51 protein-coding genes and 1 pseudogene (2 of these 52 cut by a window edge) are annotated in these 56,918 nt (G+C 71.7%); 26 read left to right on the forward strand and 26 right to left on the reverse strand.

Translation table 11 applies throughout. The annotated features are described in order from the left end of the window. The 3 genes in view from AB0H93_RS07960 to AB0H93_RS07970 are tightly spaced (at most 29 nt apart) and all read right to left on the reverse strand, a layout consistent with a single transcriptional unit that may run on beyond the window. Positions 1 to 818 carry the 5' portion of an acyl-CoA synthetase gene (locus AB0H93_RS07960; RefSeq protein WP_358569203.1) on the reverse strand. Its footprint begins 718 nt before the window's first position, so 818 of the gene's 1,536 nt are visible here — the first part of the coding sequence; the start codon lies at positions 816 to 818; its stop codon lies off the left edge, out of view. 29 nt (positions 819 to 847) lie between these two features. Then, entirely contained in the window at positions 848 to 1,507 is a 660-nt protein-coding gene (locus AB0H93_RS07965) for a PaaI family thioesterase (RefSeq protein ID WP_358569206.1), read from the reverse strand. Then, positions 1,504 to 2,268, reverse strand: coding sequence for a crotonase/enoyl-CoA hydratase family protein (locus tag AB0H93_RS07970; RefSeq protein WP_358569209.1), 765 nt, complete (start codon positions 2,266 to 2,268; stop codon positions 1,504 to 1,506). The genes AB0H93_RS07965 and AB0H93_RS07970 overlap by 4 nt, the downstream gene beginning before the upstream one ends. 144 nt (positions 2,269 to 2,412) lie before the next feature. Here AB0H93_RS07970 and AB0H93_RS07975 point away from each other — a divergent pair, with 144 nt between their 5' ends. Beyond that, complete coding sequence (locus tag AB0H93_RS07975; protein WP_132494276.1) at positions 2,413 to 3,291, forward strand: LysR family transcriptional regulator; 879 nt, start codon at positions 2,413 to 2,415, stop codon at positions 3,289 to 3,291. A gap of 81 nt (positions 3,292 to 3,372) precedes the next feature. Here AB0H93_RS07975 and AB0H93_RS07980 read toward each other — a convergent pair whose 3' ends face one another. The 7 genes from AB0H93_RS07980 to AB0H93_RS08010 all read right to left on the reverse strand — a co-directional run bounded on the left by AB0H93_RS07980 (position 3,373) and on the right by AB0H93_RS08010 (position 11,912). Continuing rightward, positions 3,373 to 4,245, reverse strand: a complete 873-nt coding sequence (locus tag AB0H93_RS07980; protein ID WP_132494275.1) for a LysR family transcriptional regulator — start codon at positions 4,243 to 4,245, stop codon at positions 3,373 to 3,375. A gap of 75 nt (positions 4,246 to 4,320) precedes the next feature. Beyond that, positions 4,321 to 4,893 (reverse strand): GNAT family N-acetyltransferase, encoded by a 573-nt coding sequence (locus tag AB0H93_RS07985; protein WP_358569213.1) that lies wholly within the window; start codon positions 4,891 to 4,893, stop codon positions 4,321 to 4,323. A gap of 58 nt (positions 4,894 to 4,951) precedes the next feature. Beyond that, positions 4,952 to 6,097 (reverse strand): acyl-CoA dehydrogenase family protein, encoded by a 1,146-nt coding sequence (locus AB0H93_RS07990; protein WP_358569216.1) that lies wholly within the window; start codon positions 6,095 to 6,097, stop codon positions 4,952 to 4,954. Positions 6,098 to 6,218: 121 nt separating this feature from the next. Further along, positions 6,219 to 7,355: an acetyl-CoA C-acyltransferase gene (locus AB0H93_RS07995; protein WP_358569219.1), complete on the reverse strand. Its 1,137-nt coding sequence runs from the start codon at positions 7,353 to 7,355 to the stop codon at positions 6,219 to 6,221. A gap of 114 nt (positions 7,356 to 7,469) precedes the next feature. Further along, the gene (locus AB0H93_RS08000; RefSeq protein WP_358569222.1) at positions 7,470 to 9,005 is read right to left on the reverse strand and encodes an AMP-binding protein; all 1,536 of its coding nucleotides are present in this window, start codon (positions 9,003 to 9,005) and stop codon (positions 7,470 to 7,472) included. Between the two features lie 114 nt (positions 9,006 to 9,119). After that, the gene (locus AB0H93_RS08005) at positions 9,120 to 10,439 is read right to left on the reverse strand and encodes an MFS transporter (RefSeq protein WP_358569225.1); all 1,320 of its coding nucleotides are present in this window, start codon (positions 10,437 to 10,439) and stop codon (positions 9,120 to 9,122) included. A 180-nt stretch (positions 10,440 to 10,619) separates the two neighbouring features. Further along, positions 10,620 to 11,912 (reverse strand): MFS transporter, encoded by a 1,293-nt coding sequence (locus tag AB0H93_RS08010; protein WP_358569228.1) that lies wholly within the window; start codon positions 11,910 to 11,912, stop codon positions 10,620 to 10,622. 474 nt (positions 11,913 to 12,386) lie between these two features. On the opposite strand from AB0H93_RS08010, the gene AB0H93_RS08015 reads away from it, so the two are divergent. Genes AB0H93_RS08015 through AB0H93_RS08025 form a run of 3 tightly spaced genes read left to right on the forward strand, consistent with a single transcriptional unit; the run spans position 12,387 to position 14,897 of the window. After that, complete coding sequence (locus tag AB0H93_RS08015) at positions 12,387 to 13,592, forward strand: lytic murein transglycosylase (protein WP_358569231.1); 1,206 nt, start codon at positions 12,387 to 12,389, stop codon at positions 13,590 to 13,592. 17 nt (positions 13,593 to 13,609) lie between these two features. Further along, positions 13,610 to 14,479 carry a helix-turn-helix domain-containing protein gene (locus AB0H93_RS08020; protein WP_358569234.1) on the forward strand — a complete coding sequence of 290 codons (870 nt, stop codon included), beginning with the start codon at positions 13,610 to 13,612 and terminating at the stop codon, positions 14,477 to 14,479. Then, entirely contained in the window at positions 14,454 to 14,897 is a 444-nt protein-coding gene (locus tag AB0H93_RS08025; protein WP_358569237.1) for an acyl-CoA thioesterase, read from the forward strand. The genes AB0H93_RS08020 and AB0H93_RS08025 overlap by 26 nt, the downstream gene beginning before the upstream one ends. A gap of 57 nt (positions 14,898 to 14,954) precedes the next feature. Here AB0H93_RS08025 and AB0H93_RS08030 read toward each other — a convergent pair whose 3' ends face one another. Beyond that, the gene (locus AB0H93_RS08030) at positions 14,955 to 15,650 is read right to left on the reverse strand and encodes a DUF2306 domain-containing protein (RefSeq protein WP_358569240.1); all 696 of its coding nucleotides are present in this window, start codon (positions 15,648 to 15,650) and stop codon (positions 14,955 to 14,957) included. A gap of 57 nt (positions 15,651 to 15,707) precedes the next feature. Then, entirely contained in the window at positions 15,708 to 15,965 is a 258-nt protein-coding gene (locus AB0H93_RS08035; protein ID WP_358569243.1) for an SHOCT domain-containing protein, read from the reverse strand. Positions 15,966 to 16,204: 239 nt separating this feature from the next. Here AB0H93_RS08035 and AB0H93_RS08040 point away from each other — a divergent pair, with 239 nt between their 5' ends. The 3 genes from AB0H93_RS08040 (at position 16,205) to AB0H93_RS08050 (ending at position 19,153) form a co-directional block, all read left to right on the forward strand. Then, positions 16,205 to 17,197, forward strand: coding sequence for an NAD(P)-dependent oxidoreductase (locus tag AB0H93_RS08040; RefSeq protein WP_358569246.1), 993 nt, complete (start codon positions 16,205 to 16,207; stop codon positions 17,195 to 17,197). Next, positions 17,194 to 18,180, forward strand: a complete 987-nt coding sequence (locus AB0H93_RS08045; protein WP_358569249.1) for a DUF1015 family protein — start codon at positions 17,194 to 17,196, stop codon at positions 18,178 to 18,180. The genes AB0H93_RS08040 and AB0H93_RS08045 overlap by 4 nt, the downstream gene beginning before the upstream one ends. Before the next feature lie 211 nt (positions 18,181 to 18,391). Next, positions 18,392 to 19,153: an NPP1 family protein gene (locus AB0H93_RS08050; protein WP_358569252.1), complete on the forward strand. Its 762-nt coding sequence runs from the start codon at positions 18,392 to 18,394 to the stop codon at positions 19,151 to 19,153. On the opposite strand, the gene AB0H93_RS08055 is transcribed toward AB0H93_RS08050, so the two are convergent. Next, complete coding sequence (locus AB0H93_RS08055) at positions 19,154 to 19,996, reverse strand: alpha/beta hydrolase (protein ID WP_358569255.1); 843 nt, start codon at positions 19,994 to 19,996, stop codon at positions 19,154 to 19,156. 119 nt (positions 19,997 to 20,115) lie between these two features. After that, entirely contained in the window at positions 20,116 to 20,307 is a 192-nt protein-coding gene (locus AB0H93_RS08060) for a hypothetical protein (protein WP_358569258.1), read from the reverse strand. Between the two features lie 118 nt (positions 20,308 to 20,425). On the opposite strand from AB0H93_RS08060, the gene AB0H93_RS08065 reads away from it, so the two are divergent. Further along, positions 20,426 to 21,388: a helix-turn-helix domain-containing protein gene (locus tag AB0H93_RS08065; protein WP_358569260.1), complete on the forward strand. Its 963-nt coding sequence runs from the start codon at positions 20,426 to 20,428 to the stop codon at positions 21,386 to 21,388. A gap of 4 nt (positions 21,389 to 21,392) precedes the next feature. On the opposite strand, the gene AB0H93_RS08070 is transcribed toward AB0H93_RS08065, so the two are convergent. Further along, positions 21,393 to 21,776 (reverse strand): TraR/DksA C4-type zinc finger protein, encoded by a 384-nt coding sequence (locus AB0H93_RS08070; RefSeq protein WP_358569262.1) that lies wholly within the window; start codon positions 21,774 to 21,776, stop codon positions 21,393 to 21,395. Positions 21,777 to 21,817: 41 nt separating this feature from the next. Further along, a complete protein-coding gene (locus AB0H93_RS08075; RefSeq protein ID WP_358569264.1) occupies positions 21,818 to 22,903 on the reverse strand; it encodes a TerC family protein in 1,086 nt (361 codons plus the stop codon). A gap of 480 nt (positions 22,904 to 23,383) precedes the next feature. On the opposite strand from AB0H93_RS08075, the gene AB0H93_RS08080 reads away from it, so the two are divergent. Next, positions 23,384 to 24,904: a molybdopterin-dependent oxidoreductase gene (locus AB0H93_RS08080; protein ID WP_358569267.1), complete on the forward strand. Its 1,521-nt coding sequence runs from the start codon at positions 23,384 to 23,386 to the stop codon at positions 24,902 to 24,904. 3 nt (positions 24,905 to 24,907) lie between these two features. Here the strand turns inward: AB0H93_RS08080 and AB0H93_RS08085 are convergent, their stop codons facing one another. The 4 genes and pseudogenes from AB0H93_RS08085 to AB0H93_RS08100 all read right to left on the reverse strand — a co-directional run bounded on the left by AB0H93_RS08085 (position 24,908) and on the right by AB0H93_RS08100 (position 26,818). Continuing rightward, entirely contained in the window at positions 24,908 to 25,141 is a 234-nt protein-coding gene (locus AB0H93_RS08085; protein ID WP_358569270.1) for a hypothetical protein, read from the reverse strand. Beyond that, positions 25,126 to 25,587 (reverse strand): hypothetical protein, encoded by a 462-nt coding sequence (locus AB0H93_RS08090; RefSeq protein ID WP_358569272.1) that lies wholly within the window; start codon positions 25,585 to 25,587, stop codon positions 25,126 to 25,128. Before AB0H93_RS08090 ends, AB0H93_RS08085 begins: the two co-directional genes overlap by 16 nt. A gap of 29 nt (positions 25,588 to 25,616) precedes the next feature. Next, a pseudogene (locus AB0H93_RS08095) lies at positions 25,617 to 25,919 on the reverse strand (helix-turn-helix transcriptional regulator); the annotation flags it as partial. A gap of 23 nt (positions 25,920 to 25,942) precedes the next feature. Then, positions 25,943 to 26,818, reverse strand: a complete 876-nt coding sequence (locus AB0H93_RS08100) for a CPBP family intramembrane glutamic endopeptidase (RefSeq protein WP_358569275.1) — start codon at positions 26,816 to 26,818, stop codon at positions 25,943 to 25,945. Positions 26,819 to 26,863: 45 nt separating this feature from the next. On the opposite strand from AB0H93_RS08100, the gene AB0H93_RS08105 reads away from it, so the two are divergent. Then, positions 26,864 to 27,502, forward strand: coding sequence for a TetR/AcrR family transcriptional regulator (locus AB0H93_RS08105; RefSeq protein WP_358569278.1), 639 nt, complete (start codon positions 26,864 to 26,866; stop codon positions 27,500 to 27,502). Between the two features lie 17 nt (positions 27,503 to 27,519). Here the strand turns inward: AB0H93_RS08105 and AB0H93_RS08110 are convergent, their stop codons facing one another. Beyond that, a complete protein-coding gene (locus AB0H93_RS08110) occupies positions 27,520 to 30,909 on the reverse strand; it encodes an NAD-glutamate dehydrogenase domain-containing protein (RefSeq protein ID WP_358569281.1) in 3,390 nt (1,129 codons plus the stop codon). 683 nt (positions 30,910 to 31,592) lie between these two features. Here AB0H93_RS08110 and AB0H93_RS08115 point away from each other — a divergent pair. From AB0H93_RS08115 to AB0H93_RS08145, 7 genes are all read left to right on the forward strand, one after another. Then, a complete protein-coding gene (locus tag AB0H93_RS08115; protein WP_358569284.1) occupies positions 31,593 to 35,312 on the forward strand; it encodes a nitrate reductase subunit alpha in 3,720 nt (1,239 codons plus the stop codon). 25 nt (positions 35,313 to 35,337) lie between these two features. After that, positions 35,338 to 36,906: a nitrate reductase subunit beta gene (gene narH, locus AB0H93_RS08120; protein ID WP_358569287.1), complete on the forward strand. Its 1,569-nt coding sequence runs from the start codon at positions 35,338 to 35,340 to the stop codon at positions 36,904 to 36,906. After that, positions 36,903 to 37,520: a nitrate reductase molybdenum cofactor assembly chaperone gene (gene narJ / locus AB0H93_RS08125; RefSeq protein WP_358569290.1), complete on the forward strand. Its 618-nt coding sequence runs from the start codon at positions 36,903 to 36,905 to the stop codon at positions 37,518 to 37,520. Before narH ends, narJ begins: the two co-directional genes overlap by 4 nt. Beyond that, positions 37,517 to 38,248, forward strand: coding sequence for a respiratory nitrate reductase subunit gamma (gene narI / locus AB0H93_RS08130; protein WP_358569293.1), 732 nt, complete (start codon positions 37,517 to 37,519; stop codon positions 38,246 to 38,248). Before narJ ends, narI begins: the two co-directional genes overlap by 4 nt. A gap of 5 nt (positions 38,249 to 38,253) precedes the next feature. After that, a complete protein-coding gene (locus tag AB0H93_RS08135; protein ID WP_358569296.1) occupies positions 38,254 to 39,174 on the forward strand; it encodes a tellurite resistance/C4-dicarboxylate transporter family protein in 921 nt (306 codons plus the stop codon). Between the two features lie 160 nt (positions 39,175 to 39,334). Beyond that, positions 39,335 to 40,174 carry an endonuclease/exonuclease/phosphatase family protein gene (locus AB0H93_RS08140; protein WP_358569299.1) on the forward strand — a complete coding sequence of 280 codons (840 nt, stop codon included), beginning with the start codon at positions 39,335 to 39,337 and terminating at the stop codon, positions 40,172 to 40,174. An 84-nt stretch (positions 40,175 to 40,258) separates the two neighbouring features. Beyond that, entirely contained in the window at positions 40,259 to 40,519 is a 261-nt protein-coding gene (locus tag AB0H93_RS08145) for a hypothetical protein (RefSeq protein ID WP_358569302.1), read from the forward strand. Here the strand turns inward: AB0H93_RS08145 and AB0H93_RS08150 are convergent. Continuing rightward, entirely contained in the window at positions 40,473 to 41,381 is a 909-nt protein-coding gene (locus AB0H93_RS08150; RefSeq protein WP_358569305.1) for a LysR family transcriptional regulator, read from the reverse strand. The genes AB0H93_RS08145 and AB0H93_RS08150 overlap by 47 nt on opposite strands. Positions 41,382 to 41,463: 82 nt before the next feature. On the opposite strand from AB0H93_RS08150, the gene AB0H93_RS08155 reads away from it, so the two are divergent. From AB0H93_RS08155 to AB0H93_RS08165, 3 genes are all read left to right on the forward strand, one after another. Then, positions 41,464 to 42,375: a DMT family transporter gene (locus AB0H93_RS08155; protein WP_358569308.1), complete on the forward strand. Its 912-nt coding sequence runs from the start codon at positions 41,464 to 41,466 to the stop codon at positions 42,373 to 42,375. Between the two features lie 193 nt (positions 42,376 to 42,568). Beyond that, the gene (locus AB0H93_RS08160; RefSeq protein WP_358569311.1) at positions 42,569 to 43,456 is read left to right on the forward strand and encodes a MoxR family ATPase; all 888 of its coding nucleotides are present in this window, start codon (positions 42,569 to 42,571) and stop codon (positions 43,454 to 43,456) included. Continuing rightward, positions 43,453 to 44,808: a VWA domain-containing protein gene (locus AB0H93_RS08165; RefSeq protein WP_358569314.1), complete on the forward strand. Its 1,356-nt coding sequence runs from the start codon at positions 43,453 to 43,455 to the stop codon at positions 44,806 to 44,808. The genes AB0H93_RS08160 and AB0H93_RS08165 overlap by 4 nt, the downstream gene beginning before the upstream one ends. 65 nt (positions 44,809 to 44,873) lie before the next feature. On the opposite strand, the gene AB0H93_RS08170 is transcribed toward AB0H93_RS08165, so the two are convergent. Next, positions 44,874 to 45,674 (reverse strand): APH(3'') family aminoglycoside O-phosphotransferase, encoded by an 801-nt coding sequence (locus AB0H93_RS08170; RefSeq protein ID WP_358569317.1) that lies wholly within the window; start codon positions 45,672 to 45,674, stop codon positions 44,874 to 44,876. A 110-nt stretch (positions 45,675 to 45,784) separates the two neighbouring features. Here AB0H93_RS08170 and AB0H93_RS08175 point away from each other — a divergent pair, with 110 nt between their 5' ends. After that, positions 45,785 to 50,533: a CHAT domain-containing protein gene (locus AB0H93_RS08175; RefSeq protein WP_358569320.1), complete on the forward strand. Its 4,749-nt coding sequence runs from the start codon at positions 45,785 to 45,787 to the stop codon at positions 50,531 to 50,533. A 42-nt stretch (positions 50,534 to 50,575) separates the two neighbouring features. Continuing rightward, positions 50,576 to 51,406, forward strand: a complete 831-nt coding sequence (locus AB0H93_RS08180) for an aminoglycoside adenylyltransferase domain-containing protein (RefSeq protein ID WP_358569323.1) — start codon at positions 50,576 to 50,578, stop codon at positions 51,404 to 51,406. Between the two features lie 36 nt (positions 51,407 to 51,442). On the opposite strand, the gene AB0H93_RS08185 is transcribed toward AB0H93_RS08180, so the two are convergent. From AB0H93_RS08185 to AB0H93_RS08195, 3 genes are all read right to left on the reverse strand, one after another. Then, entirely contained in the window at positions 51,443 to 51,889 is a 447-nt protein-coding gene (locus AB0H93_RS08185; protein WP_358569325.1) for a DUF3574 domain-containing protein, read from the reverse strand. Positions 51,890 to 51,962: 73 nt separating this feature from the next. Continuing rightward, positions 51,963 to 52,724 carry an alpha/beta hydrolase gene (locus AB0H93_RS08190; protein ID WP_358569328.1) on the reverse strand — a complete coding sequence of 254 codons (762 nt, stop codon included), beginning with the start codon at positions 52,722 to 52,724 and terminating at the stop codon, positions 51,963 to 51,965. A gap of 81 nt (positions 52,725 to 52,805) precedes the next feature. Then, entirely contained in the window at positions 52,806 to 54,224 is a 1,419-nt protein-coding gene (locus AB0H93_RS08195) for an amino acid permease (protein WP_358569331.1), read from the reverse strand. 167 nt (positions 54,225 to 54,391) lie between these two features. Here AB0H93_RS08195 and AB0H93_RS08200 point away from each other — a divergent pair, with 167 nt between their 5' ends. The 4 genes from AB0H93_RS08200 to AB0H93_RS08215 form a co-directional block, all read left to right on the forward strand. Continuing rightward, a complete protein-coding gene (locus tag AB0H93_RS08200; protein WP_132490060.1) occupies positions 54,392 to 55,093 on the forward strand; it encodes a TetR/AcrR family transcriptional regulator in 702 nt (233 codons plus the stop codon). A gap of 137 nt (positions 55,094 to 55,230) precedes the next feature. Next, a complete protein-coding gene (locus AB0H93_RS08205; protein WP_358569334.1) occupies positions 55,231 to 55,674 on the forward strand; it encodes a hotdog domain-containing protein in 444 nt (147 codons plus the stop codon). Positions 55,675 to 55,712: 38 nt separating this feature from the next. Continuing rightward, positions 55,713 to 56,438, forward strand: a complete 726-nt coding sequence (locus AB0H93_RS08210) for an enoyl-CoA hydratase/isomerase family protein (protein WP_358569515.1) — start codon at positions 55,713 to 55,715, stop codon at positions 56,436 to 56,438. Then, positions 56,435 to 56,918, forward strand: the start of a protein-coding gene (locus AB0H93_RS08215; protein WP_358569337.1) for an AMP-binding protein. Its footprint extends 1,040 nt past the window's final position; the window shows 484 of its 1,524 coding nt (coding positions 1-484); it begins with the start codon at positions 56,435 to 56,437; its stop codon lies beyond the right edge, outside the window. The genes AB0H93_RS08210 and AB0H93_RS08215 overlap by 4 nt, the downstream gene beginning before the upstream one ends.

Genomic DNA, 56,918 nt, shown 5'->3' on the forward strand with positions numbered 1-56,918 from the left:
AGGTCGTAGCGCCGCCGGACCTCCGGATCGAGCTTGAGCATCCGGACGAACATGGTCGGCACCCACTGGCTGTGCGTGATGCCGTAGCGCTCGATGGCCTGAAGGGCGCCTTCGGCGTCGAAGCGCTCCATCATCACCACCGTCCCGCCGAGCGCGTGCACCGAAGCGCAGTACCGCAGCGGCGCCGCGTGGTACACCGGCGCGGGCGAGAGGTAGACGGAGTTCTCGTCGAATCCGTAGACGCCGCGCAGGAGTTCGACGAGCGTGTCGCCGGGCTCGTCCACCTGCCGGTCCGGCAGGTTCGGCTTGATCCCCTTGGGGCGCCCGGTTGTTCCGGAGGAGTACAGCAGGTCCGCGCCGCGCGGCTGCACCGCGGGCACCTCGTCGGACGCGGCGGCCAGGGCCTTCTCGTAGTCCTCGTAGCCGGGCACCGAGCCGCCGTAGGCCATCCGCACGCGCACCTCGGGAACCCGGTCCGCCACGTTCGCCGCGAGCTCGCCCAACGCGGCCGAGACCACCAGTGCGCTGGCACCGGAATCGTTGACTATGTAAGCGATCTCGTCGGATTGCAGGTGGTTGTTGACCGCGCACACGTACAGCCCGGAACGCACCGCCGCCCAGTAGACCTCGTAGGCGTGGACCGAGTTGTCGGTGAGCAGCGCGACCACGTCGCCCTTGGCCAGCCCGGCGGCGCGCAGCAGGTTCGCCAGCCGCAGGGATCGGTCGTCGAGCTCGCGGTAGGTCAGCCGCTCCCCCGAGCCGGCCATGATCAGCGCCGGCTTGTCGGGGTTCGCGGCGGCGTGGATTCCTGGGTACATGCGGCTCCTCCTCGAACCTCATGCGACGGTCACACGATGCGCTCCAGCTCTCCGAACAGCCGCTTGTTCTGCTCGGCGTTGGGCACCACGAAGGTGCCTTCGGCTTCCACCAGCACGGTGTCGGGATCTTCGGCGGTGCTGATCGTGGCGACCGAGTTCGTCCACCGCCCGTCGAGCTGGACCACGCGGCCGACGATCCGCAGCGGCGCCTTCAGCGGCACCGGCCGCCGGTAGCGGAGCGCCAGCTTCACGGTCATGCCGGGCTTTCCGTTCGCGGCGTGCGCGTGCCCGAGGATCTGGTCCAGCAGCATCGCGCTGATGCCGCCGTGCACGTAGCTGGGCGGCCCCTCGTAGGCCAGGCCGAGTTCGCAGGTGCCGATCGCGACGCCGTCGACGATCTCCACCCGCATCGGCGGCGCGATCGGATTGCCCGGCCCGGCGGCCGGGCTGTACATCCGGCGGGGCCGCCGCCCATCGTCCACAGTGGCCAGTTGGCCGCGTTCGCGGCGCGCGGCGGCCAGCGCCGGCACCAGCGCGCGGACCTGTTCCGCGGTCTCGACCAGCGTCTCGGTGTCGACCTCCGTGGAAACCGCGGCGTCGATCAGCTCGCGTACCGCGGCGCCGAGCTCACGAACCGCTTGCCGGCGCTCCCGGAGGTCGGTTTCGGCGTCGTGCGACAAGGCGCTCACTCACCTCGCCAAACCGGCGCGCGCTTCTCGGCGAACGCCAGCGCGCCTTCCTGGGCGTCTGCGGACTTGAACACCGGCGCGCTGATCTCGGCCTGGTTCGCGAAGGCCTCCGCGTCGGTCCAGCGGACCGCCCCGGCCACGATCTGCTTGGTGGCGCGGACGGCCAGCGGACCGTTGACGGCCACTCGGGCGGCCAGCGCCTTCGCCCCGGCCAGCGCGCCGCCGGGCTCGGTGAGCTCGTTGACCAGGCCGTGCGCGTGGGCGACCTCGGCGGTCAGCGGGTCGCCGGTCAGCGCGACCTGCATGGCCAGCTGGTACGGCAGCGTCTTCGGCAGCCGCAGCAGGCCGCCCGCGGCCGCGACCAGGCCGCGCTTGACCTCGGGCAGGCCGAACTTCGCCTCGCGGGAGGCGACGATCAGGTCGCAGGCCAGCGCCAGCTCGCAGCCGCCGGCCAGGGCCCAGCCCTCGACGGCGGCGATCAGCGGCTTCGACGGCGGGCGTTCGGTGACCCCGCCGAAGCCGCGGCCGGGGATCGACGGCCGCTCGCCGCGGGTGAAGGCCTTGAGGTCCATGCCCGCGCAGAAGGTGCCGCCCGCGCCGGTGAGGATGCCGATCACCGCGTCCGACCGCTCCTCGAGCTCGTCGATCGCCGCGGCCAGCCCCTCGGCCACGGTGCGGTTCACCGCGTTGCGGGCTTCGGGCCGGTCGATCGTGATCACGGCGACGCCATCGGCGATCTCGGTCAGGACGCTGTCACCCACGCTGTCTCCTCCGGTTAGGCAAAGAGCGGCCTCCAGTTTTACCCGCCCGCCACCGGCAGTCCAGACCGACCGTCCGGTCTGACGCAGATCGAGCGCCGCACAGACCCATAGCCACGACCAATAGCACCCGCTTATCCTGCGGAGATGGATCTGCGGTTGGTCGAGTACTTCGTGGCGGTCATCGACCACGGCAGCGTCACCAAGGCCGCGCAGGCCCTCTACATCGCGCAGCCGTCGTTGTCGCAGGCGATCCGGAGCCTGGAGCGGCAGCTCGGGGTGCAGCTGTTCCACCGCACCGGCCGCCAACTGGTGCTCAGCCCCGATGGCGAGGCGTTCGTCGAACCGGCCCGCCGCATCCTCCGGGACGTCGACCGGGCTCGTAGCGCGGTGCACGACGTGCGCGCGATGGGCAGCGGGCAGCTGGACATCGCGGCCCTGGCCACGCTGGCCGCGCACCCGCTGCCGGAGCTGGCCGGCGAGTTCCAGCGGCGCTATCCCGGCGTGCTGCTCAACGTCATCGACCCCGGCGGATCGGCCCGCGTCGTGGACGAGGTGCGGCGCGGCAACGCCGAGCTCGGCCTCACCAAGCTGCCGCCGCAGAACTCGTCGCTGCGGTCCCGCGAGCTGTGCACGCAGGAGATCGTGCTGGTGCTGCCGCCCGAGCTGGCCGACCGGCTGCCCGACCCGGTGCCGCTGGAGGCGGTCGCCGGGATCCCGCTGGTCCTGGAGTTCACCGACAGCACCACCCGCACCATCGTCGACGACGTCCTGGATCCGGCGGTGCAGACGGTCGCGGTGGAATGCGCGAACCGGCAAGCGGTCTGGGACCTGGTGTCGCACGGCGCCGGCGCCACGTTCCTCCCCCGCCACCTCGCCGAAACGGAGCTCGAAGGCGTGGTGCTGCGCTCCACCGCGCCGGAGACCTGGCGCAGCGTCGGGTTCGTGCACCGCCCGGGGCCGCTGTCCCCGGCGGCCGAGGCGTTCCTGGAAATCGCCGGGATAGACGTTTCCGCTGGTCAGTGACCGTGCGCATTTTGTGTCGCCATAGCAGCACAAACCGCACACGGGCCCGGGCCTGCGGAAACGCCGTTCCGGGCCGTGCGATCAGCGCGGGGTGCGGGCCATCCGGAGGAACGCCCGACCCGCCGGCGACAGGACCGCCGGGTCGTAGAGCACGCCGTACGGGAGGCTGATCGGCGGGTCGATCGCGCGCACCAGCGCGCCGCGCGCCGCGGCCTGCTCCGCCATCGGCCGCGCCAGGATCGTGCCGCCGACGCCTGCCAGCACGAACGGCAGCATGGACTCCCGGTGCTGCACGATCGCCGAGGGCCGGGTGCGCTTCCGGGCCGCGCTGAGGGCCTTCTCGATGGCGGTGCGGCCGGTGCTCTTGGGCACGATCACCAGCGGCAGGTCCGGCAGTTCGGTCAGCGGCAGCGGATCGCGCTCGGGCACCGCGGTACCCGGCGGGAACACCAGCCAGTACTCGTGGCCGCCGAGCTCCTCCACCTGCAGATCCGAGGAGGACACCGGGAGGTTGGTGAACACGATCTCGCAGTGACCCTCGCGAATCAGCGCCACGGCGCCTTCCTCGTCGCGGAGGTCGGCCAACCGCAGCGAGACGTTCGGGTAGCGCTTCCGGAACCGGCCGACCAGCTGCGCGACCGGGTGCACGGCCAGCGGAGCGGCCACGTGGATGTCGAGCCGACCGCGCGGCAGCCCCGCGGCGTCGACCATGGTCGCCTCGGCGGCGACGACATCGCGGAGGATCTGCCGAGCCGGCCCGACGAACGCCTGCCCGGCCGAGGTCAGCACCATGCCGCGGCCGATGCGGTGGAACAGGTCGACCCCGAGTTCCCGCTCCAGCCCGCGGATCGCCTGCGAGACGGTGGGTTGCGCCAGTTGCAGGGCGCTCGCCGCGGCGTTGATGCCCTTGTGATCGACGACCGCCAGGAAGTACTCCACCTGGTGCAGTTCCACCCGGGCAGCTTAATTGTTAATGCGACGTGAACACCGGGGTGTGTCCCGCGCCACTGCTGCCCGGCGCCCGGCTGGTCAGTCGGCTGCGAACGCGTTCGGGTCGGCTGGGACCTCGAAGATGATCTCCAGGCCGTCCTCGTCGTCCCACTGCTCGCCGACCTCGGCGAAGCCGAATCCGGCGATCGTGGCCAGCGAAGCCGCGTTGTCCGGGGCGATCGTCGCCCGCACCGTCTCGGCTTCCGGTTCGGCCGCCGCCCGGCGCAGCAGCTCGACCAGCATGGCCCGCGCATACCCGCGGCGCCGGAACTCCGGCGCGACGGAATAGCCGATCTCCACCATGCCCGCCGCATCCGGCGGCCCGTGGAACCCGCAGTGCCCGACGACCGCGCCGTCCGCCCCGACCACCGCGAAGCGCACCATCCAACGCGCCCGGGCCGGATCCGCCGCCATCTGGCCGAGCCGCATCCGCCAGAGCCACTTCGCCCGGTCCGTCACGAAGTACTCGGACAGCGCGACACCGGCCGCGACGCCGGCGGCGGGCAGATCTCCGGTCAGCAACGCCGACATCGACCTGTCCGCCAGCTCGACGAAGCTCACGCGCTGCTGCACGGCGGGAAGCGGCTCGCGCCGGTCGGTTCGCTCGGTCACCGCCCGATGATCCCGGGGCGAGCCGCCCGGCGTCCAACGAATTGATCCGCGCCCGGCCTCACAGCCCCAGCGACTTGGCGATGATCGTCTTCATCACCTCGGTGGTGCCGCCGAAGATGCGGGTTACCCGGGCATCGGCGTACATGCGGGCGATCGGGTACTCCAGCATGTAGCCGTAGCCGCCGTGCAGCTGCAGGCAGCGGTCGATCACCCTGGACTGCAGTTCCGTGCAGTACACCTTGACCTTCGCCGCGTCCGCCGCGCTGAGCTCGCCGGCGTCGTGCTCGTCCAGCGCGCGCTCCAGCATCGCCCGCCCGGCCTCGATCTCCACCTCGCACCCGGCGAGCTCGAACTTGCTGTTCTGGAAGCTGGCCACCGGCTTGCCGAAGACCTTGCGCTCCTTCACGTACGCCACGGTGGTCCGCAGCGCCGCCTCCGCCGCGGCCTGCCCGGCGACCGCGATGCCCAGCCGCTCCTGCGGCAGGTTCGCGCTCAGGTACTCGAAGGCCTGGCCCTCCTCGCCGAGCAGGTTCGCCGCGGGCACCCGCACGTCGTCGAAGAACAGCTCCGCGGTGTCCTGCGCCTTCAGCCCGAGCTTGTCGAGGTTGCGGCCGCGGCTGAACCCGGCCATGTCGCGCTCGACGACCAGCAGCGACAGGCCGTCCCGGCGGTTCTCCCCGTGCGCGGTGCGGGCCACCACGATCACCAGGTCGGCGTTGTGGCCGCCGGTGATGAACGTCTTGGCCCCGTTGAGCATGTAGTACTCGCCCTCGCGGGTGGCGGTGGTCGCCATGCCCGCCAGGTCCGACCCGGTGCCCGGCTCGGTCATGGCGATGGCGCTCATCAGCTCGCCACTGGCCAGCCCGGGCAGCCAGCGCTTCCGCTGCTCCTCGTTGCAGATGTTGATGAAGTACGGCACGACCACGTTGGCGTGCACCGAGAAACCGCCCAGCGAAACCCCGGCGCGGGCGGTCTCCTCGGTGATGACCGCGTTGAACTTGAAGCTGTTCGTGCCCCCGCCGCCGTACTCCTCCGGCACCTGCAGGCCGAGCATGCCGATCTCGCCGGCCTTGTTGAACAGGTCCCTGGGCACCAGCCCGGTCTTCTCCCAGTCGGCGAAGTAGGGCACGACCTCCTTGGCCAGGAATTCCCGGACGACCTCGCGGAACGCCTCGTGTTCCGCGTCGTAAGCGGTGCTGCGCATCCGCCCTCCTCCAGAATCTTCTTGTGCCCGAAGGGAATCCGGGCACGGCTCGTGTTTGGGTCGTGAGCGGCGGTTCCGGTTCTCACCGGAGCCGCCGCTCACGAGCGGCAGCCTCGTCGAATCAGAGCAGTTCGAGGATCGTGGCGTTGGCCATGCCGCCGCCTTCGCACATCGTCTGCAGGCCGTAGCGGATCCCGTTGTCTCGCATGTGGTGGACCAGCCGGGTCATCAGGACCGCGCCCGAGCCGCCCAGCGGGTGGCCGACGGCGATCGCGCCGCCCAGCGGGTTGAGGCGGGCCGGGTCCGCGCCGGTCTCGGCGAGCCACGCCAGCGGCACCGGGGCGAACGCCTCGTTGACCTCGAAGGCGCCGATGTCGTCGATGCCCAGCCCGGCCTTGCGCAGCGCCTTGAGGGTCGCCGGCCACGGGGCGGACAGCATCATCACCGGGTCGTCGCCGGCCAGCACCGCGGTGTGCACCCGCGCGATCGGCTTCAGCCCGCGCTCCTTGGCGATCTCGCTGGTGGTGATCAGCAGGGCGCCGGTGCCGTCGGAGATCTGCGAGGAGTTCCCGGCGTGGATGACGCCGTCCTCGCGGAACACGGTCTTCAGCTTGCCCAGCGTCTCCAGGGTTCCGCCGCGGCGGATGCCCTCGTCGGACTCCAGCACGCCCGGCAGCTTCGCCAGCTGGGCGTCCAGCGCGCCGGCGTCGAGGGCCGCGGCCGCCTTGGCGTGCGAGGACAGCGAGTACTCGTCGAGCTGCTGGCGGGAGAAGCCCCACTTCTCGGCCACCATCTCGGCGCCGATGCCCTGGTTGAAGCCCTTGACGCCGTAGCGGTCGAGCACCGACTGCGCCATCGGCTTCTCCACGCCCTGCCGCGCGAAGCCCATCGGCACCCGGCTCATCGACTCCACGCCGCCGGCGACGGCGATGTCGTAGTACCCGGCGATGACGCCCGCGGCCGCGGCGTGCACCGCCTGCTGGCTCGATCCGCACTGCCGGTCCACCGAGGTCGCGGGCACCGACTCGGGCCATCCCGCGGCCAGCACCGCGGTGCGCGCGATGTTGCCGGCCTGCTCGCCGGCCTGGCTGACGCAGCCCCACACCACGTCGTCCACGTCGCCCGGCTCGATCCCGGCGCGCTCGACCAGCGCGGACAGCGCTTGCGCGGACAGGTCGGCCGGGTGGATCCCGGCGAGCGCGCCGTTGCGCTTGCCCACCGGCGTGCGAACGGCCTCGACGATGACAGCGTCCCTCATGCGTTTCTCCTGTCTGGCAAGCGGTTGCACACGGTCGGTTCCCTCGTTCCGAATGAACCACCGCGCGCGGGGCGGGCGCAAAGATCGGGCGTGGAACGTTCGGATAGGCCGCGCCTATGCGCCCCAGTAGGGGGCGCGGAGCTCGCGGCGCAGCAGCTTGCCGGTGTCGGTGCGGGGCAGCTGCGGGCTGAGCTCGATGCGGCGCGGCACCTTGAACCCGGCCAGCCGCTCGCGGCAGTGCGCGGTCAGCCGCTCGGCCAGGCCGTCGGCCGCCTCCGGCGCCGGCTGGACGATCGCCAGCACCGACTGGCCCCACTCCTCGTCGGGGATCCCGATCACGGCCACGTCGGCCACCTCGGGGTGCGCGAGCAGCGCCGCCTCGACTTCGGCCGGGTAGATGTTGACGCCGCCGGAGAGGATCAGGTCGGTGCGCCGGTCGCAGAGGAACAGCCAGCCGTCGGCGTCGACGTAGCCGACGTCGCCGACGGTGATGAGGTCGCCGTGCCGGGCGGTGGCGGTCTTCTCCGGGTCCTTGAAGTACTCGATGCCGGAGATGCCGCTGCGGAAGTACACGGTGCCGGTCTCCCCGGCGGGCAGCGGCTCGCCCTGTTCGTCCAGGACGTGGATCTCGGCTCCGGGCAAGGGGAAACCGACGGTGCCCGGCTTGGTCAGCCATTCGGCGGACCGCACCGCCGTGGCGGATCCCTCGGTGGCGCCGTAGAACTCGGTCAGCACCGGGCCGAGCCATTCGATGCAGCGGGTCTTGACGTCGACTGGGCACGGCGCGCCGGCGTGCACGACGCTGCGCAGGCTGGACGTGTCGTAGCGGTCGCGCACCTCCGCGGGCAGCCGCAGCAGGCGGTGCAGCACCGTCGGCACCGTGAACGTCGCGGTTGCCCGGTGTTCGTCGATGAGCCGCAGGACCTCTTCGGGTTTCGCCCGCTCGCTGAGCACCACGGTGTGCCCGAAGTTCAGCCCGGTGAACGCGAAGGTGCCGGGCGCGGCGTGGTAGAGCGGCGAGAGCACGAGGTGCACGCCCGCGCCGGGCTCGATGTCGAGCCGTCCCATGAAGTCGAGGTGGTACTGCGACACGGTGGGCGGACGGCCGGTCAGCGGGCGCCGCACGCCCTTCGGGCGCCCGGTGGTGCCGGAGGTGTAGAGCATGACCTCGCCGCCGGTCCGCTCGTCCGGGGCGGTCCGCGACTGGCCTTCGAACAGCTCCTCGTAGTCCCGCCAGCCCGGCGAACCGCCGACGGCGAACCGCAATTCCGCGGCCACCCCGGCGGCGTCCAGCGCCGGGCCGCACAGCTCGGTCAGCGAGGCGTCCACCACGACCAGCTTGGCCTCGCTGTTCTCCGCGATGTAGCCGATCTCCGCCGCCGCCAGGTGGTGGTTGATCGGCGTGAAGTACAGCCCGGACTGCCAGGTCGCCAGCCGCAGCTCGAAGTAAGGCAGTCCGTTGTGGATGACCGCGCCGACGCTGTCGCCGGGGCGCAGCCCCATCGCGTGCAGCGCGTGCGAGAGCTGGTTCGCCCGCTCGGCGAGCTCCGCGAAGCTCACGGCCCGCCCGGTCACGTCGATCACGGCGGGACGGCCCGGATCGGCCTGCGCGATGTTGAACACTCCCAGCTCGCCGATCGCGAGGGACATGCCTACCTCCTCGTATCTCTTCCATCGACCTCGATCGGGTCACCGACCCGGGCTTGCCGCAATTTCAATGGAAATCGAAGGTCTGATTTCCATTGAAATTGCGGCGTGGAACGCTCAGCCGAGGATGCGGCGGGCGTCGCGCTCCGGGTCGACCAGCAGTGCCATCACGATCCCGCCGACGACCACGGCCAGTCCGAAGATCTGGAACGCCTGGGCGTACCCGGCGCCCGGTGTCGGCGCGGCGTCGACGAGCGCGCCGGTCAGCGCGGGCGCGAACAGCCCGGAAAGCGTCTGCAGCGCGAGGAAGAAGCCCAGCGCACCGGGCTGCTGCCGGGTCGGGCTGATCTGCGACACGACCGCGTTCATCACCGGCAACGAGACGACCATGAACCCGTAGGCCACCACGACCACGGCCACCGCGGCCCACGCGCCGCCTACGTAGGGCAGCAGCGCCAGCAGGCCGCCGCCGATCAGCAGCGACACGGCCGGGATCAGGCCGCGCTGCACGCGGGAGCTCGCGCCCCGCGAGATCATCCGGTCGGTGAGCCAGCCGGCCCCGATCATGCCGATCATGCCCGTGATGCTGGGCAGGCCGAACATGCTGCCCGCCTCCACCCGGCTGAACCCGAGCCCGGTCTCGAAGTACGACGGCAGCCAGGTGAGGATCACCGACACCATCCCGTAGACGGTGAAGGTGCCGATCACGCCGCCGACGAAGCTGCGGCTGAGCGCGATGTGCCGGAACGGCACGCGGAGACCGGTGTCGTCGCGCTGGGCGGCGGCCTTGCCGCGCGGCGTCGCGTACGGGCCCTCGCGGCCGATCAGCAGCCAGGCGACGCACCAGACCACGCCGATCAGCGCCAGCACCAGGAAGGCCGCGCGCCAGCCCCAGGCGACCACGATCAGCGTGAGCAGCGGGGCGACCGCGATCTTGGCGATGGAGGCGCCGGAGTTCAGCCACGCGGCCGGCAGGCTGCGCTTCTCCTTCGGGAACCACTCGAACGCCCCGGCGCTGGCCATCGCGGTGGCCGGGCCTTCGGCGGCACCGAGCGCGATGCGGCTGATCAGCAGCGCCGCGCCGGTCGCCGACAGCAGCACTGGCACCTGGGTCACCGACCACAGCACGGCCAGCCCGAGCAGCACCCACTTGGTCTTGACCTTGTTGGCCAGGAAGCCGACCGCGACGCCGCTGATGCTGTAGAGGAAGAAGAAGGCGCTGCCGATGAAGCCGATCTCGGCGCTGGTGAGGCCGAGCTCCGTCTTCAGGGGCTGGGCCACGATGCCCAGCACCGCCTTGTCCGCCCAGTTCACGATCATGAACAGGACCAGCATCGCGGTGATGGTCCAGGCCATCGCCGGCCGGAAGGCCGGGGCGGCGGCGGGTGCGGCAGTCCTGCCGTCGGCGGGGCTGCGCTGCAGGTTGCCAGCGGTCATGCGGGACCGTCCCTTCGTTGGAATGCCCGGTTCGGCGCGTTGAGCCCGCCGGCACGGCCATTCAACGAGAGCCCCATCACACGGTCAAAGATGCTTGCCTGAACGCATCGATAGGCCAGCACTATCGGTCGTGAGCGTTCTGGATCGCCATGACGATCCAGAACGCTCACGACCGGTGGTTCAGCCGAGGATGCGCGCGGCGTCCCGGTCCGGGTTGACCAGCAGCATCGTCGCGATGCCGCCCACCATCACGGCGAGGCCGAAGACCTGGAACGCCAGCGCGAATCCCTCGCCGGGGCTGGCGGCCATGTCCACCAGCACACCGGTCAGCGCCGGGGCGATGAGCCCGGACGACGTCTGCAGCGCCAGGAACACGCCCAGCGCGCCGGCCTGCTGGCGAGGCGGGCAGATCTGCGACAACGCCGCGTTCGCCAGCGGCAGCGACACGACGCCGATGCCGTAGCCGAGCACGACCGCCGAGATGGCCAGCACCGGCGAGCCGAGGTACGGCAGCAGTGCCAGGAGCCCGCCGCCGATCAGCAGCGACACCGCGGGCACGATGCCGCGCTGCACCCGCGAGCTGGAGCCCGCCGACACGCGGCGGTCGCTGATCCACGACACGCCCAGCATCGCGATCATGCCCGAGATGCTGGGCAGGCCGAACATGGCTCCGGCCTGCAGCCGGTCGATGCCCAGGCCCACCTCGAAGTACGACGGCAGCCAGGTGAGGATCACCGACACCATCCCGTACATGGTGAAGGTGCCGATGACGCCGCCGACGAAGGTGCCGGAGAGCGCGATCTTGCGGAACGGGACCCGCTGCTGCACCGCGGGGTCCTCAGTCGCGGCGGCCTGGCTCCGGTGCGGCGAGAACGGGCCCTCGCGGCCGATCAGCGCCCAGGCCGCGCACCACACCACGCCGATCAGCGCGAGCGACAGGAAGGCCGCGCGCCAGCCCCACACCGCGACGATCAGCGCCAGCACCGGGGCGATCGCGATCTTGGCGATGGAAGCGCCGGAGGACAGCCACGCCGACGGGAAGCTGCGCTTCTCCTTCGGGAACCACTCGAACGCCCCGGCGTTGGCCATCGCGCCGGCCGGGCCTTCCGCCGCGCCGAGCCCGATGCGGCTGATCAGCAGCGTCACCGCGCTGGCCGACACCAGCACCGGCACCATCGTCAGCGACCACAGCGCGGCCAGCGCCAGCAGCACCCACTTGGTCCGCACCCGGTTGCCGATGAACCCGACGAGGAGCCCGGTGATGCTGAACAGGAAGAAGAAGGCGCTGCCGATGAAGCCGATCTGCGACGAGGTCAGGCCGAGGTCTTCCTTCAGCGGCTGCGCGGCGATGCCGAACACCGTCTTGTCGGCCCAGTTGACCACGATGAACAGCACCAGCATGCCGGTGATGACCCAGGCCATCACCGGCCGGTACTCCGGCGGCGCGGCGGTACCGGGGGTTGCTTCATGCACTCTGTTTGCGGACATGCGCACGTGGTCCCTTCGGCGGAAGCGGATTGCGGTGCGGAATGCCGGGCGATGGGCGCGCGGCGGCACCGGAGGCTCACTACCGCCGATTGAACGAGACGCACGTCACATGGTCAAAGAGCGGGGCGCTAACGCACCGATAGGCAGCCACTATGGACAGTGGTGCCACCAATTCGACGAGAAACCCGTTACCCGTCAACTTATTTCGCGGAACGAAGCAGTTCAAGAGTCTCGATGGATCCGATCGCGAAACCGGCCCGCGTGTCCACATCGGACAACTCATCGGATCGCGAAAGGCGGCCGCGCGCCCGATCGGACGTCGCGCCGCTGAGCCGTTCGCCGCAACCTGCTGGTCGCCTGGAATTCGTGGCCCGGACCTCTTCTGGTGGTTCACAAGGTCGTCACCTTCCGGAAAGGTCGGGGCCCAGCATGGCCAGACCGGCATGGAGGTGACGGAAGTTGGGCCCGGACGCCCAGAGCCGCGGCGAGCGCTTCACGGCGGTGACGACCGGTGTGCTGGTCGCACTGCTGCCGCTGCTGGCGATCAGCGGTGACGCCCTGATCGACCCGGCAACCGGTCCCGCGCGGGCCGCACCGGAACTCCCGCCGGACGTGGGGACCAACGGCCGGCTGCCCGTCGACGACCGGCTCAGCCCGGAGTTCCTGGACGAGGTGCGCACCGAGCAGGACCTGGCCGCGCACGCCGAACCGGCCGACCGGGTGCCGGCCGGCCCGCTGGGCATCCCCGCACCGGTGCTGGCCGCCTACCAGCGCGCCGAGCGGACGCTGGCGAGCGCCGATCCGGGTTGTGGACTGCACTGGTCGGTGCTCGCCGGGATCGGGCGCATCGAGTCGAACCACGCCCGGTCCGGCCGGGTGGACGTCAACGGCCGGACGCTGTCGCCGATCCTGGGCCCGCAGCTGGCCGGCGGGCCGGGGGTGGCCGCCATCCGCGACACCGACGGCGGCCGGCTGGACGGCGACCGCGCGTGGGACCGCGCGGTCGGGCCGATGCAGTTCATCCCGTCCACGTGGCGCAGCCACGCCGCCGACGGCAACGGCGACGGAACCCGCGATCCGCACAACGTCTTCGACGCGACGCTCGCATCGGGCCAATACCTGTGCAGCGGCGGCGGAAATCTGCGCGACCGAACGCAGCTGGCCGCCGCCGTGTTCCGCTACAACCACTCCGAGTCGTACGTCCGCTCGGTGCTCAGCTGGGCCGACGCCTACGCCCGCGGCGTCATGCCCACCCCGAGCGATACGACGACCCCGGGCGACCCCGTGCTGCTCGCGTTCACCCCGCCGCTCCCGGGCGCTCCCCCACCGCCGGGCGCACCGCCGCCGCCGGGCGCACCGCCGCCCGCCGCCGGAGCTCCGCCCGCCCCCGCGCCGCCACCCTGGACGCCTCCGCCACCCCCACCACCAGGCACGACAGCGCCACCGCCACCATCCGAGCCGCCACCACCACCGCCACCGCCGTCGTCGTCGGCGCCGCCATCCGAGCCGCCACCATCCGAGCCGCCACCACCACCGCCACCGCCGTCGTCGTCGGCGCCGCCATCCGAGCCGCCGCCATCCGAGCCTCCACCGACGAGCTCGGCGCCGCCGAGCAGCTCGCAACCACCGCCCAGCGGCGAATCGACCACGCCGCCGAGCGCATAACGAGGCATGCTGGGCGCATGGGAATCCCGCTGCGCCCCTGGGCGGCCTCGCCCGCCGGAACCGGCACGCGGTGGTCGCACTACCGGGAATTCGGCCCTGCGAAAGAGGTTTCGAGCACCGTCTCGCTCTGCTGGCAGGGATTCGCAGGGTGGGACCGGGAGTTGCGGATCCTCCCGGACGGCTGCGCCGACCTGGTGTGGGACGGGCGCAGCCTCGACGTGGTGATCACCGCCGGAGCCCCGGAACGCCGCTGGCTGCCGGGAACCGCCCGGACACTGGGCCTGCGGCTGCGCCGCGGCGGCGCTGGCTCGCTGCTGGGCCACGGGCTGTCCGAGCTGCCTGCCGGGACGACGAGGCTGGCCGACCTGTGGGGCCGGCGAGCGGCGCGAGCCGAAGAGCTGCTGGCAGCGTCGAAGTCCTTCGAGGCGCGGCGAAACGTGCTGGAGGCGCTGGTCACCGAGCGGCTGCGAGACGTCCAGCCGGACCCACGAGCCATCGCTGCGGCGCACGGTCTTGGTACGCCTGGGGCGAAACCCGCGGACGTCGCCGACGAGCTCGGCATCAGCGAACGAGGACTCCGACGGCTCCTGCGGCGCGAAACCGGGTGCGGCCCCAAGCAACTGCAACGCATCCTCCGCTTCCAGCGGTTCCACCGCCGCCTGCCCGCGCTGGCGCGCGGACGCACGTCGCTGGCGGTCGTCGCCGCCGAGCTCGGCTACGCCGACCAGTCGCACCTGGGACGCGAATGCCGCCTGCTGTCCGGCTCATCGCCCGCTGCGCTGGTGCGCAGCTGGGCCCGGCAGGACGCGTTGGCCGAAAAGTTCCAGACGGCGCGGCCCGGAACGGCCAGGATCGGGCCCCGTGACAACCCGTTCCGAAACCGCTGAAGCCTTCCGCATCACCATCTCGGTCCGCAGCGACGACCTGGACATCAACGGCCACGTGCGCGGGCCCGCGTACCTCGCCTACGGCGACCACGCCCGGTGGGCGTGCCTCGCCGCCACCGGTGTCGACCCCGAGCGACTGCGCGCCCAGCACGACGTGGGCCCGGTCAACCTGGAGACCACCATCCGATTCCACCGCGAACTGCGACCGCTGGACCAGGTCGAGGTGACGTGCGCCTTCCAGTGGGGCGACGGCAAGACGTCCCGCGTCGTGCAGGAGCTCCGCGCCCCGGACGGCACCCTGGTCGCGGAGGTCGAAAGCGTCTCCGGCCTCCTGGACCTGACCCGGCGCCGCCTGGTCGCCGACCCGGCCCGCTACTGGCGCGAGCTGGCCACCCACCCGGAACTGCTGGGCCTGTGATGCGCCGCTCTCGCGCGAGAACGCCACCTCGCCGCCGGAGTGACCGGCCACAGGCGCTCACGCTCGCTGCGCTGACCCGGCAACGGCCCGTTCCTCGGGGATCGCGCGGGTTCTCTCCCGGCGGAGGACGAATTCCATGATGGTCAGGTTGATGATCCAGCCCAGCCACTGGCCGATCGGGATCGTCATGTCCACCGCCGCCGGGACCGAGCCGCCGTACATCGCGCCGATGAACGGGAACTGGGCGAGCAGCAGCAGCGGCACCACGATCCGCGACGTCACGGCCAGGAACGTCAACGCGTAGTTGCGCATCATCCACGCCCGATGGGCCGCGAAGTCGCGCCGCCGCGCCGCCCGGACCGCCAGCGCGCCCGTCACCAGCCAGCCGACCGCCGGGATGAGCAGGCCGACCCTGGTGAGGACGTGCTCGGCCAGCAGCGCCACCGGGATGCCGGTCAGGCCCGCAGGCAGCACCCCGGCCAGCAGGTAGGCCCGGCCGACCGCCCGGTGCAGCCGGCGGCGGGCCCGCAGCGCGGGGATGAACTGCAGCGGCCCGAGCACGAGCGCGACCGCCGCCGTGAAGATGTGCACGAGCAGCAGGATCCAGTGCGCCTCGCTGCGCACCTGGATCCGGCTCGCGCCCACGTCGAGGAGCACGTACGGCACGACCAGCGCGGTGCCGCCGACGACCGCGGTGGCCAGCAGCAGCCAGCCGCGCCGCACCGATCTCCGCACGCCCGATTTCGCCGTCATCGTTCCGCCTTCCGTCGAGGTGGCCGCCGGAACCCCGGTCCCGGCGGCCACCGGAGATCAGCCCAGCTCGGTCAGCCGCTCGCGGTACTCGTCGGTGCCGATCTCCCCCTTGGCGAACCGCTCGGCCAGGATCTCCTTCGCCCGCTCGACGGCGGAGCGCTTCCGCGGCCAGCCGCGAACCGCCAGCCAGACCACCGTCGCGATCAGCGCGGCGACCAGCACCAGGAAGAACAGCCCGATCAGCCATCCCGGGCCGCCGTGCGGCCCGGGCCAGCCGGGATTCGGGCCCCACTGCACCAAGAACTCGGTCAACATCACTGCCACCTCCGAAACCGCTCCCGTTCGTCGGATCGAGTCTCGGCCCGGCGGACGGCGCTGTCGTCGGTCACCGAGCGACACCTGGACTACCGCGCACGACGTAGCCGGCGTACGCAGCACCGCGGATCGGGTGTTGACGCCGCTTCTCCCCGGCGGTCACCATTGCGCCATGCGCAGCTCGATGCGCATTGAGGAACAGTCCCGATGCCGCTTCCGGTCCAGGTGGGGAGTTGCCGATGAGGATCCTGCTCGCCGACGCGTTCCCGGCCGCGCACCTCGCGGAGCTGGCCGACCACGGCCACGACTGCGCCTACCGGCCGGACACCACCGCCGATCAGCTCCCCGACCGGCTCGACGGGGTCGACGCGCTCGTGGTCCGCAGCACCCGGGTTGCAGCCGCCGCGCTCGAACGCGCCGACGGCCTGCGACTGGTCATCCGGGCGGGAGCCGGCACCAACACGATCGACTGCGAAGCGGCGTCCCGGCTCGGGATCCGCGTCTGCAACGTGCCCGGGCGCAACGCCGCCGCGGTGGCCGAGCTCGCGTTCGCGCTGCTGCTGGCGCTGGATCGCAACATCTGCGACAACGTCGCCGACCTGCGGGCCGGGCGCTGGGACAAGAAGCGCTACTCGCGCGCACGCGGCATCTCCGGCCGCCGGGTCGGCGTCATCGGCCTCGGCCAGATCGGCCTGGCCTTCGCCGAACGCGCCGCGGCGTTCGGGATGGCGGTGCACGCCGTGGCCAAGCCCGGACGCGCGCCGGAGACGCTGGAGCGCGCGAACGCGATCGGCGTTCGCTTCGTCGACGACCTGACGACTCTCGCCCGCACCTGCGACGTGCTCTCCCTGCACGCGCCCGCGACCGACGCCACGCGGCACCTGATCGACGCCGACCTGCTGGCGCACGTGCAGCCTGGCACGATCATCCTCAACACCGCGCGCGGGGAACTCGTCGACGAGGAGGCGCTCATCGAGGCCATGGCGGACAAGGACATCCGCGTCGGCGTCGACGTCTACGCGGACGAGCCGGCGACGAGCACCGGGCGCATCGAGTCCCGGCTGGCCCGGCATCCGAACGTCTACGGCACCCACCACATCGGGGCGTCCACCGAGCAGGCTCAGCAGGCGGTCGCCGCCGAGGTGGTGCGGATGGTGGACGCGTTCGAGTCGGGCACGGTGCTGCACTGCGTGAACCCGCAACCCGCAACGCATTCCGGCGAACGCTCGTGAACGCCACCCGGCAGGACGGCGCCGGGATCACCGCCCGGCCGCCGCGCGTGTTGCTGCGCGGAAGCGGAGACCCCGGACCGGCGGTGGTGGTCTACCGGCTGGAATCCGGCGGGCACCGGCAGACCGGGGTCGTGGTCGAGGTGTCGATCGACGACTACCGCGGCGGCCGGATCCGCCGCCACGAAGCCACCCAACCGGCCCGGGTTCGCGAGCTCGAAGAGCAGGCCGAGACGACCGGGGTCGAGCGGATGCCGGTCATGCTCGTCCACAGAGGACACCTGTCGATCGCCGACATCACCTCGGAGGCCCCAAGCGCACGGCTGCACGACGGGAGCACCACGCACACGGTGTGGATCCGGCGCGACGAAGCGGGCGCGCGGGCGTTGTGCGACGAGATCGGCCGCATCGGCAACCTCTACATCGCCGACGGCCACCACCGGATGCTGGCCGCCGATCGCTACGCCGCCCGGCGCGGCCTCGCCCCCGACCACCCGAGCGCCTTCACGCTCGCGGCTCTGTTCCCCAGCGACGAGATGCGCATCCTCGGCTACCACCGCTGCTTCGCCCTGGCACCGGACAGCACCGCGCGGGACGTGCTGGACCGCCTCGCCGAGCATCCGCTGACCGAGCGGATCGAGGAATCCCCGACGGCGGACACGGAACCCGGCGTGGTGGCGGTCGGCCTCGGCGACCGGTGGTACCGCCTGCGGCTGCGCGCCTCGGGCGTTCTCGACGCCTTCGCCATCGAGCAGGAGCTCCTGCCCAAGCTGCACGACCTCACCGCGGGCGAGGCCGCGGCCGACAGGCAGCACGCGGTGGAGACCTGCTGGTGCGGCGACCAGAACGCGTTCCGCCTGATCCCGCACCCGCCGACGATCGACCAGGTGCTGACCACCTCGGACGAGGGCCGGCCGATGCCGCCGAAGTCGACCTGGTTCGACCCGAAACCGACCGCGGAGCTGTTCCTCCGCCCGCTCAGCTGAGCGAGTTTCCGGAGCAGCCAGGGCACCTTTCACTTCCCGACGGGACACCGGATCGCGAAACTCCTGCCCGCACGGCAGATTCCGCATTACGATCACGCGCCGACCGCGTCGATCAGGAGGTTTCGCCGTGCTGGAGAACGCCGCGGGGGAAAGACCGCGAACGAAGCAAGCCGCACGCCCGAACGGCGCACCGGCCGGGCGCCGAAGCCGAATGCGGCCGGGCAGGCGGTCGTTGACCGCCATCGCCGGAGCCGCGCTGCTGGCCGTCGGGCTTCCGGGGACCGCCTACGCAGAACCGCCCGCGGCGCTGCCCGCGAGCTTCGACGAGGCCGACGGCAAGTGGCAGCCGGCCTTCGACTACGACGGTGACGGCTGCTACCCCACCCCGGCGATCGGCCCAGACGGCTCGATCGCCGAGGGCCTGAAGCCCTCCGGCGCGCTCGACGGGAACTGCCACGACCAGTCCGACCTCGACAACACGAACTCGTACTCCCGCGCCAAGTGCGACGACAACGGCTGGTGCGCGTACCTCTACGACCTGTACTTCGAGAAGGACCAGGCCCTCGGCGGCGTGGACGACATCTTCGGCCACCGGCACGACATCGAGCACGTCGTGGTGTGGGTGCACGACGACGAGGCGAAGTACGTGTCGACATCGGCGCACGGCAACTACTCCACGCGGCCCGCTTCCGAGGTCTCCTGGGAGGGGAACCACCCCAAGATCGTCTACCACAAGGACGGCGCCAGCACGCACTGCTTCCGCCTGGCGGGCCGCGACGAGCAGCCGGAGAACCACTACGGGACCTGGCAGTACCCGGACCTGGTCAGCTGGAACAACTTCCCGCCCGGCATCCGGGACAAGCTGACCGGGGCCGACTTCGGCTCGGCCAGCCTGGCGATCAAGGACGGCGCCTTCGAGCAGAACCTGGAGAAGGCGAAGCCGGCAGAAGTCGAGTTCAACGCCTACGGGTGATCACTGCGGTGGCTGGAGGACGGCCTCGGCGAGCGCGTCCGGGGCCTCCTCCGGAATCCAGTGGCTGACGCCTTCGAGCTGCACGAACCGGTACGGCGCCGCCACGTGGTCGCCGCACCGCAGCGCCCCCGCCCGGCCCAGGGCACCGTCCTCGGTGCTCCACACGTAGGTCGTCGGGACGGTCACCGACGCGAGTTCGTCCATGCGGCCCATCGCCCGGTACCAGTTCAGGGCGGCCGTCAGCGCGCCCGGCTCGCTGAGCACCCGGATGTGCTCGTCCACCAGCTCCGGGGGGACGCCGTCGCTGAACACGGCGCGCAGCCGCTTCGCCCCGTCGGCCAGCAGCACCTGCTCGGCCTTGCCCTCCTGCCGGAAGAGCTTGATGTACTCGGAGCGGCGCTGCTGGTCGGCGTCGTTGCGCAGCGCCCAGCCGAAGGCTGCCGGGTGCGGCACGGACACCGCGGTCAGCGTGCGGACCCGGTCCGGGTACCAGCCCGCGAGGTGCCAGGCCACCACCGAGCCCCAGTCGTGGCCGACGACGTCCACTTCGGACAGACCCAGCGCGTCGATGATGCCCACCGCGTCGGCGACCAGGTGGGCGATCCCGTACTGGTCGGCACCGTCGGGCCGGGCACCGGGCGAGTAGCCGCGCTGGTTCGGCGCGATCGTGCGCAACCCGGCCGCGACCAGCCTCGTCGAGACGAGTTCCCAGCTCCGCGCCGTCTCCGGGAAGCCGTGCAACAACAGCACCGGGCGTCCCTGCGCGCCGCCGGCGAGGGCGACGTCGAAGGTCAGCGGTCCGACGTCGATCCGTTCGTGGTTGCCCGAAACATCCTGCGTCATCAGCCGTCGCTCCGAGTCAGGTTCCGCATCCGAGGGCGCCAACATACCATCCGGTCGGTACGCTCCGCCAGCGCTGCCGGATCGACTGTCCACTAGGGACTCGACCGCGCCCGTTCGGCTCACTCCGGGAGCACTCCCCCGCGCAGTTCCCAGCGGCGGGTGATCGGGTTCCGGACCCACCGGAGTTCGGTCTCCTGCTCCCACGGCTGGAGCGCGTCGAGGTGGTGGGCCCACAGCCGGTTCTGGGTCGCGAAGTACTGCCTGATCCCGGCGAGCCGGTCCTGCTGCTTGTTCCGAAGTGGCGTGCGCATCGTGTTCATCCCCGAGAAGAGGTCCGATCGATGGCACTCAGTTTCCGATGGACCAATTCCTGCCAACAGTGGCAGTGATGCCGTTGTGCCGCAAAATCCTGCCAGCTATCGTTCAGGCATGCTGCGTTCCGTGGCAGCGGTCGTCCTGGACGGCGCCGCTCCGTTCGAACTCGGCGTGCTGTGCGAAGTTTTCGGCCTCGACCGCACCGCCGACGGGGTTCCACCGATCGAGTTCCGGGTGTGCGGGCAGCGCACGGGAGAGCCGCTGAGCACGTCGGTGGGGATGAACATCGTTCCCGAGCACGGGCTGGACGGGCTGGACGGGGCCGATGTCGTCGCGGTCCCGGCGGGCCAGATCCGGGACATCTACCCGGCGGAAGCGCTTGCGGGCCTGCGGGACGCCCTCGCCCGTGGCGCCACCGTTCTCTCGGTGTGCTCCGGCGCGTTCATGCTCGGCGCGGCCGGGCTCCTCGACGGCCGGCCCTGCACGACGCACTGGTACTACGCGACCGAGTTCCGCCGCAGGTTCCCGACCGCCCGGCTCGACCCGGACGTGCTCTACGTCGACGACGGAAACGTCGTGACCAGCGCGGGCACCGCCGCCGGGATCGACGCGTGCCTGCACCTGGTGCGCCGCGAGCTCGGTTCGGCCGCGGCGATGAAGATCGCCCGCCGGATGGTCGTCCCGCCGCAGCGCGACGGCGGACAGCGCCAGTTCATCGACCTGCCGGTGCCCGAATGCTCCGGCGACAGCCTGCAACCGCTGCTGAGCTGGCTGCAGGAGAGCCTGGACGACGAGCACACCATCGCCAGCCTCGCGGGACGGGCGCAGATGTCGCAGCGCACGTTCGCGCGGCGATTCGTCGCCGAAACCGGGACGACCCCGAACCAGTGGCTGGCCACCCAGCGGGTCCTGCACGCCCGGCGGCTGCTGGAGGACACGCAGCTCGGCATCGACCAGATCGCGCGCGAGTGCGGGTTCAGCACGGCCGCGCTGCTGCGCCACCACTTCCGCCGCATCGTCGGCGTCACGCCGCGCGACTACCGGCGGACCTTCTCCCGGTCCGCCGAGGCGGGTTGAGCGCTCAGCGGCGGGTGGCGCAGGCGATGCAGGTCGTCACGGCCGGCAGTGCCTCCAGGCGCTCCGGTGCGATGGGCTTCCCGCATCGCGCGCACACCCCGTAGGTGCCCTTGTCGAGGCGCGCTGCGGCCCGGTCCAGCTCGTCGAGCTCGTGGCGGGCGTCCGCGAGCAAGCCCTGCACCTGGGCGCGCTCGTACGCGAGCGTCGCGCCCTCCGGATCGTGCTCGTCGTCGGTGCCGGTCCACGTCGAGACCTCGCCGATGGACTCCAGGTGGCGCTCCAGTGACCCGACGCGTGCCAGCGCGCTGGCACGCTCCTCGGCCAGCAGTTCCGACGCCGTCCGCGGCCCGGGCGGGGACGGCGCGTCCTGCGACGTCCGCTTGTTCATAACGAGGTGAACGCCGCCGCCCGGCCGCCTATTCCGCCGGTTCAGGCGTTGCGGTCGCCGCTGTGCGCCGGTTCCAGGGCATCGGCGGCCTCCGCCGGTGCCTTCGCCGTGGAGCGGGAGCGGAGCAGGCTCGCCGCTGTCGTCACCGCCAGGGTGAGCACGATGAAGCCCAGCGAGGTGGCGATGCCGATGTCCGGGACGGCGAAGCGGATCTCGTCGATGTGCGAGCCGTGCAACGCCTCGATGATCAGCTTCAGCCCGATGAAGCCGAGGACCACCGCGAGGCCGTAGCTGAGGTAGACCAGGCGGTCCAGCAGCCCGCCGATGACGAAGTAGAGCTGCCGCAGCCCCATCAGCGCGAAGGCGTTAGCGGTGAAGATGATGAACCCGTCCTTGGTGAGACCGAAGATCGCGGGCATCGAGTCGAGCGCGAAGATGACGTTGGCCAGACCGAGCGCGGTGACGACCACGATCATCGGCGTGAACATCCGCCGCCCGTCGACGCGGGTGGTCAGCTTGCCGCCGTCGTAGGTGTCGGACGTGGGCAGCACCCGTTGCAGTGCGCGGGTGATCGCGTTGTCCGGTTCCTCGGGCTCATCGCCGGCACCGTCCCTGGCGACCTTGATCGCGGTGTAGATGAGGAACGCGCCGAAGATGTAGAAGACCCAGTTGAAGGCGCTGAGGGCGGCGACGCCGGCGGCGATGCACACGCCGCGCAGCACCAGCGAGAGCACGATGCCGATGAACAGCACGCGGTGCTGGTGCTCCTTCGGCACGGCGAACCGCGACATGATGATGACGAACACGAAGAGGTTGTCGACCGAGAGGCTGTACTCGGTCACGTAACCGGCGAAGAACTCCGCGCCGCTGGTGGGCCCGGCGAAGACGAACAGGATGGCGCCGAAGACGGCCGCGAGGGCGACGTAGCCGGCGACCCACAGGCTCGCCTCCCGGACACCGACCGCGTGCGGGCGACGGCCGACGAACACCAGGTCGCCCACGATGAGAACGGCCAGCGCCGCCAGGGTCGCGATCCACACCCACATCGGGAAGTTCATCGGCACGTCACCTCCGTGCGCCAACGCGCGCCGGGACCGGACGCGATTCCAGCCCCGGACAGTTTGCATGCAGTATACTGTATGACTTCATTGCCGAATCGGATCATCGGGAGAATTCGACGCAGGCATCGGAAAAACTGCCCGATCGGAGCAGAACGCCCCAGCGAACAAGGCAAACTCACACCAACGGAATCATTCGGCCAACTTGGCGCGATTCCGACATTCAACTGCATAACCGCCTAATTCCCTTATCCACAAAGGACAAATGGCCGATCCGTACCGAGGGATCATCGACACCCGGCCGGGCGACGTCAACGTTGGCCCGGACACACCACCCCACCCGGACGGCAGGCGACCCCACCTGCACGCCCAGCGACGCGCCTCCGGAATGGTCCACAACAGACAGTGGAACCGAGGGGGCGCGCCGGGAGGAGCTCGGCGGCGGACAGGGTGGCGATTTCGCGCGCACCCCGGTCGCAGATCTCGGCAGCGTTCCCCAGGGCCGAACGGCCGGTGGCAAAAGCGGGCCGAGCGGCGTCGAATGGAGGCATGACCTCGGTACCGATCCCACGGCCGCGCGCCGCCGTGATCGGCCTGCTCGCCACCGCCGCCGCGCTCGGCGCGGGACATCTCGTCGCAGGCCTGGCCGCCGTCCCGTCACCGTTCGTCGCGGTGGGTGGCGCGCTGGTCGACCTGACGCCGGAGCCGGTGAAGGAACTGGCCATCGCGCTGTTCGGCACCGCCGACAAGCTGGCGCTGCAGACCGGGATGGTCCTCGTGATCGCGGCCCTTGCGGTCGTGGCAGGGCTGCTGTCCCGGCTGCGCTGGTGGCCGGGCGCGGTCGTGATCGGCCTGTTCGGGATGGCCGGTGTGGCCGCGGCGATGTCCCGGCCGGAGGGCGGCGTGCTCGCGGCGCTGACGTCCGTGGTGGTCGGCGTCGTCGGGTTCTGGTGGCTGCACCGGGCCGCCCGGCCCGGTGCCGAGGCCCCGGCCGAGGTGGACGCGAGCCGGCGGAAGTTCCTGATCACGTCGTCGCTGGTGGTCCTCGGCGCGAGCGCCGCAGGCATCGCCGGCGGCATCCTGCAGCGCGGCGCGGGCGTGATCTCCTCGCGGCTCGCGGCCGCCGCGCGCATCCCGAAGGTCCCGGAGCCGCCCATCCCGCCCGGCGCGGACTTCGTCCCCTCCGGCACCCCGACGTTCCTGACGCCGAACCGGGACTTCTACCGGATCGACACGGCGCTCGCGGTTCCGCAGCTCCGCGCCGAGGACTGGCGGCTGCGACTGCACGGCATGGTGCGGCGCGAGCTGGAGCTGACGTACGACGAGCTGCTGCAGCGCCGGGTGGAGGCCCGCCCGATCACGCTCACCTGCGTGTCCAACGAGGTCGGCGGCCCGCTGATCTCCACGGCGACGTTCGTCGGCGTGCCGGTGCGCGACCTCCTGCTGGAGGCCGGGGTGCGGCCCGGCGCCCAGCAGCTGTTCACCACCAGCGTCGACGGCTACACCGCGGGCACCCCGCTGGACGTGCTGCTCGAACCGGACCGGGGCGCGCTGCTGGCCGTCGGCATGAACGGCGAGCCGCTGCCCACCGAGCACGGCTTCCCGGTCCGCATGGTCGTTCCCGGGCTGTACGGCTACGTGTCGGCGACCAAGTGGCTGGTGGACGCCGAGGTCACCACCTTCGACCGGCAGCACTACTGGGAGCGGCGGGGCTGGGCCCGGCAGGCGCCGATCAAGACCGAGTCCCGCATAGACCGCCCGCGGCCGGGGAGAACGGTGCCCGCCGGTCCGGTGGTGCTGGCCGGGATCGCCTGGGCGCAGCACACCGGCATCGACCGGGTGGAGGTCCGCGCCGACGGCGGCGAGTGGCAACCCGCCGAGCTCGCCGCCGACGTCAGCCGCGACACCTGGCGGATGTGGCGCGCCACCCTGGACCTCCCGCCCGGCGATCACGTCGTGGAATGCCGGGCGACCGACCGGACCGGCAAGCCGCAGACACCGGAACACCGCTCGGTCGTCCCGGACGGCGCGACCGGCTGGCACGCCGTGCGATTCACCTGCACCGCATGACGGCTACGACTGGCGCGCCGCGACCTCGACGGCAGGCGCGGGTTCCCGCTCGGGCTCGGCGAGCATGGCGTAGATCGCCACGGACAGCGCCGCGCAGATGGCCGCGCTGGACCACAGCACGACCTGCCAGGCCCCGGTGAAGCTCTGCGTGACGAAATCGAAGAACTGGGGCCGGATTCCGGCCGGGAGCATCGACATCGGCCCGCCGAGGTCGCCGGAGTTCACGCTGTTGGCCAAGGCCTCCGGCGTGCCCGGGTAGAAGGGCGACCACCCGTCGCCGAGCCGGTTCCCCAGCAGGTCGACCAGCGCCGAACCGGCCGCCGCGATGACCACGGCCTCGCTGCCGAGCCGGAGGGTGTTGAGGAAACCCGCTGCGGCACCGGCGGATTCGGCCGGATCAGGCACAGCGCCACGAACCTCGTGCTGCGCAGCAGCGCCAGGTCGAACATCGGATGCCGCTGCCGCCGCTCGACGAGCACGAACAGCACCATCAGCAGCACCGATCCGGCGAGCAGCCCCAGCACGCCGGGACTTCCCCAGCCCCACTGCGGGCCTTCGACCACGCCGAGCATCAGCAGGAACAGGCCGGCGACGAACGTCGAGGTGCCCGCCCAATCCACTTTGGACCCCGACGCGCCGCGGGACTCCCGCAGGAACGGGACGGCGAGCAGCACCAGCAGCATCAGCAGCGCGTGCGAACCGAAGAACGACCGCCAGCCAGCAGGTAGAGGTGTCCGCGCTCGGCGGTGTCGAGCCGCAGCACGCGCGCGATGGCGTCCAGCACCTCGGCGGACACGTTGATCTCCCGGCCCTGCTCCAGCCAGGTGTACCAGGACGCGCCGACCCCGGCGAGCACGGCGACCTCCTCGCGGCGCAGCCCCGGCGTGCGCCGCCCGCGGCCGGTCGGCATCCCCACGTCCTCGGGCGTCAGCCGGGCCCGTCGCGAACGCAGGAACTCGCGCATCTCGGCACTGCGCCGCCCTCGGGCCGCTGCGGGAAGCCGCGAAACATCCATCCGCCCATGCTAGGAGCACGCCGTCAGAGCATGCCGAGAAGGATCGGGGCGGCGTTGGTCGCGCCGTGGACGACCAGCAGCGGCCACATCAGGCGGTACTTGCTCCACAGGTACCCGAGGAAGAGCCCCAGGACGCCTTGGTTGACGACGACCGAGGCGAGATCGACGCCGAGTTCACCGTTGCCCTGGATGGCGACGTGCCACACCGCCCAGAGCAGCGACGCGAGCACGATGGCGGGCCAGCGCCCGAGCAGGACCTCCCACCTGGTCTGCAGCCACCGCCGGTAGAAGACCTCTTCGAGGAAGCTGTTGATCAGGAAGCCCACCACCACCGCGACGATCAGCGTGACGAGATCGACGGTGAACGCCAGGTCGCTCGGCGGCATCGCCAGCGGGCCCGTGTAGCTGAGCACGAACCAGGTCACCACCGGGATCAGCGGACCCCAGTTCCGCCACGACCCCGGCTCTTGGAGCGCCGACGTCCGAGCCGCGCCCTTGCGGCGCAGCAGCCAGAAGGTCACCGCCGGAACTCCGAGCAACAACACCAGCTTCAGCACCATGTGAGCCGGTTCGCCGCCGCCGGCCGACCACAGCAGCACGGCGAAGAGCACGGCCGCCGCCGTGAGAACGGGCGCCTCGATGCGGACCACATTCCCCGCGGGCAGACCGGCCGGCTCCCGCCGGACATCCGGCGGCACGAGGCGGACGAGCACGATGCCGACGAGCACCGGAACCCAGCGGTGCCACAGCGGAATGGTGTCGTCGTGGTCGGCGGAGTACCTGATGCCCGTGTTGCCGGTCAGGAACAGCAGGGCGATGGCTCCGGCGAACACGGCCAGCCCCGCGAGGAGCACGACCGTTCCACCGGGCGCGCTCGCCCGCCGCAGTTTATTCAGCACAGCTGTACCGTAACGGTTACCGCACATCCGTGCTATAAAAATGGCATGCCGAAGCTCGTCGACCACGACCAGCGGCGCGCCGAACTCGTCCGTGCCGCGTGGGCCGTGATCAGCCGCGACGGCATCGAGGGCGCCACGGTGCGGAAGGTCGCCGACGAGGCGGGCGTCTCCGTCGGCGGGCTGCGGCACTACTTCGACAGCCAGCGCGGACTGCTCCGCTTCGCGGCGGAAGCGGTGGCCACCAACGCCGGCGCACGCCTCGCCGAGCACCGGCGCAACGAGCGACCCGGCATGCGGCGGGCCCAGCTGCTGCTGGAGGAGCTCCTCCCGCTCGACGACGAGCGGCGGGTGGAGGTGGACGTGTGGGCGGCCTGCCTGATGCGGGCGCGCGTCGACCACTCGCTCGACGGGCTGCGCAAGACCGCCTGGGAAGGCGAACGGCACGTCTGCCGGATCGCGGTCGCGGACTGCTGCGCCGTGCCACCCCCGGCCGCCATCGGCGACGAGCTCCCCGACGCCCGGCTGGAGCAGCTGGCCAGGCGCCTGCACGTCTTCGTGGACGGCATGACGCTGCAGGCGGCGACCTATCCGCACGAGCTCCCGGCCGCCGAGGTGCGCCGCCTGCTCCGCGCGGAGTTGGAGCTCGTTTCCGGCTCCGCGCGGGCGAAATCCCGGAAGGGCTGAGCGTCCACAAGAGACCGTCAGCCCGCGAGGCCGTCGAGTTCGGCCGCATTTCCGCCGCCGCTCTGGGCCAGGTTGCGCAGTTCCTGGAGGGCCACCGACAGCATCGACACGTCCGGCTCCGCGGCATCCTTCAGCAGCACGAAGGTTTCCCGGTACATCCGGACGCGGTCGGGGTTGCCGTCGAGCCAGGCGTCGACGAGCCGGTCCGGTGGCGACGATTCGTCCGCGCCGTGCAGCGCGGCGGCGGTGAGCCTGCGGCGCTGGGTGAGCAGGTCATCGCGCAGCGATGCCTTGGCCAGCATGGTCCAGTGCGAGTCGCTCGCCTGCTCCACCGCCTGTTCCTTCAGCCAGTCGAGGTCGAGCCGCTCGCCCAGCGCGAAGTACAGCCCGGCCGTCCACTCCAGGTCGCGGCCGGATGCCCACGAGATCTCCGCGATGTCCATGCCCGAGCACAGCGGGTCGAGCACGAAGACCCGCTCGCACAGCCGCTCCGGGACGCCGGTCCCGGCTAGCGCGGCGATCGCCCGCTCCACCCGCCGCCGCTCCCGCCCGGTGAGCCGGCCGCGCAGGGTGTGGGCCAACCGCAGCATCGCCGGCCGGAACCGCCGTACCTCGACCGCCGTGACGATCTCCCGGCGGTTGCGCAGCAACCACAGCGCCACCTGCTCGACGACCTCACGGACCGCAGCCAGCAGCTGCAATTGGGCATGAGCGTGCCGGGACAGCTCCAGGGCGTCGATCTCCGCCCAAATCGCGGGCAGGTCCAGCAGGTCGCGCGTCGCGACGTAGACCCGGAACGGCGCGCTGAGGTCCCCGGTGAGCTGCATCAGGCGGCGCAGCACCCCCGATCCCAGCCGGTTGATCATCTCGTTGGCCAGCACGGTCGTGGCGATCTCCCGGCGCAGCGGGTGGGCCTGGATCTCGTCGGCGAACTCGGTGCGCAGCGCCGCGGGCAGGTACTCGACGGTCCCGGCCATCACGTGCGGATCGTCCGGCACCGCCGAATCGAGCACCATCCGGTGGAACTGGTTCTTGCTGTGCGCGAGCAGCATGGCCAGCTCCGGCCGGGTCAATCCCAGCCCCAGGGCCCGCCGTTGGGCGATGACGTCGTCGTCCGGCAGCGACTCCAGCGCCCGGTCGAGGAAGCCCTCGCCCTCCAGGAATCGCATCAGCTGCAGGTTCCGGTCCAGGATGGTCTGGCCGAGCGCTTCGCTGACGCTGATGGACTGCGCCTGCCGGTAGTTGTCGGCCAACACCTGCTCGGCGACCTCGGCTTCGATTTCGGCGAGCAGCCGATCGCGGCGCTGCGACGGGATCCCACCGGCCGAATCCAGCAGGATCTTGAGGTTCACCTCGCGGTCGGAGATGTCGACGCCTGCCGAGTTGTCGATGAAGTCGGTGTTGATGCGGCCGCCGCGCAGGGCGAACACGATCCGGGCGGGTTGGGTGAACCCGAGGTTGCCGCCCTCGGCGACCACCCGCGCCCGCACCTGCTCCGCGTCGACCCGGGCACCCTCGTTCGCCCTGTCGCCGACCTGTGCGTTCGACTCCGCGGCGGCCTTGACGTAGGTGCCGATGCCGCCGTTGAACAGCAGGTCGACCGGCGCCCGCAGGATCGCCTGGATGAGCTCGTCGGCGGGCAGCGATGCCACGTCGACGTCGAGGACGCGTCGGACCTGCGCGGTCAGCGGGACCGACTTCGCGCTGCGGGCGAACACCCCGCCGCCGGGCGAGATCAGCGTCGGGTCGTAGTCCGCCCACGAGGAGCGCGGCAGGCCGGACAGCCGGCGGCGCTCGGTCCAGGACGCCAGCGGGTCCGGTGCGGGGTCGAGGAAGATGTGCCGGTGGTCGAAGGCGGCGACCAGTTTCACGGTGCGCGACAACAGCATCGCGTTGCCGAACACGTCGCCGGACATGTCGCCGATCCCGGCCGCGGTGAACTCGTCGCGCTCCGGGTCCACCCCCAGCTCGCCGAAGTGGCGGCGCACCGATTCCCAGGCGCCGCGCGCCGTGATGGCCATCGCCTTGTGGTCGTAGCCGCGCGAACCGCCCGACGCGAACGCGTCGCCCAGCCAGAACCCGTACTCCGCAGCGATCGAGTTCGCCAGGTCGGAGAACGCCGCGGTGCCCTTGTCCGCGGCCACCACCAGGTACGGGTCGTCGGAGTCGTGGCAGACCGTGTCCGCGGGCCGGAGCACCGCGTCGCCGCGGCGGTTGTCGGTGACGTCGAGCAGCCCGCGGACGAACATCGTGTAGCAGTCGCGCACTTCCGCGGCCACGGCCTCCGGGTCGGTGCTCGGCGGCGGTCGTTTGACGACGAACACGCCCTTGGCGCCCTGCGGCACGATGACCGCGTTCTTGACCATCTGCGCCTTCAGGAGGCCCAGCACCTCCGCGCGGAAGTCCTCCGGGCGGTCCGACCAGCGGATGCCGCCGCGGGCCACCTTCGCCGCGCGCAGGTGCACTCCCACCACGCGCGGCGAGTAGACGAACGTTTCCACGGCGGGCCGGGGCTCGGGCAGGAAGGGCAGCTTGCCCGGGTCGAGCTTGAGCGTCAGGTGCGGCTTGGCGCGGCCGTCGCGCCCGCGCTGGAAGAAGTTGGTCCGCACCGCCGCGAGCACCACGGTCCGCACGGCGCGCAGCACCCGGTCCTCGTTGAGGTGCACCACCGCGTTGAGTGCCGCCTCGACGCGGGAGTCCAGCGCGGCCTGCCGTCCGGGGTCGGCGACCGCCGGGTCGAAGCGGGTCCGGAACAGCGCCACCAGCAGCCTGGTCACCTCGCGGTGCGTGAGCAGCGTGCGCTCCACGTACGACTGGCTGAACGTGACGCCGCCCTGCCGCAGGTACGCGTGGATCGCGCGCAGCAGCACCACGTCCCGCCAGCCGATCCCGGCCTTCAGCACGAGCTGGTTGAAGCCGTCGTCCTCCGCATCCCCGCACCACACCGCGATGAACGCGGCCGCCACCAGGTCCCGGGCCACCGGGTCGGACAGCAGCGCGGAATCCCTCGGCAGCAGCTCGAACTCCTCGACCCGGACGGCACCGCGGCCCGCCGGGCGCACGTCGAACGGCCGGTGGTCGGCGATGCGCAGGCCCATGTTCTCCAACACTGGGAACACATCGGCGAGCAGCGCCGGACGCGGACTCGACCACAGCAGGGCGAACCGGGCGTTCGCGCCGGAACCCAGCAGCGGCAGCATCGTCAGCCGGGGCCCGGCATCGGGCCGGAACTCCTCCAGCGCGACGACGTCCAGGGCGGCTTGGCCCGCGGAGAACACGTCCTGGTACCCGGTGGGAAACGCCTCCGCGTACCGGGCGAACAACCGGCGCCCTTCGGCGGAGCCGTACCGATCCGCCAGCTGGACGCGGAGCTCGTCCTGCCACGACTCGGTCGCGGGAACGACCACCGCCACCACCCCCTCGACGAAACGAGGGCCGCATCGACGGTCCTGGCCCGAGTCTAGGCCGCCGCCACCGGGCCCACACCGCGCCGGACACCACCCGCCACGGCACAGCATCTCCGCCCCAGCCGCCCCGCCGACGGCCCCGGCCGTTCATCCACATCGGACGATCACCGAGCAAGCCCGGCTCACCGAACGGATCAACCCCATTGCGCCGACCGAGCGGCATCGCAGAAGCGCGCCCGGACACCGGCGCGACCCGCGATCAGGCCCGCCCGGCCGATTCCTCCGATTGATCGACGACTAATGGTGGTTCACTTGAGCCGAATAGCGGGCGAGCCGTAGATCAAAAGGACATGCCGTCGGACATCGGGCCGATCGAGAATCTTTCAAGGATTCCCAAAACAAAGTAAAAGATTTCTGGTATATACCAGTCATGGGTCACCCATTAGTACGAAACCGCTGCTCACGCGACTTTAAATGGAATACCAATTCGCCGACAAATTGGACAAAGAAGTTCATTAACCGCAGTCGCGCAAATCGGTCACCGAGATTTTTTCGCAATTAAAACGTGTGAAGTTTCCCATACTTAATGACGATGCGCGGCGGAAAGCGCGACCCTAGGTTGTGATCGCGGACCAACGCGGTATTCGCCGCGACGTTTCTCCGCGAGACCGGGAGAAGTGACCATGTGCGCAGCACCGATCCGGGATGCCGAAGGAGCACCCGGACGATTCCCCGAAGACCGGGCGGAAGGCACCGCCGGTGACGCACTGCTGAGACTGGGCCGCCTGGTGTCCAAAGCGGACACCTCCGCGGACCTGCGCGCGGTGTACCGCAGGGGCGGCCGCGAGGGCGACGTCTTCTACCGCGACCGGTGGAGCCACGACAAGGTGGTGCCCTCCACGCACGGCGTGAACTGCACCGGCTCCTGCCGGTGGAACGTGTACGTCAAGGACGGCATCATCACCTGGGAGGCGCAGGACACCGACTACCCGAGCGTCGGCCCGGACCGGCCCGAGTACGAACCGCGCGGCTGCCCGCGCGGCGCCTCGTTCTCGTGGTACTCCTACTCCCCCACCCGCATCCGCTTCCCGCACGCCCGCGGCGTGCTGGTTGAGATGTACCGCCAGGCCCGGCGGGAGACCGACGATCCGGTCGCCGCCTGGAAGTCCATAGTGGATGATCCGGAGCGGCGGGCGCGCTACCAGCGGGCGCGCGGCAAGGGCGGGCTCGTCCGCATCACCTGGGACGAGGCGGTCGAGATGATCGCCGCCGCGCACGTGCACACCATCGCCGCGCACGGCCCGGACCGGATCGCCGGGTTCTCCCCGATCCCGGCGATGTCGATGGTCTCGCACGCGGTGGGCTCGCGGTTCATGGCGCTGATCGGCGCGCCGATGCTGTCGTTCTACGACTGGTACGCGGACCTGCCGGTCGCCTCGCCGCAGGTGTTCGGCGACCAGACCGACGTGCCCGAGTCCGCGGACTGGTGGGACGCCGCCTACCTGATGATGTGGGGCTCCAACGTGCCGGTGACGCGCACCCCGGACGCGCACTGGATGACCGAGGCCCGTTACCGGGGCCAGAAGGTCGTGGTCGTCTCGCCCGACTACGCCGACAACACCAAGTTCGCCGACGAATGGCTCGCGCCGCACCCAGGAACCGACGCGGCGCTGGCGGTGGCGATGGGGCACGTGGTGCTCAAGGAGTTCTTCGTCGACAACCCGACGCCGTTCTTCACCGACTACGTGCGGCGCTACACCGATCTGCCGTTCCTGGTCAGCCTCGTCGAGCGCGGCGGCGGGCTCGTGCCGGGCAAGTTCGTCACCGCCGCCGACCTCGGCCGCGAAGGCGGGCACGAGGAGTGGAAGACGGTGCTCCTCGACGACGCGACCGGCGAACCCGCGGTGCCCAACGGATCCATGGGATTCCGCTGGAACGACGGCGAAACCGGGCGGTGGAACCTCGACCTCGGCACCGTGGCACCGCGGCTGAGCCTGCACGGCCACGACGCCGAAGCGGTCGAGGTGATGCTGCCCCGCTTCGACGCCCCGGACGGCACCGGCGCGGCGGTCACCCGCGGCGTCCCGGCGACCCGGCTGCGCCCGGACGGCCCGCTGGTGACGACGGTCTTCGACCTGCTGCTCGCGCAGTACGGGGTCGGCCGCGAGGGCCTGCCCGGCAGCTGGCCGACCGGCTACGACGACGCGGACCAGCCCGGCACGCCCGCCTGGCAGGAGCAGATCACCTCGGTGCCCGCCGCGCGGGCGGCGCGGATCGCCCGCGAGTTCGCCGACACCGCGATCCGCTCCAAGGGCCGGTGCATGATCCTCATGGGCGCGGGCACCAACCACTGGTTCCACTCCGACGAGGTGTACCGGACGTTCCTGACCCTCCTGATGCTCACCGGCTGCCAGGGCCGCAACGGCGGCGGCTGGGCGCACTACGTCGGTCAGGAGAAGGTCCGGCCGCTGACCGGCTGGGCCACGCTGGCGTCCGCAGCGGACTGGCAGCGCCCGCCCCGCCAGATGATCGGCACCGCCTGGTTCTACCTGCACACCGGCCAGTGGCGCTACGACGGGCTCACCGCGGACGCCCTCGCCTGGCCCGGCGCGGCCGGGACGCTCGCCGGCGCAACGGCCGCCGACTGCCTCGCCCGCTCGACGCGCGCGGGCTGGATGCCGTCCTACCCCACCTTCGACCGCAATCCGCTGGACCTCGCCGACGAGGCCGAGGCCGCCGGGCTCGAACCCGTCGAGCACGTCGTGCGGGAACTGCGGGAGGGCCGGCTCGGTTTCGCGGGCGAGGACCCGGACGCGCCGGCGAACTGGCCGCGGGTGCTGACGGTGTGGCGCTCCAACCTGCTGGGCTCGTCGGCCAAGGGCAACGAGTTCTTCCTCAAGCACCTGCTGGGCACCGACGCGGCGGCGCGCTCGACCGAGCCCGAACAGCCGCCCGCCGAGGTGCACCGCGCCGAGGCGGCCGAGGGCAAGCTGGACCTGCTGCTGTCGCTGGACTTCCGGATGACCAGCACCACGCTGTTCTCCGACGTCGTGCTGCCCGCCGCCACCTGGTACGAGAAGCACGACCTGTCCTCGACGGACATGCACCCGTACGTGCACTCCTTCAACGCCGCCGTCGACCCGCCGTGGCAGTGCCGCACCGACTTCGACGCGTTCCACGCCATCGCCGCGAAGTTCAGCGGGCTCGCCGAACAGCACCTCGGCGTCCGGCGGGACGTGGTGGCGACCGCGCTCGGCCACGACACCCCGGGCGAGGCGGCGCAACCCGGCGGCGTGCTGCGCGACTGGCGCAGCGGCGACGTCGACCCGGTTCCCGGCCGCACCATGCCGACGCTCACCGTCGTCGAGCGCGATTATCCCGCGGTGGCCGCGAAACTCGGCGCGGTCGGCCCGCTGCTGGACAAGCTCGGCACCACGACCAAGGGCTACACCGTCGAGGTCGGCCCGGAGCTGGCGTGGCTGGCCGAGGCCAACGGGGTCGCGGCAGGCGGACCCGCCGCCGGCCGCCCGCGGCTGGACACCGACCGCCGGGCCGCCGACGCCATCCTCGCGCTGTCCGGCACCACCAACGGCCGGCTGGCCAACGAGGGCTTCCGGGTGCTGGAAGAGCGGGTCGGCCGCGACCTGACGCACATCTCGACCCACCACACCGGACACCGGGTGACCTTCGCCGACACCAGGTCCCGGCCGGTGCCGGTGGTCACCAGCCCGGAGTGGTCCGGCGACGAGTCCGGCGGGCGGCGCTACTCGCCGTTCACCATCAACGTCGAACAGCTCAAGCCCTGGCACACCCTCACCGGCCGCCAGCACTTCTTCCTGGATCACGACTGGATGGCCGAGCTCGGCGAGCAGCTGCCGCTGTACCGGCCGCCGCTGGACCTGCACCGCCTGGCCGGCGAACCGCGGCTCGGCCCGGACGGCACCGCCGAGGTGGTGGTGCGGTACCTGACGCCGCACTCGAAGTGGTCGATCCACAGCGAGTACCAGGACAACCCGATCATGCTGACGCTCTCCCGGGGCGGACCGACTTTCTGGATGAGCCCGGCGGACGCCGCCGCCATCGGAGTCGCCGACAACGACTGGGTGGAGGCCGTCAACCGCAACGGCGTCGTGGTCGCCCGCGCGGTCGTGTCGCACCGGATGCCCACCGGCACCGTGTTCATGTACCACGCGCAGGACCGGACGGTGAACGTGCCGAAGAGCGAGACCACCGGCCGGCGCGGCGGCATCCACAACTCGCTGACCCGCGTGCAGATCAAGCCGACGCACCTCATCGGCGGCTACGCGCAGCAGTCCTTCGCGCTGAACTACCACGGTCCCACCGGGAACCAGCGCGACGAGATCACCGTCATCCGCCGCCGCAACCAGGCGGTGGAGTACTGACGCGGAGCGTCAAGAAGGAGTACTGATGCGCGTCATGGCACAACTGGCCATGGTGATGAACCTGGACAAGTGCATCGGCTGCCACACCTGCTCGGTCACCTGCAAGCAGACCTGGACCAACCGGGGTGGCGTCGAGTACGTCTGGTTCAACAACGTGGAAACCCGCCCCGGGCAAGGATATCCGCGCCGCTACGAGGACCAGCGGCAGTGGCGCGGCGGCTGGGAGCTCGACCGCCGCGGCCGGCTGAAGCTGCGCGGCGGCGGCCGGCTGCGCAAGCTCGCGACGCTGTTCGCCAACCCGGACCTGCCGGAACTCGACGACTACTACCAGCCCTGGACCTACGACTACCGGATGCTGCTCGAAGCGCCGCTGGGCGACGACACCCCGGTGGCCCGCCCCACCTCGGCGATCACCGGGCGTCCGGCCAACGTCCAATGGGGACCGAACTGGGAGGACTCGCTGGGCGGCACGCCCGAGCACGGCGAGGCGGATCCGGTGGTGGCGAAGCTGCGCACCGAGCTGGGCACCCGCATCCGGTTCGAGTTCGAGCAGTCGTTCCTGTTCTACCTGCCGCGGATCTGCGAGCACTGCCTCAACCCGTCCTGCGTCGCGTCCTGCCCGTCCGGCGCGATGTACAAGCGCGCCGAGGACGGCATCGTGCTCGTCGACCAGGACCGCTGCCGCGGCTGGCGGATGTGCGTTTCCGGCTGCCCGTACAAGAAGGTCTACTTCAACCACAAGACCGGCAAGGCCGAGAAGTGCACCTTCTGCTACCCGAGGATCGAGGTCGGCCAGCCGACGATCTGCTCGGAGACCTGCGTCGGGCGGCTGCGCTACATCGGCGTGCTGCTCTACGACGCCGACCGGGTCGGCGAGGCGGCGGCGGTGACCGACGAGCACCGGCTCTACCCGGCGCAGCGCGATCTCTTCCTCGACCCGGACGACCCGGAGGTGACAGCGGCGGCCGAGCGGGCGGGCATCCCGCACGACTGGGTCCAGGCGGCCCGGCGCTCCCCGGTCTACGACCTGATCTGCCGCTACCGCGTCGCGCTGCCGCTGCACCCGGAATACCGCACCATGCCGATGGTCTGGTACATCCCGCCGCTGTCGCCGGTGGTGGACGCCGTCGCCGAGACCGGGTTCGACGGCGAGGACGCCGGGAACCTCTTCGGCGCCATCGACGCGCTGCGCATCCCGATCGAGTACCTAGCCGAGCTGTTCACGGCAGGCGACATCGGCCCGGTGCGCGACTCCCTGCGGAAGCTCGCGGCGATGCGCTCCTACATGCGGTCGGTGAACCTGGACGAGCCGCCGGACGAGGGTCCGGTCCGGGCGGCCGGGCTGGACATCGCGGAGCTGCGGTCGATGTACCGGCTGCTGGCCATCGCGAAGTACGACGACCGCTACGTCATCCCGACCGCGGGCATCGGCGACGCGCACGAGCTGGAGGCGCTGGCGACGACGTGCAGCCTGGACACCGACGGCGGCCCCGGCATGGGCGGCCTGCGCTCGGGCAGCACCGACCTGGTCGTGTGGGACGAGGGCGGGCGTCCGGAGGGCATGTTCCCGACGCTGCGCGGGGAGAAGCCGTGAGGCGCCGCCGCCTGGACGCCCGGTCGCGCGCGTTGGTGCGCCAGATCGCCGCGTGGTGCCTGCACTACCCCGACGCCGAGCTGGCCGGGCGGATGGGCCTGCTGCGGGAATCCCTCGGCGAGATCGCCGGGACCGACCCGGCGCAGCACCTGCGCCGCATCCTGGATCACCTCGCGGGAACACCGGCGCAGGAGGCCGAGCAGCACTACGTCGAGGTGTTCGACGTCAGTCCCCGCCGCGGGCTGTACCTGACCTGGTACGTGCACGGCGACACCCGGTTGCGCGGTGGCGCGCTGGCCGAGCTGGCGGGCCTCTACCGCTCGCACGGCTACCGCGTCGGCGGCGGTGAGCTGCCGGACTACCTGCCCGCATTGCTGGAGTTCTCGGCCGCCGAGCGGCGCGAAGGCGAGCGCCTGCTCGGCCGGTTCCGGCCGGCGATCGAGGTGCTGCACCGCAAGCTGGCCGAGCTCGGCACGCCCTACGCCGCGGCCGTGCAGGCGGTGCTCGACGTCGTGCCGCAGCAGCGCGAACGCGACGTCGTTCCCGCGCAACCGCCGACCGAGCAGGTCGGCCTGCAGCCCTTTTCGCTCACCCTCCAGGAAGGCCGCCGATGACCAGCCCGATCGATGTGGTGCTGTGGGCCGTGCTGCCGTACGTCGTGCTCGCCGTGTTCATCGGCGGCGCGGTGTGGCGGTACCGGTACGACAAGTTCGGCTGGACCACCCGGTCCAGCCAGCTGCACGAATCCCGCCTGCTGCGGATCGGCAGCCCGTTGTTCCACTACGGACTGCTGTTCGTCGTCGGCGGGCACGTGCTCGGCCTGGTGGTGCCGAAGTGGCTCACCGAGCTGTTCGGCGTGACGGAGTCGAACTACCACCTGGTGTCGCTGGGCATGGGCACGTTCGCGGGCTGCGCGGCGCTGGCCGGGCTGCTGGTCCTGCTGTGGCGGCGGCTGCGCAACCACGCGGTGCGCGCCGCGACCAGCCGCAGCGACCTGTTCACCTACACCGCTTTGACGGCCACGATCTGCCTCGGCCTGTGGACGACCGTTATCGACAACGGCGTCCGCGGCCCGTACGACTACCGCGAGACGATCGGGCCGTGGTTCCGCGGGATCTTCCTGCTGCAGCCGCACCCGGAGCTGATGGCGCACGCACCGCTGGACTACCGGCTGCACGCGCTGCTCGGCCTCGCCCTGTTCGCGCTGTGGCCGTTCGGCCGGCTCGTGCACGCCTTCAGCGCACCGGTGCACTACCTGTTCCGCCCCTACGTGGTCTACCGCAGCCGCAGCGGCGACCGCGTGGGCACCAGGCAGGCGCCGCGCGGCTGGCAGCGGCTGTAGCGCGGATGATCTGGCAGCGCGTGCCGCCCGAATCCGGCGCGGCGGTGATGGGCCTCGGGGTGATGTCGGTCGCCGGGCACCTGGCGGGTTTCCCCGTGCTGTCGGCGGTGCTGCTCGCGGTGGCCGCGGTGCTGTGGGCACTGCTGGGCGCGGCGTTCCTGGCGCGGCTGGTCTTCGACAACGAGCGATGGAGGTCGGAGGCCGGCCGGCCCGGCGCCCTGACGTGCGTCGCCGGGACCGGTGTCCTCGGCCTCGCCCTGGTCCTGCACGGCTGGCCCACCGGCTGGATCTTCCTCGTGCTGACGGCGCTGCTGTGGTCGGGGCTGATGCCCCTGGTGCTGCGCGGCCTGGCCACCCCGACGGTCGGGGTGAGCTTCCTGGTCTGCGTCGGCACGCAGTCGCTGGCGGTGCTGGCCGGTCAGCTGGCCGCCGACGCGCGATCTCCGTTCCTGCTCGCGGTTTGCGCGATCTCGGCGGCGATCGGCCTGGCGCTCTACGTCCTGGTGCTCGTCCGGTTCGACTTCCGGCAGGTGGCCCGCGGAGCGGGTGACCACTGGGTCGCCGGCGGGGCGCTCGCGATCAGCACGGTGGCCGTCGCCAAGCTGCACGCCGCGGTGCGGGAGCTGGCCGCACCGGCCGAGCTCGCCACCGCGGTGCGCGCGATCGGCATCGCGCTCTGGGCGATCACCATGTGCTGGTACGTGGTGCTGGCGGTGGCGGAACTGCTGGCGCCGCGCCTGCGCTACGACTTCCGCCGCTGGGCAACGGTCTTCCCGCTCGGCATGACGTGCGCGGCGAGCTTCGGCACGGCCGCGGCGACGGGCATGGTGTGGATGGCCGACGCGGCCCGGATCCTCCTGTGGCCGGCCCTGGCGGTCCTCTGCCTGACGGCTTGGGGCACCATCCACGACCTCACTTCCCGATGACGCGCCCCATGCTGGTCAACGGCCTTCATGCCGGCTGGGGCCGGGAGTGGGAACGGCCGCGATGGCGCTCACGACAGGCTCCCGGTCGTGATCCGTGCTTTTCGCTTCCGCAAGGCGGAATCCACACCGGCGTCACCGGTGGCTCGTATGCTGCCGGCTCGTGACCGCCTCTCGCCGGAGCAATGTCGTCATCGCCCTCGCCGCGGCGCTGATCTCGCTGCTGCCGCACACCGCGCAGGCCGCGCCGCACCGCGGCATCGACGTCCTCGACTTCAACATCCACACCGGCATCGGCGCCGACGGGCGGCTCGACCTGGCCCGCACCGCCGAGGTCATCGCCGGCGCGGACGTCGTCGGTCTGCAGGAGGTCGACGTGCACTGGGCGGCGCGCAGCGAGTACGCCGACCAGGTCGCGCAGCTGGCCCGGATGACCGGCATGCACTCCTACTTCGCGCCCATCTACGACCTCGATCCGGAGCCCGGGCGCACCGAGCGCCGCCGGTACGGCGTCGCGCTGCTGAGCCGGTTCCCCATCATCCGGGCCGAGAACCACGAGATCACCCGGCTCTCCACGGTCGATCCCGAGCCGGTGCCGAAGCCGATGCCCGGCTTCGCCGAAGCCGTCCTCGCGACTCCCGGCGGGCCGACCCACGTCTACGTGACGCACCTCGACTACCGGCCCGATCCGGCCGTCCGGCGGACGCAGGTCGCCGAGACGATCCGCATCCTGGACCAGGATCCGCCGCACGCCCGGCAGCTCCTGCTCGGCGACTTCAACGCCGGGCCCGACGCGCCGGAGCTGGCGCCGCTGCTGGCGCGCATGCGGGACGGCTGGACCACCGCGAACGGACCGGGCGGCGGGCTGACGTTCCCCGCCGCGGCTCCCGAGAAGCGGATCGACTACGTGACCTTCGCCGGGCGGCTGCGCGCGACCCGCGCCGAGGTGCCCGACACGCAGGCCTCCGATCACCGGCCGGTGCTCGTGACCATCGCGGGATAGGCCTTCCTACTCTTCCCGCCCGGCCGCGGCGGTTGGGAGACTCTCCTCCCGAACGCCGACGACGTCGGAAGGGAGCTGGGGGCGATGTCCGACGCGCGTTTCGAACTCAACCACCGGGAGCGCGCCGCGCTCCAGGCGGTGGCCGCGGGGCGGGTGAAGATCACCTGCAGCTGCGAGCCCGATCTGTTCATCGACGGTGTGGCCTTCTGCGATCAGCAGACGGCGCACCGTCTCGTGCACCAGGGTCTGATGCGCCCGGCCGCGCCCGGCGTGCCCGGCGAGCTGGTGGCCGCCGAACTCACCGGGCCGGGGATGGAGAGGCTCGGTACGGCTGTTCCAGGGTGAGCGCGTGGAGCAGTTCGACGGTGCGCTCGGCCGCCGGGTGCTCCGCGATCGACTTCTTGACCGCCACGCTGATCCGCCGCATCGGGGTCGGTGACACCACGGGCACCGAACGCAGCCCGGCGGGCAGGTACCCGATGCCCAGCCCGGGGATCACCGTGATGCCGATTCCCGTTGCCACGAAGGGGATCGCGGTCTGGTAGTCGTGCGTCTCCACGACGAACCGCGGGGCGAACCCGGCCTCCGCGCAGGCCCCGAGGAGCACCTGGCGGCAGGCGCCCTCGACGATGTCGTTGTCGACCCAGCTCCGCTCCGCCAGCTCCGCCAGCGGCACCTCGGCGCGCTGCGCGAGCGGGTCGTCGTCGCGGACGACCGCGAGGTACGGGTCGTCGATGAGCCAGTGCACGTCGACCAACGGGGAGTGCTCGGTGTCCGGGTACTCGACGAAGATGTCGATGTCGGGTTCGGCGTCGACGATGTCGGTCATCCGCAGGTCGAGCCGCAGTTCGGGGAACTCGGTGCGCAGCGCGGCCACGAGCGCGGGCAGCCAGGTCGCGCCCGCGGAACCGAAGTAGCCGATGGAGAGGCTGCCTACCCGGCCGGCGCGCAGATCGCCGACGACGCCTTCGACCCGGCTTAGGGCCTGGAACAGCGGTTCCGACTCGGTCGCGAGCGTGCGGCCGGCCTCGGTCGGTTCGATGCCCCGGCCGACCCGTTCGAACAGCCGGAGCCCGGTCTCGCGCTGCAGCGAGGCGAGCTGCTGGCTGACCGCTGATGGCGTGTAGCCGAGCGCCTCCGCGCTCGCGCGGATAGATCCCGTTGCGACAACTGCCCGCAGAACGCGGAGCCGAGGTACGTCGAGCATTCCCTGACTGTACAGGTGAGCTTAATCATTGTGCAGAACTAATCGCTTGTCCTTGCCAATCGGGCTGGCGACGATAGCTGGCGTGACCGGACAGCTCCAGATCTCCGAAACCGCCCCGGCCGGGGCACAACGCGGCAAGGCCGCCGCGGCCGTCATCGTGACCGTGCTGCTGTGGGCGTCGGCGTTCGTCGCCATCCGCGGCATCGGCGAAACCCTCTCCCCCGCGCCGATGGCGCTGATCCGGATCGCGGTCGCCGCCGCCGCGCTGACGATCCTGGTGCTGGTCCGGCACCGCGGCTCCGCGCCGGTCCCCCGCAACCGCCGCACGCTGACGCTGATCGCGGTGTACGCGGTGCTGTGGCTCGCCGGGTACACGGTCGTCCTCAACGCCGCCGAGCGGCACATCGACGCGGGAACCGCCGCGCTGCTGGTGAACATCGCGCCCCTGCTGATCGCGTTCGGCGCGGGGCTGTTCCTCGGCGAGGGCTACCCCAAGGCGCTGGTCGCCGGCTCCGTGGTGGCGCTGGGCGGCCTGTCGATCATCGCGCTGGGTTCCTCCGGCGACCGGGACTGGCTCGGCGCGGCGCTCTGCGTGCTGGCCGCCGTCCTGTACGCGGCGGGGGTGCTCGTCCAGAAGGCCGCGCTTCGCGGGGTGGACGGCACGATCGCGATCTGGCTCGGTTGCCTCGTCGCCACCGCGGTGCTCCTGCCGTGGACCCCGCAACTGATCGCCGAACTCCAGGCGGCGCCCGCCGGCGCGATCCTCGCCTCCGTCTACTTGGGACTGTTCCCGACCGCGATCGGCTTCACGACGTGGGCCTACGCCCTCCACCGGATGCCGGCGGGCAGGCTCAGCGCCGCGAGCTACGCCGTGCCGGTGGTGTCGATCCTGCTCTCCTGGCTGCTGCTGGCGGAGATCCCGACGGCATACGGCCTGATCGGCGGGGCGATCTGCCTCGTCGGAGTCGCCATCGCCCGCCGCTCCGGCCGCTAGCGCCGAGAACCGCCGCTTTCGCGCGAAATCGGCGGCGCCAGTGCGGGTGGGTCGGCGGTTTCGCGCGAAATCGCCGACCCACCCGCGCGCGTCGGGTGACGCACAGCCTCGTTGACAAAGTGACGCCATCTGAGCAAATGTTCAGTTCGGTGGGGCCTGGGCACGCCGGGCCGGGCGGACGGGAGTTTGCGGCATGACCGATGGCGGCGCACCAGCGGCCGGGACCGGGTTCTTCTCGTCCGTGGACGACGTGTCCGCGAAGCTGGCCGAGGCCGGCTACCTCGCTTCGACTGCGGTCGCCACCACCGTGTTCCTGGCCGACCGGCTCGGCAAGCCGCTGCTGGTCGAGGGCCCGGCCGGGGTCGGCAAGACCGAGCTGGCCAAGGCCGTCGCGCAGGTCGGCGGCGCTCGCCTGGTCCGGCTGCAGTGCTACGAGGGCGTCGACGAGGCCCGCGCGCTCTACGAGTGGAACCACGCCAAGCAGCTGCTGCGGATCACCGCCGGACGCGACGAGACCTGGGACGAGGCACGCACCGACATCTTCAGCGAGGAGTTCCTGCTCGCCCGGCCGCTGCTGACCGCCATCCGAGGCGACGAGCCGACGGTGCTGCTGATCGACGAGACCGACAAGGCCGACGTCGAGGTGGAAGGCCTGCTGCTGGAGGTGCTCAGCGACTTCCAGGTGACGGTGCCCGAACTGGGCACGATCACCGCGGCGCGCCGCCCGTTCGTGGTGCTCACCTCCAACGCGACCCGCGAGCTCTCCGAGGCGCTGCGCCGCCGCTGCCTGTTCCTGCACATCGACTTCCCCGATGCCGAGCTGGAGCAGCGGATCGTCCGGCTCAAGGTGCCCGGGCTCGAGGACGCGCTGGCCGATTCGCTGGTCGAGGTGGTCGGCGCGCTGCGCGGGATGGAGCTGCGGAAGGCGCCGTCGGTGGCTGAGACCATCGACTGGGCCCGCACGCTGCTCGCCCTCGGCGCGGACAGCCTGGACGAGGCGATCGTCCGCGACAGCCTCGGCGTGATCCTCAAGCACCAGGACGACGTCCGCAAGGCCGCCGAGAAGCTGACCGTGGGATGACCGAGCCGATCAACGGCCTCCCCGAGCGGCTGACCGGGTTCGCCCAGGCGCTGCGGTCCCACGGGATCCGCATCGGGCCGGGCGAAACCGTCGATGCCGCCGCCGCGCTGGACGTGCTCGGCCTGGCCGACCGGGAGCGCATCCGCGAGGGCCTCGCCGCCGCGCTGCTGCGCACCGACCGGCAGCGCGCGGTGTTCGACGCGACCTTCGACCTCTACTTCCCGCTCGGCGTCGGCCGTCCCGAAGGCACCGGGGACGAGCAGGACCTGGAGCAGCGGCTGGTCGAGGCGCTCGCGGCCAACGACCGGTCGGCGATGACCCAGCTCGCCGGTGAAGCGGTGGACGCGCTCGGCCGGTTCGGGTCGGGCGACGGGCCGCAGGGCTGGTCCGCGCACCAGACGCTCGACCGGCTGCAGCCGCAGACGCTGCTGGCGCGCGTGCTCGCCGCGATGCGGGCCGGCGAGGCCGCCGACTTCACCGACCGGCTCGACCGGGACGAGATCCGCCGGCGCATCGAGGACTTCCGCAACCGGGTGCGCACCGATGCCCGCCGCCGCTCGGCCGAACTGCGCGGCACGGAGCAGATCGCGAAGCACGCCATCGCGCCCAGCGCCGACCAGATCGACTTCCTCAACGCCGGGCGCGAGCAGCTCGCCGACCTGCGCCGCGCGGTGCAGCCGTTGGCCCGCAAGCTCGCCACCCGGCTCGCGGCGCGCCGCCGGCAGGCCGCTCGCGGCCGGATCGACCTGCGCCGGACGCTGCGCCGTTCGCTGTCCACCGGGGGTGTGCCGCTGCGCCCGGCCTACCAGCGGCGCCGGCCCGGGCGACCGGAAATCGTGCTGCTGTGCGACGTTTCCGGATCCGTGGCGGGCTTCGCGAACTTCACGATGCTGCTGGTCCAGGCGCTGCACGACCAGTTCAGCAAGGTCCGGGTGTTCGCCTTCGTCAACCGCACCGACGAGGTGACCGGCCTGATCACCGGCGGCTCGGCCGACCCGGTGGAGCTCGGCCGCCGCATCCTCACCGAGGCGGCGGTGACCGGCTGGCACGACAGCAGCGACTACGGCGCCGCCCTGGGCGAGTTCGCCGAACGCCACCTGGACGCGGTCGGCCCGCGCACCTCGGTGCTGGTCCTCGGCGATGCCCGCACCAACGGCTGGGACCCGAACCTGGCCGCGCTGGGGCAGGTCGTCGACCGGGCGCGCCGCGTGTTCTGGCTCAACCCCGAGCCGACGGCCCGCTGGTCGACCGGCGATTCGGCGGCCCACGCCTACGCCGGGGTCGTCGAGATGCACCAGTGCCGCAACGCCCGCCGCCTCAGCGAACTGGTCGCCCGCCTGCTCCCGGTCTGAACGGCTGCTCCGCTACCCACACCGCCGCAGGCCGAGTTTGGAACAGGCTCTAGCAGGCGGCGCGCTCAGCCCCAGGTGAGCGGGTCCAGGTGCAGGTAGAACCGCTGCCGGTCGGGGTCGAGCTCGATGCCGTACCGGCGGGCGAAGGTCTCGTCCGCGACGGACGCGCTGCTCTCATCGGGCCACGTTTCGCGGGAATTGGCTAGCAGCAGCGCGATGTCGGCGTAGGGGTCGGCCGTGCCGAGCCTGCCGAGGTCGATGAAGCCCGCCACCTCCATCGCATCCGGGTCGAGGATGATGTTGGGCAGGCACAGGTCTCCGTGGCAGACCACGGTCTCCGCGGCTTCCTGTTCGAGCCGCTGCGGCAGCTGCGGGGCCAGGTCCGCGAGCAGCGCGACGGGCTCCTCCTGCTGCTGCTCCACCGGCAGGAACTCGGGATTGACCGCGCCGCGCGCGACGACGTCCTGCGCGATCGCGAACATCTTCGACAGGTCGCGGCTGAACGGGCAGGAGTCGGCGGGCAGTTCGTGCAGGCGTCGCACGGCATCGGAGATGGATTCCCAGGCGCGGGCGAGGGATTCGGCCGGAACCGCGTCCGCGGGCACGCCCGCCACCGCGCTCGTCACCAGGCACGCGCCCTCATCACCGGCGCTCCAGTCGAGGACGCGAGGGCCGGGAATCCCGTTGGCGCAAAGCCATTCGGCCTTGTCCCGTTCCTGTTCGAGCTCTCCGGCCTGGTCAGCCGCGGCGCACTTGGCGTAGCGCGAGCCGTCCGCGGAGCGGAAGGTGCCGGCACCCGACTCCCCGCTCAGGACGGGATGCCACTCATGGCCGGCGGGAAGCACGGCGCGCAACGATTCGGACATATGCCCGACCCTATCGGAGACCGGAAATGCGGTGTCGCGTGGTCGAATCCGGGCTGGACGGCGATCGGGAGGCGCTAGCTTGGTGCGGGGTGCTGTAGCAGGGAGCAAGGATGACCGAGGTTCCGGCGGAACTCACCGAAGCGATTGCCGCGCTGCGCGAAGAGCTGCGGGGCGACCTCGGCGATGAGCAGCGCTACTACGCCAGCGTCCAGCTGGTGGAACTGCTGCTGCAGCGCGACGAACTGGACGGCGCGGAGCCGAACGAGGCGATCGCCATCGCCGACTGGCTGGCCGGGGCGTTCGACGCGGACTCCCCCGCGCGCATCCCGCCGCTCTACGACCTCTGCCTGGCGCACCTGCTGCGCGCGGCCCACCGCGGCGAGGACGATCTGCGCGCCGCCGCGGGGTATTGGCGGCAGTTGCGGCCGCTGCTCACCGCGGAACACCCGGGGCGCGCCGAGATCGGCGCCCGCAGCGCGCTGATCATCGCCGATGCGGTGGTCCGGCTGGCGGACCCGGCCGACTTCGCCGCGGCGATCGCGGATCTGGACATCGCCATCGACGAGCTCCCGGACGGCGACCTGCGGCGCGGTGCCGTGCTGACCCGCGCCCAGCTGTGGGCGGCGAGGTTCCGCTTGCTGGGCGGTGACGACGCCGATCACCGGCGCGCGGTCGCGGCGTTCACCGAATCCCTCGCGTGGCCGGAGGTCCACCTCCGCGATGTCTGCCACCGCGAGCTCGCCCTGCTCATCCTGCTCAAGGACCTGCCGGCCGCCTCGCGCCGCGCGGAGCTCACCGACGAACAGCTCCGGCAGCTCCTCAACGGCCGGCCGAAGTCCGAACTCCGCGCCGTGCGAGCGCATCTCGACGCGTTCTCCGCCGACCTGATCGCGATGCCGGACATCGCCGCCGCGCGGGTCGGCGTCGTGCTCGCGCAGGGAGCCGAAACCACACCGCAGGACTGGGACGTCCTGGCCGCGGACCTGGGCACGCTGATCGAGCACGCCCCCGACGGCGATCCCGGCAGGCACCGGTCGGTCGTGCTCCGGGCCGCGTTTTCGTCGGACCCACGACCGGCCACGCCGCTCCCCAGGCTCGCCGAGCTCGACGAAGCCATCGTCGCGCTGCGCCGGAAGGTGATCTCGGACATCGACGCGGAATCCGTCAGCGGCGACCTGCTCGGGATCTCCGCGCTGCTGATGGAACGCGCCGTCCTGACCGACGGCGACCCCACCAGGACGATCGAGATCGCCACGAGCATGGCGGCGATCCACGAACACGAGCCGGGCGCGCAGCTCCTCCCGCTCTACCAACTCGCGCTGGCCCACTCGTTGCGCGGCGACCTGCGCCTCGCTGTGGATCTCCTGCGCGAGCTGCGCCCGCTGCTGACCGCAGGCGATCCGGGCAGCGCGGAGATCTTCGCCCGCAGCGGCATGATCATCGCCAATCTGGTGGCCGATTCAGACGAGCTGGACCACGTCGACGAGGCGATCGCCGACCTGGACGTCGCGCTGCCCGGGCTCGCCGACGGCGAACTCCGCCGCCGCGCGGCGATGGCCCGCGCGACGATGCAGCTCGCCCGGTTCACCATGCTGGGAGGCGGCGAGGACGACCGCCGGAATGCCATCGCGACGTTCGAAGAAGCGTTGCAGCACACCGATATCAGCACCCGCCTGCGCGACACCTGCCACACGGGGATCGCGTTCCTCGCGCTGTCGAAGAACCTGCCCGCCGAACACCGCCAGCAGCGGCTCGGTGTGGACCAGCTCGACAAGATCGTCGGCTACCTGGACGAAGCCGAACTCCCCACGGCCCGGCGGCACCTGGCCGCGGTGTCGGCGGACGCGTCGAGCCCCGAACTCGCAGCGCTGCGACTGCTCGTCTGGGCGAGGAACACCGACGAGAAGCAGGATCTCGCCGCCGCGCTCGACGACCTGGCCACTGTCTCCGAGGACGCCGCGGACGGCGCGCTGACCACGGCGGAACTGGAAGCCATCCGCGCCGTCAAGTCGGCACTGGCGGGCGACGACGCCGACCGGTCGATCAGTGCCGCCACGGCGGGCCTCCCGCTCGAATCCCCGGTCCGCCTGCTGGTCACCATGCAGCGGCTGTCCGCCGAGGGAGTGCCCGGGCTGAGCTCCGAGGAGATGGCGGAGCTGGTCGGCTGGCAGGAACAGCAGGTCAACGCGATGCCCGACGACGATCCGGAGCGCGCCGAGGCGCTCGCCGGACTGGCCGGGGCGCTGCTGACGCAGGCCCGGCGCGACGGCGATGTTCCCGCCGACGCGCTGGCCCGGATCAGGGCGATCGCCGAGGAAGTGGTGCGCGAGTACCCGTCCGACAACATCGCCGCCGGGTTCAGCCACACCCTGCTCGCCTTCGACGAGAAGGCGGAGGTGGACCTGGAGTCCGTGGAGGAGACGCTCGGCCACATCCAGCGCGCGACCGAACTCCTGCCCGCCGAGCACGAGATGCGGATGGACTTCGGGCCCACCCTGGGCAGCATGCTCCTGGTGCGCTTCGCGCTGACGGGCAACCGCGAGGACGTCGAAGCCGCCGGCTACTACGCGCCGGACGGCAGCTCGCTCGCCAACCTGATCAACGACGTGTCCGCCCGGGTCGGGGAGAGCTCCATCGGCGAGCCGGACGTCGTGCTCCGCGACCTGCGCCCGGCCCTGGAGGGGTTCGTCCCGGAGGACCGCATCCGGTGGATAGCCAGGATCACCGCCTCGGTGCGGCTGCTCGGCATGGTTCCCCTCTACAGCGAGCTCCTGCCGACGGCGGAGCAGCTGGACTCCCTCGCTGACGGCGTCGACGCGGTGACGGCCGACCTCGAACCCGAGGTGCAGGCACGGGTGTCCGATGGCATCGCCCTCGTCCGCGAGCTCAGGCGGCGAACCGCCAGCCGCTTCACCGGGAAGATCGACCTCGACGGCGCCCGCGAGGCCCTGGACGCAGCCCGGCGGCTGCCGCGGACCCGGGCCGATCACGCCACCGAGAACATCGGCGCCGCCAGCCTCTGCATGAGTTTCGGCCTGGTCTCGGGAGATCTGGAGCTGGCGGACTACGGGTTGGAGGTGCTCGCGGAGGTCGTCGAGGCTCCGGTGCGCCCGGCGCACGACCGGCACCTGGCGATGCGGCTGTTGACGTTCGGGCGGCAGGCCCGCTTCGCGCGCGGCATGTCGCCGGACGCCCTCGGCCCCGCCATCGAAGGGCTCGAGCGGCTGGTGGCCGATTTCCGCTCGGGATCCAGCGATTTCCTGGCCAGCGACCTGGATCTGCTCGCGATGAACTACCGGCATCGCGACGATCCGGAGCGCGGCGACCGGCAGCGGGCGATCGAGACGAGCCTGGAAGCGCTTCGGGTGCGCGCCCGCGGCGTTCTGCTGCAGTCCAGCCCCAGCCGCGCGATGCACGCCGCGGCGGATGCGGCCGGCAGGGCCGTGCGCACGGCTCGCAGGTGCCTCGACGCGGAACGACCGGAGTCCGCGATCCGGGCGCTGGAGCTGGGGCGCGGCATGGTCCTGCACGCCGCCACCACCGCGGCGAGCATGCCGGAGTTGTTGCGCGCCAACGGCAGTCCCGAGCTGGCGGATCGCTGGGAGGCCGAGGTCGACCGGCGACAGCCGTGGGACACCCATGCCGAGTGGACGGATCCGACCAAGAGCCCACTGCCCAGCGACCTGCGCCACAAGGTGTTCCGCGCGCTCGAAGGCACCGACGCGGACGACGAACTGGTCTCGGCCACGGCGCTGGCCGACATCGGCGCGGAGCTGCGGGCACGGCGTACCCGGGCGCTGGTGTACCTGATCGAAGGGGAGGCGGTGCTGGTCACCGACCGCGGGACCACCCACCGGCTCCCCTGCCCGCAGCTGTCCGAGCACCACGAGGCGGCCCGGCACTTCGACCTGCTGCAGCAAGAACTCGCCAGCGTCGGCGCGGCGGCGCGGCAGCCGTGGCAGGCCGCGCTGGAGGCTGTGTGCGACTGGGCGTGGGAGGCCGCGCTCGGGCCCCTCCTGGAGTGGCTCGACGATCCCGGCACTCCCCGGATCGTGCTGGTGCCGACCGGGAAGTTCACCGTCGTGCCGTGGCACGCGGCCCGCCGCCGGGCACCGGCCGGCGACATCCGCTACGCCTGCCAGGACGTCGTCATCGCATACGCCGCCTCGGCGCGCCAGTTCGTGGAGGCGGCCCGCCGGCACCCGCGGCCCTGGCCGCACAAACCGGTCCTGGTGCGCACGCCCGAACTGCACTGGACCCGCCACGAGCTCGGGCACATCCACAACGCCCACTACCCGGACGGCAGCTACCTCGGCCGCCCGGGCCCGCGCCGCCGGTCGGTGCCGACGCCGGAGGACGTCCTGGCCGCGCTGCCGGGCGCGTCGCTGCTGCACCTGAGCTGCCACGCCGATCAGGCCGAGATCCCGGTCGAATCCGCACTGCGGCTCGGCGCCGGGCGGGCCCTGCCGGTGCGCGACATCCTGCGCCAGCACCACGAGAGCGGGCCGCACGCGGCGCTGGTCGTGCTCGCGGCGTGCGCCAGCGACCTGACGATCCGCGCGCACGACGAAGTCCTGACCCTGGCCACGGCGTTCCTCGCCGCGGGAGCCAGCGGCGTGGTCGGCACCAAGTGGGAGATCGACGACCTGGCCACGGCGATGTTCATGATCGTGTTCCACCACCACCTGAACGCGAGCCACCCCGACCCGGCGGAGGCCCTGCGCGCCGCCCAGCTGTGGATGCTCGACCCCGACCGCCGACCGATCCCGGCAGCACCTGCGGAGCTGACCGAGCACTTCGCGGAAATCGACCCGACGGCACCGATGCACTGGGCGGCATTCACCTACCACGGCCGCTGAGTGTCCACTATGGACCACTGTGGGCGATGGCAGACTCCGAGAATGCTTCACCATGACGCCGCGAGCGCCGTCACCCGCTACCTGGCCACCGCCGACCGGCTGCTCCCGGGAATGATCACCGGCTTCTACGTCGTCGGCTCGGCGGCGCTGGGCGGCTGGCGGCCGGAGCGCAGCGACATCGACTTCATCGCCGTCGTGGACGGCAGCCTCGGCGACCGGGAGGCGCGCAGACTGCGGGTCCTGCACGTGGTCGGCAACGCCACGGCCGCCGGAAGAGCTCTGAGGCGGGCGAACCCGGCCATCCCCGGAACGATGAACGGCGGGTTCGTCTCGAAGCCCGATCTGAGCGAACCGGTGACGCGGATCCGCCCCCTGGCCTCGCACAGCGGCTGGTCCTTCAAGCGCGGCCGCGGCTTCGACGTGAACCCGGTGATGTGGAAGGTGCTGCGGGAGAGCGGGATCGCGGTGCGCGGTCCAGCCCCAGGCCGGCTCGGGCTCGACCCGGAGCCGGACCAGCTGCTCGCCTGGAACCTGGACCAGCTGCGCGGCCACTGGCGGAGCTGGGCGGAGAAGTCCCTGTCCCGGAAACCACCGCGCAAACCACTACTCCCGGCCCACCGCGTGGCGCTGGCCCGCGTCCTCGGCCCGCCGCGCCTGCACTGCACGATCGCCACCGGCCGGGTGATCACGAAGGAGGGCGCCGCCGAGTACGCCCTGGACACCTTCGCGGCCCGCTGGCATCCCCTCATCCGCTCGGCCCTCGCTCACCGCACCGGCGAGCCCGTGCCAGGCGGATCGCCGGAGCCAAGCGAACTTCCGCGCCTGGCCGGCGAGTTCACCCTGGAGCTGATCGCGGACGCGGACCATTCGTAGCCGCGTCCGCGACCCAACTCAAGCGAGCGGCGGCCGTCAGAAGTCGACGGCGGTGCGGTCGTCGACGCGCGCCACCGATTCCTGCGCGAACCGCTTCTTGTACTCCTCCCGGATGCCCTCGATCTTCGGGTCGTTCGCGCCGTGCTCGGCGACCGGGTAGAGCAGGACCAGCTCGAACGACTTCTCCCGCTCGATCACGCCGTGCGCGTCGCGGTACTGCCCGTACCCGTCCTGCACCGTCAGCCCCGCCGGGAACTGCGGCGTGACGACCTCGTCGACGAACGCGTGGAACTGCTCGTCCGACACCGGCTCGCCGCCCCCGGGCATGGCGGTGCCGAAGAACAGGCTGGTCTCCAGGTACGCCGCGCCGGCCCGCTCGGACGGCGCCCCGTCGCCGAAGGCGCCGTAGGCCACCGGGCCACCCACTCCGATGAGCCCGGCGGCCAGCACCGCGGCGGTCAGGCGAACAGGCGACTTGATCATCCGGGCTCTCCATCCACAGTGGATAAACGGGTCGGCTGGAGGATATCGGCCCGGATGCGCGGGCGCACCGCGACTATTCGGCCTTCGCCAGGAAGGTCTCGATGCTGGTGGCGAGGGCGACCGGCGTCTCGTCGATCGCGTAGTGGCCGGCGTTGCGCAGAACTTCCAGCTCGCAGCCGGGGTACGACCGCTGGAACGTCTCGCGCATCGCCGACTCGCCGAGGGCCGGGTCGTGCTCGCCGACGATGACCTTGACCGGCAGCTCGCGGCCGTCGATCTCGGCCTGGAAGTCGGCCTTGGCCCACGCCGGCAGGTAGTCGCCGAAGGCCCGCGGATCGGAGGAGTCCAGCGAGTGGCGCACCATCGCGTCCAGCCACACCCCGGTCAGCCGGTTGCCGGTGGTGAAGTCGATGATGGCCCGCCGGTTCCCGGCGTCGGCGGCGGCGCCCGAGAACAGCGCCCAGCCCTGCTCGTCGAACGGCACACCGCCGGCGGGCACCGGCGAAACGCCCACCATGGCGCGCACCCGATCGGGTGCGTCCGCCAGGACGCGCTGCATGACGGCGCCGCCCATCGAATGGCCGATCAGCGAGAACCGGTCGAAGCCGAGCTCGTCGGCGAGCGCGAGCACGTCCCCGGCGGCCTCTTCCAGCGTGTGCGCACCGGGTTCGCCGACCCGCGCGCCGTACCCGCGGTAGTCCGGGAAGACGTACCGGAAACGGGTGCCGTCCAGGTGCGGCTGCAACGGCCGCCAAGCACGACCCGAACCGAACCAACCGTGCAGCGCGATGACCGGGTGCTCCCCGACGCCGACTTCCTCACGCCCAGCAGGCATTCCCACCTCCAACGGAGAAGTTCCGGCCACCAGCATGGCGCACCGGTCAACCTCGGGTGGCCCGGCGCGCCGTCGGCACATTCAGCTGGCGGGGTGGGATTTCCGACGTTGCCGCAGCACACCGGTGGTCACCGCGACGGCCGCCACCGCCATGGTGAGCAGCAACGATCGCCGGGTCGAGGGGTCGAAGGCCAACAAGGCGAACAGCGCCACCAGCGCCGCGATCACGCCCCACGACAGGTACGGGTAGCCCCACATGCGCACCGGGAGGCTGCGGCCCTCGCGCGCCACCCTGGCGCGGCTGCGCAGCTGAGTCGCCGCGATGCACAGGTAGAGCAGGATGATCACCGAGCCGCTGGAGTCCACCAAGAAGTCGAAAACCGCCGCCGTGCTGACGAAGTAGTTCGCCCCGGCGGTGATCAGCCCGGCCAGCGCCACCAGCAGCACCGCCGGAACCGGCACGCCCGCGGAGTTCGAGCGCGCCAGCAGGCGCGGTGCGTCGCCGTTGCCGGCCAGCGCGAACATCATGCGCGACGCCGTGTAGATCCCGGAGTTCAGGCAGGACAGCACCGCCACGAGCACGACGAAGTCCATGATCAGCCCGGCGTGCGGGATGCCCAGCCGGTCGAGGACCGCGGAGTACGGGCTGTCGGTGATGCCGGCTTCGGCGTGCGGCAGCAGGGTGACGATCACGGCGACCGAGCCGATGTAGAAGACGAGGATGCGGACCACCGTGGAGCGGATGGCCTTGCGCACGGCCTCCGCCGGGCGCTTCGCCTCACCGGCGGCGATCGTGACGACCTCGGCCCCGTTGAACGCGAAGGTCACCACGAGCAGGGCGGGCAGCACCGCGTACCAGCCGTTCGGCGCGAATCCGCCCCGCTCGAACAGGTTCTGACCGCCGGGCGGCTCGACGCCGGGCAGCAGTCCGGCGATCGCCAGCACGCCGAGCACCAGGAACCCGACGATCGCGATGACCTTGACCAGGGCGAACCAGAACTCGACCTCGCCGTAGGCGCGCACCGCGACCAGGTTCGAGGCGGTCAGCACGACCATGAACGCCACGGCCGCGGCCCAGGCCGGGATCGCGGGCACCAGGCCGTGGAGCAGCCCGCCGCCGATCACCGCCTCGACGCCGACGGTGACGCACCACGCGTACGCGTAGAGCCAGCCGATGGCCAGGCCGCTCCAGCTGCCGAACTCGCGCGTGGCGTAGCTGGCGAACGAGCCGGTTCGCGGTGCCGCCACGGACAGTTCGGCGAGCATCCGCATGACCAGGATGACCAGCAGGCCCGAGAGCACGTAGGCGACCAGCGAAGCGGGCCCGGCCTTGTTGACGACGCTGCCGGTGCCGACGAACAGCCCGGCGCCGATCACGCCGCCGATCGCGATCATGCTCATCTGCCGGTCGCCGAGAGCGGCCCGCAGGCCCGGCGAGGATCCGGGATCCCCGTCGGCTAGCGGGCGGGCCCGCCGGAGGGAAGTCGCTTCATCGGTCATCCCGCCTCCAAAGCTCGTTCGATCGATCGATCGAGAGGTGCGTCGCACCGTAGTTCTCCCCCGATGCGGGGTCAAGAGGAGCGCGACGCGGGCGCACCGCTCCGTCGGCGGTACCGTGCAGGTCGGGCTGATCGATCAATCGACCGAGGAATCCGGAGCACGACGAGATGAGCGCACAGGTCCGCGCGGGCGACGACACCCAGCGCCAGGTTTGGGAGGCCGCCGTCCGGCTGTTCGCCGCGCAGGGCTTCCACGGCACCGGCATCCGGGAACTCGCGGAGGCCGCCAGGCTGTCCTCGGCGACCCTCTACCACTACATGGGCACCAAGGAAGACCTGCTCTTCTCGATCATGAAGGCGTCCCTGGACCGGCTGATCACCGCGGCCGAGCGGGTATCGGCCGAAGCTGCGCAACCGCAGGCGGTCATCGCCCGGCTCGTGCACGTCCACGTGCTCACGCACGCGCTGCACCGCGACGAGACCACCGTGGTGGACAACGAGATCGGCGTCCTCGGCCCCGAGCGCCGCGACACCATGGTGCAGATCCGCGACCGCTACGAGGACTTCTGGCGCGACGCGATCGCCGACGGCTGCCGGCGCGGCGTCTTCTCGGTCCCCGACGAGCGGTTCGCGCGGATGGCGGTGCTGGAGATGTGCTCGGGAGTGGCGAAGTGGTACTCGCCGTCCGGCGAGATGGACCTGGACTCGATCGGCGCGGCGCACGCGCAGCTGGCCCTGCAGCTGCTGGGCGTCTCGGCGAAGCGCGCCGCCGCGACACCGCTGCCGGATGCCGCCGAGATCCACGGCCTCATCGAGGAGATCTGGCAGATCCGCCTGCCGTCGATGCGAGCCCGCGCGCCTCGCGACTGACCGGAGCGGCACCACGCGTGGCCCGGGGGGCGGCATCGCCACCCGGGCCACGCCCGTTCCGGGCGGTCTTGCGGTCTCGCCGCGACGATCCTACGCTGTCGACCGATCGATCGATCGACAGAGTGCGAGGAGGCGACGTGGCAGGCAGCACCGGAACCCCACCGGCGATCCGCTACCGCTCGCGGGTGCACTTCGACGAGCTGGATCCCAACGGGCACCTGCACAACGCCCGGTTCGCGCTGCACGTTGAGCGGGCGACCACGGCGGCGTTCGCGGCCGCGGGCTACGACACCGGGACGATCGCCGGCCGGCACCCCGACCTGCACTACGTGGTCCGCGCCTTCCAGATCGAGTTCCACGCGCCGGTGACCGGCGCGGGCGACCTGCTCGTCCGGCTGCAGCTCACCGAGCTGGGCCGGACCAGCGCGACCTGGACCTTCCACTGCGGACATGAACCGAACGCCACCGGCACCCGGACCATCGTGAAGGTGGGCGCCGACGGACGGCCGCAGCCGTGGTCGCAGCGGCTGCGCGCCTGGCACGCGACCCAGCTGCACGGCCCGCGTTCACCCGAGAGTTGAGGAGGAAGCCGTTGTCCGAAGTCCAGTCCGGCGGTGCCGTGGTGGAGACCGAGATCTCCGGCGACGTCGGCGTCATCCGGCTCAACCGGCCGGAATGCCTCAACGCCGTCAACACCGCCCTGGTGGAACAACTCGTCACCGCGCTCGGCGCGATCACCGACGCGGGCGTCGGCGCGGTGCTGCTGACCGGCCGCGGCCGCGCGTTCTGCGCCGGCCACGATCTCAAGGCGCCGCCGGAGGATCCGGCGACCGTGCAGGCGCGGCTGGACCGGATCCAGGACGTCACGCGGCTGATCCGCGACTGCCCGGCACCGGTCATCGCGGCGGTGCAGGGACACGCCGTCGGCGCGGGCGCGGAATTCGCCCTCTGCTGCGACCTGGTGATCGCCGCGGAGGACGCCCGGTTCCGCTTCCCCGAGGTCGGGCTCGGGCTCAGCGTCACCGGCGGCATCTCCAAGCTGCTGCCGCTGCTCGTCGGCCCGCTCAAGGCCAAGGAGATCCTGCTGTTCGGCGACACCATCGACGCCGCCGAGGCGAGCCGGCTCGGGCTGGTCAACACGGTGGTCCCGGCCGACGCGCTGCTGCAGACCGCGCACCGGTGGGCGGCACGGCTGGCCGAGCGGCCGCGCGCCACCCTGGCGATGGCCAAGGAAGCCCTGGACGCGGGCATCGACCACGCCCTCGAATCGGCGCTGCGACTGGAGATCCGGCACGCGATCCGCACCGAGGAGCTCGCGGCCGACCGGACGGGAGACGCCCGATGAACGCCGAAACCCTCGTCGACCTCGTCCGCGACGCGGCGCGGCGCTGGCCGGATCGCACCGCGTGGACCTTCGACCAAACCGGCCGCGAACTCACCTTCGCCGAGATCGACCGCCGCAGCGACGCGCTGGCCGCGCTGCTGGCCGAATCGGGCGTGGCGGCGGGCGACCGCGTCGCGGTGATGATGGACAACCGCCCGGAATTCCCGCTCGGCTGGCTCGCCGCGGCCAAGCTGGGCGCGGCGATGGTCCCGGTCAACAACCGCTACCAGGAGTACGACGCCACCCACGTGCTCGCGCACTCGCAGGCCCGGGTCGTGCTGACCACCGCCGAGCACGCGGACCTGCTCGCCCGCATCCGGAAGGCCACCTCGGTGCGGCAGGTCCTCGACGTCGACGCGATCGACCTCCCGGCCGCCGAAGCGCCCCGGTGCGCGCCACCGACACCGGAGGCGCTGGCGAACATCCAGTACACCTCGGGCA

Source organism: Saccharopolyspora sp. NPDC050642, from assembly GCF_040654735.1.
Lineage (GTDB): Bacteria > Actinomycetota > Actinomycetes > Mycobacteriales > Pseudonocardiaceae > Saccharopolyspora > Saccharopolyspora elongata.

Coding starts and splice junctions, on each gene's coding strand:
- AB0H93_RS07975 (WP_132494276.1), top strand. CDS start 2,413: ATGGATCTGCGGTTGGTCGAGTACTTCGTGGCGGTCATCGACCACGGC.
- AB0H93_RS07990 (WP_358569216.1), bottom strand. CDS start 6,097: ATGCGCAGCACCGCTTACGACGCGGAACACGAGGCGTTCCGCGAGGTC.
- AB0H93_RS07995 (WP_358569219.1), bottom strand. CDS start 7,355: ATGAGGGACGCTGTCATCGTCGAGGCCGTTCGCACGCCGGTGGGCAAG.
- AB0H93_RS08000 (WP_358569222.1), bottom strand. CDS start 9,005: ATGTCCCTCGCGATCGGCGAGCTGGGAGTGTTCAACATCGCGCAGGCC.
- AB0H93_RS08005 (WP_358569225.1), bottom strand. CDS start 10,439: ATGACCGCTGGCAACCTGCAGCGCAGCCCCGCCGACGGCAGGACTGCC.
- AB0H93_RS08020 (WP_358569234.1), top strand. CDS start 13,610: ATGGGAATCCCGCTGCGCCCCTGGGCGGCCTCGCCCGCCGGAACCGGC.
- AB0H93_RS08030 (WP_358569240.1), bottom strand. CDS start 15,650: ATGACGGCGAAATCGGGCGTGCGGAGATCGGTGCGGCGCGGCTGGCTG.
- AB0H93_RS08035 (WP_358569243.1), bottom strand. CDS start 15,965: ATGTTGACCGAGTTCTTGGTGCAGTGGGGCCCGAATCCCGGCTGGCCC.
- AB0H93_RS08040 (WP_358569246.1), top strand. CDS start 16,205: ATGAGGATCCTGCTCGCCGACGCGTTCCCGGCCGCGCACCTCGCGGAG.
- AB0H93_RS08050 (WP_358569252.1), top strand. CDS start 18,392: ATGCGGCCGGGCAGGCGGTCGTTGACCGCCATCGCCGGAGCCGCGCTG.
- AB0H93_RS08055 (WP_358569255.1), bottom strand. CDS start 19,996: ATGACGCAGGATGTTTCGGGCAACCACGAACGGATCGACGTCGGACCG.
- AB0H93_RS08060 (WP_358569258.1), bottom strand. CDS start 20,307: ATGCGCACGCCACTTCGGAACAAGCAGCAGGACCGGCTCGCCGGGATC.
- AB0H93_RS08065 (WP_358569260.1), top strand. CDS start 20,426: ATGCTGCGTTCCGTGGCAGCGGTCGTCCTGGACGGCGCCGCTCCGTTC.
- AB0H93_RS08070 (WP_358569262.1), bottom strand. CDS start 21,776: ATGAACAAGCGGACGTCGCAGGACGCGCCGTCCCCGCCCGGGCCGCGG.
- AB0H93_RS08075 (WP_358569264.1), bottom strand. CDS start 22,903: ATGCAAACTGTCCGGGGCTGGAATCGCGTCCGGTCCCGGCGCGCGTTG.
- AB0H93_RS08080 (WP_358569267.1), top strand. CDS start 23,384: ATGACCTCGGTACCGATCCCACGGCCGCGCGCCGCCGTGATCGGCCTG.
- AB0H93_RS08090 (WP_358569272.1), bottom strand. CDS start 25,587: ATGCTGCTGGTGCTGCTCGCCGTCCCGTTCCTGCGGGAGTCCCGCGGC.
- AB0H93_RS08105 (WP_358569278.1), top strand. CDS start 26,864: ATGCCGAAGCTCGTCGACCACGACCAGCGGCGCGCCGAACTCGTCCGT.
- AB0H93_RS08115 (WP_358569284.1), top strand. CDS start 31,593: ATGTGCGCAGCACCGATCCGGGATGCCGAAGGAGCACCCGGACGATTC.
- narH (WP_358569287.1), top strand. CDS start 35,338: ATGCGCGTCATGGCACAACTGGCCATGGTGATGAACCTGGACAAGTGC.
- narI (WP_358569293.1), top strand. CDS start 37,517: ATGACCAGCCCGATCGATGTGGTGCTGTGGGCCGTGCTGCCGTACGTC.
- AB0H93_RS08135 (WP_358569296.1), top strand. CDS start 38,254: ATGATCTGGCAGCGCGTGCCGCCCGAATCCGGCGCGGCGGTGATGGGC.
- AB0H93_RS08145 (WP_358569302.1), top strand. CDS start 40,259: ATGTCCGACGCGCGTTTCGAACTCAACCACCGGGAGCGCGCCGCGCTC.
- AB0H93_RS08150 (WP_358569305.1), bottom strand. CDS start 41,381: ATGCTCGACGTACCTCGGCTCCGCGTTCTGCGGGCAGTTGTCGCAACG.
- AB0H93_RS08160 (WP_358569311.1), top strand. CDS start 42,569: ATGACCGATGGCGGCGCACCAGCGGCCGGGACCGGGTTCTTCTCGTCC.
- AB0H93_RS08165 (WP_358569314.1), top strand. CDS start 43,453: ATGACCGAGCCGATCAACGGCCTCCCCGAGCGGCTGACCGGGTTCGCC.
- AB0H93_RS08170 (WP_358569317.1), bottom strand. CDS start 45,674: ATGTCCGAATCGTTGCGCGCCGTGCTTCCCGCCGGCCATGAGTGGCAT.
- AB0H93_RS08175 (WP_358569320.1), top strand. CDS start 45,785: ATGACCGAGGTTCCGGCGGAACTCACCGAAGCGATTGCCGCGCTGCGC.
- AB0H93_RS08180 (WP_358569323.1), top strand. CDS start 50,576: ATGCTTCACCATGACGCCGCGAGCGCCGTCACCCGCTACCTGGCCACC.
- AB0H93_RS08185 (WP_358569325.1), bottom strand. CDS start 51,889: ATGATCAAGTCGCCTGTTCGCCTGACCGCCGCGGTGCTGGCCGCCGGG.
- AB0H93_RS08190 (WP_358569328.1), bottom strand. CDS start 52,724: ATGCCTGCTGGGCGTGAGGAAGTCGGCGTCGGGGAGCACCCGGTCATC.
- AB0H93_RS08195 (WP_358569331.1), bottom strand. CDS start 54,224: ATGACCGATGAAGCGACTTCCCTCCGGCGGGCCCGCCCGCTAGCCGAC.
- AB0H93_RS08200 (WP_132490060.1), top strand. CDS start 54,392: ATGAGCGCACAGGTCCGCGCGGGCGACGACACCCAGCGCCAGGTTTGG.